Origin of the sequence: Lacibacter cauensis, from assembly GCF_007830055.1 — a bacterium.
Classification (GTDB): Bacteria; Bacteroidota; Bacteroidia; order Chitinophagales; family Chitinophagaceae; genus Lacibacter; species Lacibacter cauensis.
The window spans coordinates 135,953-193,623 of sequence record NZ_VLLE01000002.1 but is presented as its reverse complement, the minus strand read 5'-3'; the positions used below and the strand labels follow the sequence as shown (position 1 = coordinate 193,623).

The following is a 57,671-nucleotide window of genomic DNA, read 5'->3' as shown; positions in this document are numbered from 1 at the left end:
CAGATCAGCAAACTATTGCGTAGATGAAGTTGCGATTTGCATATGCAAGAGAGGAAAAGGTTGGCCTGCACCATCCAGTTCGCTTCTGCCGGTAACAGTAAAACCCATGTGCAAATAAAAATCAACAGCCTGTTGGTTCTGTTCGTTCACATCTACTTTACATGCGCCCAGCTCCTGCAAGCAGAATGTAATCAGTTGCCTGCCAATTCCTTTACCACGACTATCGGGGTGAATAAAAAGCATTTCAATCTTCGCTTCATCAACGCCTGCAAAACCATAAACAGTTTCGGCACTGTCTGCATACACAAAGAGCTGTACATGCGAAAAAGCCCTGGGTAAAATGGCTTTGATATACTGCAGATAATCCTCCGGCAGAAAATCATGTGTGGCACGCACAGAAGCTTCCCACAATGTTAGGAGCAGCGGATAATCGTTTGTTGTTGCAGGACGTATCATACTTCACTCAGCGCTTTACAATGTATTCGCCAACTTGTTTTCCGGAATCATCGAGCATCTGCAACTTTAATTCTTCCATGTTGGCTTTTACTTTTATCAACGTTCGGGTACCGGGTTTGGGTCCTCCTCCAATAACCAATGGATAATGATGCGCTGCATTTGGCGGATAAACTCCATACTTGTGCGTATGTCCAGATATTACCAAATCAACTTTGTATTGATTTAAGAGTGGCGTAAACAATTTACGGCAATGGAGTTCGCCTTTCGCACCTACCGTATAATGCGTAGGTATATGCATCTTTACAACTTTAAAAGGAGCATTTTTATACGCTTCTGATTGCAGCACTTTTTCGAGCCACGCTGCCTGTGTTCGACGGAAGTTTTCAAAGTCAACAAGACCGGAGTATACAGCAGCTGTATCTTCTTTATCTTCTCCTGTATCTAACACAATTACAAAAACCGGCCCGTGGCGATAAGTAAAATATGCGCCGTTCGGAAACGATAAATAATCGATCGTTTCTCTTGCAAACTGCCCTCGTATATCATGATTACCCCTTACAAAAATCATTGGCTTTTGTGCCGCAAAAGTTTCGGCACAAGGTTTAATCGTTAGTTCAATCACCTGTTCTTCACTCTCCGGATCGTTAAACATATCACCGTTCAAAAAAACATAATCAAATGATTCATTTTTATTCAAGCTGATTAAATGACTATATGATTCTTTTACGTCATGAATATCGTTTAAAATAAGCCAGCTTGCTTCTGTTGCCTGCTCATCCATTGTTATAAACTGAAATGTTTTGCTGTAGATCGTTTCACCATACACAACTTTGTAAGGCTGAAACTTTACAATGCTTTTTGATGCGACCCTGTAATAATAGTTTGTACCAGGTTTAAGATTATCCAGCTCCACTTCGTGAATACGGGTGTTTGCTTGCACAAGCCCATTGTTCACTGTATGTTGCCTGTGTGTAAAATTTTCTGTTTCACCAAACTCAACCCAACTGTACGATTTAAGGTTGGTGATCCAGCGGATATAGAGTTTGGAAGACTCAAGCGTAAGTAAGTAAGGATCTGTTAAAAAAACATGCTTACTACCCGGCCCCGGCTCTACTTCAGAAGGTTCGTTATCGCAACCTTTGATATAAATAAATCCCGCCGCACCAACACCTGCGATTTTAGCAGCATTGGTTAAAAATTTCCGGCGGTTGAAAGATGGTTTTTGGTTTTCCATTACAAGGATGGTTTTCAAAGCAGCTAATTTGTAAGCTGCAGTTCAATATTACAACCATCGCTTAAATTATACAAATCGGGCTAGCTGTTGGCCTTGTAATATGCACAAACCGTATTCATCAAACACTTGTCGCAGTTTGGTTTGGGCCGGCAGATTTCCCGTCCTAAAAACGACATGGCCATACCTGCGTCCCAATCTTTCTGCGGCAGGGCCTCCATGATCTGCTTTTCAATTTTCTTGGGATCAGTACCTGTGGCAATACCTAAACGTGGAGCTACACGCACCACATGCAGATCAACAATTACACCTTCAGCCGGCTTACCGCTTTCACGCAAAATAACACAAGCCGACTTACGACCAATGCCGGGCAATGCCACCAATTCATCTAACGTAAGCGGTATAGCTGCATCTTTTTTAATTTGTTGTGCAATGCCTGTTAACCATTTTGCTTTATTACCGAAGTTGCGCACTTTACTGATGTAGGGAAACAGTGTTTCTTCTGTTGCCTTTGCCAGCGACTGCATATTGGGATAAGCTTCAAATAATGTTGGTGCAAGGCTGTTGATGTTACGATCGCTATCCTGTGCCGACAATACAACCATTACCATCAGTTGATAGGTATTTTTATACTCCAGCGGATGTTGTTTGCCTTTGTATTTTTTGAGCAAAGGTTTGATGGCTTCGGGCCAGTTGGTTGCAGCAGGCATGATGAATGGTTTGAGATGAATTGGTAAGCTACAAAAAATTATTGAGCAGCTTTTTCAAGATCAGCAATCACAATCTTTTTCATTTGCAACATCGCCTGCATTACACGCCCTGCTTTTTCACGATCAGGATGGCTGAGTAATTGACCCAATGCCGGCGGAACGATCTGCCAACTCAAACCAAATTGATCTTTTAACCAGCCACACATACTTTCGGATCCGCCATTGGAAGTTAAACGCTCCCAGTAGTAATCAATCTCCTCCTGTGTTTCTGCATTAACAAAAAACGAGACCGATTCGTTGAACTTAAACATGGGTCCGCCATTGAGTCCTTTAAATTCTGTTCCTTCAATTTCAAAGGCAACGCCCATTACTGTTCCACCGGGGCCGGGCATTACAGAAATCTTTTTTGAATTTTTAAATACAGACAGATAAAAGTTCATAGCTTCTTCTGCATTGCCGTCGAACCATAAAAAAGGAGTGATCTTTTGCATGATGATGTAGTTTAATGAATGATTGATACAACAAACATACACGCATTATGTTCAAAATAAGAGGTGCGGCTGCGACAAACAAAAGGCCGTTTACGACAGAATCAGTTTCGGTAAGTATTTACATCAAACGGAATCCAAACCAACTCTTCCACCATACGATTGCTGCCGGTTATTTTTTGCTGTCGGCTGAAGTACAAGCGTTTTTCTTTTTCATGTACAAAGGGACAAAACTCTGCATCAGCTGAATTAATGGGCGCACCTAAATTCTTCGGCTCACTCCATTTGCCATTTTTATAAAAGCTGATGTACAGATCCACTTCACCCAATCCTTTCGGATCGCTGGAAAAATAAATGATGTAATTGCCTTTAGGAGATATGAACGGATTCGATTCTCTTGCTGTTGTATTAACCGGGGCACCAATGTTGATCGGTGTTTGATAGCTTCCCTTAACAAACCTGGAAACATAAATATCCGATGAACCTTTCCCATCTTCATTGCTCTTCATAAAATATATATCGCCTTTCCGTGTTGCAGATGCGTATGATTCTGAAGAATCGCTGTTTATTACATTCCCTAAATGCACAGCTTCACTCCAGCCATCTTTTGTAAGATGTGATGCCCAGATATCAAACCCTTTGCGGTTGGGTTTGCCCGGTACTGCCCTGTTCGATTGAAACAACACGGTTTTACCATCGGGTGTAAATATGGGATCAATATCTTTCCATGCAGCAGTACGTGTAGAGAAAACAGCCGTAACAGGCTTCTGCCATTTGCCGTTGCGTTTTACCGATTGCATGATCTGCAGCGTATCTCTTGCTCCATTGGAATAAACCCAGAATGCAGTTTTACTATCGGGCGAAATGGTTAAGCCAAACTGTCCGCCACTGGAGATAATACCCGGCTCAAATACCTGCACCCTTTGTTGTGCAATGAGGGTTTGCATAAAAAGTAAAGCGGCTGCAAGCAAAGTGAATTTCATACTGATAAGTTTTAATAAAAATAATCGAACCGTTTACTGTTTCTTTAAAAATATGATGAGCGATTTGTTAAAACAGGTTAACGGACAGAAAAGCATGCTTACGTTTTTCATCACGCAGGAAGCAGTTGCTATCTTTACCGCATGTACAAACAAACGCTTTTCATATTCCTGCTGTTTATTGCCACTACAATCAAGGCTCAACAACTAAACGCTGTTGTTCCGGTTCCCGTAAAAACAGAACAATTGAATGGACAGCCTGTAAAACTTTCAGCAAATGCAGTTATATCATTTGATGACATCTTTACACAACAGGCCGCTTACCTGCAACAGCAATTACAACAGCAATGCGGTTTACCAACAACTGCACAAAACAGTAAGGCTGTAAAAACAAAAGCAACTGTTTTTTTGCAGTTCAGTAATGCCGTTTCAAAAGATGAAATGTATATACTGGAAGTACAGAACCAGCAGATCGTACTAAAAGCAAAAACGGTAAGAGGTATTGTGAACGGTATTCAAACCTTGTTACAATTACTGCCGCTGAAACAAACATCCGCCATTGAGGTTACCGCCTGCCGCATTTATGATTATCCACGGTTTGCTTATCGTGGCATGCATCTCGATGTAGTGCGTCATTTCTTTCCCGTTTCATATATCAAAAAGTATATCGACTATTTGACTTTTCATAAATTCAATACTTTTCATTGGCATTTAACAGATGACCAGGGCTGGCGGATTGAAATGCTTTCCTATCCCAAACTTAACAGTATTGGTTCGTGGAGAGATTCAACACTCATCGGTCATTTTAAAGATACACCTGCCCGTTACGAACACAAACGTTACGGTGGTTATTACACAAGAGCCGAAGTAAAAGAGATTATCGCCTATGCATCTGTGCGTGGCATTACGATCATTCCTGAAATTGATATTCCCGGGCATAGCCGTGCAACCATTACAGCTTATCCCGAATTAAGTACAGATCCAACCAACAAATGGGGCGTTGCAGCCACATGGGGTATGTACAACCGGGTGAACAATGTATTGGCTCCAACACCTGCGACCTTTGAATTTTTGCGCAAGGTATTTCATGAAATTGCTGATCTCTTTCCATCGCCTTACATACATGTGGGTGGCGATGAGTGCAGTAAGATGTGGTGGAAACAAAGTGCAGCTACGCAACAGTTCATCAAACAAAACAAACTGAAAGATGAAGTGGCACTGCAAACGTATTTTATTGAACAGGTGAGCAAATACCTGAAAGAGAAAAATAAAAAAGTGATCGGCTGGCACGAGATCATGGAAGGCAAACTCGACACAAATACCATCGTGATGAACTGGGCCAACGATGCTAAAGCGATTGAAGCTGCCAACAAAGGTTTCAATGTGATTATGACGCCGGGCAAGCCCTACTACTTCGATCATTACCAGAGCAAAGACCCGAAAGACAGTCTGGCGATACATGGTTACAATCCATTGGAAGCTGTTTACAATTACGATCCTGTTCCTGCATCCATCAAACAAAAAGGATTAGAGCATAAAATACTCGGCGGACAAGCCAACGTATGGACCGAATACATGGAGTGGAGTACCAAAGTAGATTACATGGTTTTCCCACGCATGACCGCCGTATGTGAAAGTTTATGGAGCATGCCTTCTCAAAAAAATTATGCTGATTTTCTACGCCGATTGAAAGTAACTGTTATTCCACGTTATCAATATTGGAACAGCAGTTGGTTTCCTGATTTTGAAAAATGGCCGGCAGAAAAGTAAAGCTGAAAGCAAGTATTTTTGCGGCACATTATGCATCCGCACATCCAACGTTTATTGCAGTGTATTGACCTCGAAGAAAAAGAACAGGCCAACCGTTACAAACTCGATCAAACACATTCGCTCAAACAACTCAAAGCCGAAGGACTGGCTTTGCATCCGATTGTTGTTACACGAAAGAATTTCGGCTATGCCGATTATCCGGAGATCACATTCAAACTTCCGTTTCCGCCGGAAGCAAACATGTTTCGTGATGGTGCGGCGATAGAATGTTTTATTACAGGTGAAGAACCCATCAAAGGCGTACTGCTGAACCTTGATGGAAAGAATGGTGAGTTCCGTTTGTTTGCTCCTGATTTCCCCGACTGGATTGAAGATGATGGTGTGGGTATTAAACTGGCGCCCGATACACGCACCACCAGCATCATGAAAAAAGCATTGCAGGAACTGGAGCACCACAAAGCCAACTATCAACTGTTTCAGCAACTGCACGATAACTATGCGTCAACAGAAAGCACACAACAGCATTCAACTTATTCTGCACAGTTCCGAAATAAAGGATTGAATGAAAGTCAGCAGCAGGCAGTAACTGCGATTCTCAACAACGAGCATGTAAGTATTGTGCATGGTCCGCCCGGCACAGGCAAAACCACTACACTTATTGAAGCCATTGTACAACTGGTACAAAAAGGTGAGAAAGTATTGGTATCTGCACCCAGCAATACCGCTGTTGATCATTTAGCAAAAGGATTATTGCAGCAAGGCATTAATCTCTTGCGTGTAGGTAACGCAACCAAAGTGGATGAACTCATTTTCAATCATACGCCTGAAGGAAAACTCAACAACAGCAAAGCGCTGAAAGAAATCAAGGAACTGAAAAAAAGAGCAGAAGAATTTCGACGGATGGCGCTGAAATATAAACGCAGCTTTGGCAAAGCAGAACGGGAACAACGCAGCTTACTGTTTAAAGAAGTAAAGAACATCCGTAGCGAAATAAAAAAACTACAACACTACAACGAAGAAAAACTGTTTGATGAAGCACAAGTCATTGCCGGAACGCCGATTGGTTTGTATGATGCCGAATTAGGCAACAGGATCTTTACCACACTGGTGATTGATGAAGCCGGGCAATGCATTGAACCCTTGGCCTGGTGTATTTTTCCATTGGCTGAAAAAATTGTACTGGCAGGCGATCACTGGCAGCTACCTCCTACTGTGTTAAGCAATGAAGCAGCAATTCTCGGTTTCAACCGTTCTATACTGGAAGTAGCGATTGATACAATGCAATCGGCATCATTGCTCAACATTCAATACCGCATGCGCAAGACCATTGCGGGTTTCAGCAGCAGTTATTTTTACAACGATCTATTGCACACAGCCGAGCATTTAGCAGATACCGGTGTGCATTTAACATTCATCGACACAGCCGGCTCCGGTTATAACGAAACACATGGACCAGATGGTGTGAGTCTGCAAAATGAAGGTGAGTTGAACATTATTCGCCAGCTGATAGAAAGTGAGCAACTCGATGTACAACAGACGGCGTTCATCTCTCCTTACTCCGGACAAGTAGCTGCTGCCAAAGAACAACTGCCAAAAGGTTTGCGCATCAGCACCATCGACAGTTTTCAGGGACAGGAAAAAGAAACCGTGATTGTTTCACTGGTGCGTAGTAACGATGATGGCGATATTGGTTTCCTAAAAGATTACCGAAGAATGAATGTGGCCATTACAAGAGCAAAAGAACAACTCTTTGTAATTGGCGATAGTGCAACGGTTGGTGCTGATCCTTTCTATAATCAATTCTTAACCTATGTTGAAAAACATGGGACTTACAGAACGGTGTGGGAGTTTGAGCTGTAGGTTTATTTTTGCCAGCAGACAATAAGATGTAAAAAGAAGGATCGTATTTGTGTTTGTGTTTTAGCTTTTGTTGAATGTTCATTTGTAAATCAACTAATTTTTCACCAAGAAGGTATGTATATTTATATGTTGGCTGCAAGTTTTGACAAACACATACTATAAAATTTATGCTTAGACTTTATGAAAAACGCTTTGCACACTCATATAAAATACTTTTTTCTTTTGCTATTTTCTTTTGTCTCAAAGTATACTGCACTCGGACAAAGCAGTTTAGAAGGCAAATATTGTTATCGGGGAATTAATTCTTCTTCAAACTATATCATTTTTAATGCTGATAATACCTTTCAATTTTCATATGCAGTCTGTACAATACGTGACATTGCTTGTGGAAGCTATTCTATTAAAAATGACACTGTCTATTTTTACTACAAATCTGGAATAACTGACACGACCTGCAACACCCAAAAAATTAATCTACTAAAATTCGATGGACAAAGTTCCTATTACCTTTTTAGTAGCTTGGGCGACACTTTATCTCGACCTTACAAATTGTATTTTCAAAATGACAAGCTGTACTCCATATCAAAAAGCGGACAAGTAATATTTAATTATAAAAATGATTACACTTACAAACCGACAAAATCTGAAAGAAGATATTATAAACGTAGATATTTTTTTTCGGACACTTTGTAAGAAAATCAAACGATGCTTCAGAATTTAAAAAAGTAACTTAAACCAGCAGCCAACAAAAGGTTTGGCAATATTGGGGCTTGACGGAATAAACTTCAGCTTTTATACTACTACGTTCCTTTCGTCACCAGCTCGACTGAACGCTGTACAGCATTTGTAATCACAATCAACATTAGTAACTATATTTAACTTCAGTTCAGGCGTGACGAAACGCAGCCGCCCCAACATCGCCAAGCCTCGAACGTTACCTTCAACCCAGTTTCTTAACCTGCTTCACATAATCGTATTGCAAATCTTCATGCATGGCTGCAACAGCTTTATCGATCTTCTTTACCTGTGCTTTGTAAATATTACTGATGATGGTATTGCTGTTGATGGTTGTACCCAGCTCTTTTATTCTTGTGCATAAGTAAATCAATACTTCCGTTTCCACTGTTTCACTACCACTGTAACGGATATACTTTGCAGCGGTTCGTACAATCTTCCGCAAGGTCTTTTTTACAAAATATACATTGCTTTTATTGATGGTTTCAAACAGCTCATCTACTTCTTCATTTACATGTTTTATGTATAGAGCTGTATCATCAGCTTCAAACAACAGATAAGTAAGCAGTTCTTTATTCTCCTTCTTGAAACGGGCCAGCCGCAAACACAATTCGGTTACCTTGTTTTGCGGCAGCTGTTGCAGTTCCTGTTTAATTTCCTGTATGGTAGCAGCTTTCATATTTCTTACTGTTGCGGTTTTGCCTCCACTACTTCTATTTCAAAAACCAGTATACTGTTGGGTGGAATTTTAGGTGAGCGTGTACGAATGGAATAGGCAAGTCCGGAAGGAATCACAATTTTTATTTTACCGCCCACTTTGCAATACGGTAACGCCAGTTGCCAGCCACGGATCAAACGGTTCAAGGGAAAAGTGGCAGGCTTTTCTTTTGTTTGATCGAACACCGAACCATCGCTGAACAAATAACCTTTGTAAAAAACAGTAACCGTATCGGTAACAGCAACAGACTTACCCGTTCCTTCTTTTACAATGCTGTAATACACGTCAACCGCTTTTTCCTTTGCATCTGTTTTCCCGCTTGCAATAGCATCCTGTATCACTTTCTCATCAAATGTTGCCTGCTGTATACTGTCAACATTTGAAAAAGGCATCAGCACCGGTGCTTTTGCTGCTGTTGCAGATAACTCTTTTAACGAGCCGTTACCACGCTGCACCCACACCTGTTGTATCTGCAATGCACCCGGTTGCTTCTTCAGGTTGGCGGTATAAGAAGACGCAGATTTAATGTTTCCCCATTTGCCATTTACTTTACAGGTGCCAATGAGCTTCCACTTGTTTTGATCGGGCAGAAAAACATAACCGGAGTACAGCGTATAGTTCAAAGCCGAATCGCTTGCTGTTGCGATATACAACTGAACGGGTTTATCTGCAGCAAATGCATGTTCCCATTCAAGACTGTTTCCATCTTCTTCATCCACATCTATTCCTTTGGTAACGATGATTGCACCTGCAGGAAACGAAAACAAAATATCCTGTTCTTTTCTATCAGCTTCTACAAATAATTTCAATCCATCTGCTTGTATACCGGCCTTCGCTTCTTTTTTGGTTGAAATTTTATTGATGTGCACCTGTGCCAGTAATCCGTTTGCACGCAAACTATCGGGCAATGCATAGTTGCTGAGAGAATCTTTTGCAGCAGCATGACCAACGCATGCAGCTATCATGCAAAAAAGTAACATAAACGTAAGCTTCATACAATAAATATTGCATCAAACATACTAAAGCCAAATTGAAATAAAAGAAATAGCAGGCAAAAAGAACAGGCTAGCGAATAAGTGTAATGGTTCCTTTGCGGGTGTACACTTTCTCATCAATACCTACTCCGCTGAATTGCCAAACATAGGTACCGGGCACCTGCGGAACGCCTTTAAACGTTCCATCCCAACCGGGATCATTTGTCTTCCACGAATACAATTCAACACCCCAACGGCTGAATACTTTAAACGAATACACTTCCTTAATACCATCGGTAACCGGATAGAAACGATCGTTGAGATTATCGTTATTGGGGGTAAAGGCATTGGGCAGATAAACCGTTACTCCCGGAATTGTTTTTACAAACTGTGTATCGATGGTAATACAACCCAAACGGGATGTAATACGGATATTGTATTGCTGGTTGCCGATTGAAGGACGCTCAAACACCGGTGAAACAGCAGATACATCGTTTAAGAATGCAGCCGGATTCCACAACACTTCATTTCCGAATGTACGGGCCTGTAAAGTAATCGGTGCGTTGATAAACGTATAGCGTATAGGATACGTAATTCCTTTCTGCGGATCTTCTACTTCAACAGTTACCCTTCTTGTCTGCAGTTCGCAACCATCTGTATTGCGAAGCACCGCATGATAAGTACCCGACGATGTTATGCGCAAACTGTTTTGCGTAGCACCCGATAGTACCAGATCGTTTTTATACCACTGTACAATTGCACCCGGCGGTACTCTTACAACTGCACTATCGCCGGAATCGCTGCAAAAGGCCAGCTTGCCTGCAAAAGTTAATGTTGTATCGGGGTTAGATGATTTTACGAGTACGGTATCGGTTTTAAAGCAGCCTCCTCCTCCACTATAAACTGTAACCACGTAGTTGGTTGACACCGGTGGCGAAGCAAAAGGATTGGCAATATTTGGATCGGATAAGCCCGTTGCCGGCGACCATCGGTACGTAAGGCCGGGCTTGGCATTCTCTCCAAGTAAAACAGGTGTGGTGCCACAAAAAACAGCGTCTTTTCCTGCATTGGCCTTCAATGTAAGCGTATCGAGTAATCGGGCATACAGCGTGTCTTTACAACCATAGCCATTATACGGAGTTACTTCTACAGCAAGCAATTCTCCTACCGGGTACGGAGGTCGTAAACTGAGATTTTGCGATGAACCAAGCACTTTCGTAAAGTTGCTGTTGAACCATTGGTAGCCCTGGAAACCATAGGGTGCTACCACGTTTACCAACGTATCGTTGGGGCAATACGTAGCACCTGTAAACTCGCCTGTGCATTCTGTATTCACATCAATGTATGCATATCCAAAATGACGAACGAATGTGCAATCAGCTGTTTTAAAAAATAAACGAATGGTTTTACCTGCCTGGTTGTTGAGATTGATGGTTACCGCCGTCCAGTCTTTACACCATACCGGTGTATTTTCTGTTTGCCGTGTACCAGCTTCAAAAAAGCCAGGCAATGCACTACCGAACGGAATAAATTTAAACGAAGAGCAATCAATCACTTTGTTATCGGTAAGATTGAGCACTTCCATTTCCAATCGTGGCTGCTCATACTCTCTGTGATTAGGTCCTTCAAACACTACCGCATAATGATAGGTGATGGAATAAGTGTTCATGTTTGCGGGAATGGTAAACTCGTACGAAAGACCTTCGGCCTGAGCCCCGCCTGTGGTGTTTCCCAACTTTACAGAATAACCACTACCGTTGGGGCAAACTACAGGAAAGTTTCCAAAAGGATCCCGTTCACCAGCATTATTAATTCGACTGAACATGGTATGCTGATTACCATAAACAACACCAGTAGAACTAAGTGTAATTACATTTTGTCCTGTTGCTGCCGATACCGTTCCAGTGTAGGCAGTCCAGTTAGAAAAATCTCCCCGTTCAAAATCAATATTGGGTGGACATTGTGCAGAAGCGTTGAAACAAAGAAATACCGCAACCGATACAGCAATAATGGTGGTATAGATATTTCTCTGTTGAAAAAGCGGCATAATGTAAGAACGGGTAAGGAATTGCCCGAACTTCTAATTTACTAAAAAGCAGGAAGAAGTGGAATGAAATAGACTGAACCGGGAAAAAATAATTCTGAATCGGACGAAAAAGCAGACAACAAAAAGGCCATCTGCTGAGAGATGGCCTTTACAGTGTTTTATTTGTTGAACTTATTTGCCGGGATCGCCCTTTTCTATTTCACGGTTCATCTCTTCCATATCTACCGGCTGCGAATCATCGCCCAGCAAATGCAGGCTGAAATAATCGCACATTTTCCAGAAGAAATATTCTGTCATTGTACCATACCCATGACGTTGACCAGGTAATACCACCAGCTCAAAACGTTTATTGGCCTTGATCAATGCATTCACCATACGCAAAGTATTTGCAGGATGAACGTTGTTATCAATATCACCATGACTCAACATCAAATGACCTTTCAGATTTTTTGCCAACTCAGGGTTACGTTCAATCGAATACACAAAGCTGGTATCGCCTTTATCGTTCACCACTTCTTTTACACCATGATGTTTTTCGCTCCACCAACGGTTGTAAATATTGTTCTCATGATTACCTGCACTGCTAACCGCCACTTTAAAGAAATCGGGATACACCAACATGGCAGCAGTACTCATAAAACCACCACCGCTGTGTCCGTGAATACCAACTTTGTTTACATCAATAAACTTATGACGATAGCCTAATTGCTCAATCGCCGCTTTTTTATCCGCTAAACCATAATCACGCAAATTGCCATAGCCATAGTTGTGGTACCATTTGCTGCGAGATGGATGACCACCACGGTTACCAACAGTGATCACCACAAAACCTAACTGCGCTAAACGATCTACACGATCCATACCACGGCCAAATGCTTTGTTCACCGCTTCAGTTTGCGGACCGGGATACACATACTCAATGATGGGATAAGTTTTGGTACTGTCGAAATTGAACGGCTTGTACATTACACCATACAAATCGGTAATACCATCCGCTGCTTTTACTTTAAACGGTTCGGGGAATTTATATCCTGCTTCCATCAAACCACTCATATCGGTTTTTTCCAACTGCATGATTACACGACCTGTGTTATCCTGCAACAACGAAACAGGCGCAGTGTTCACACGAGAGTAGGTATTGATGAAGTAACGCATGTTATCGTCCATGCTCGCCTGGTTATCGTGGTTTGGCGTAGTTAATAATTTTAAACCAGTACCATCGAAATTGATACGGTACAAATGCAGGTAGTAAGGATCTTCATTCGGTTCACGGCCATTGGCAGTGAAATACAATACACGGTTCTTTTCATCAATCGCTTCAATGTCTTCGCAATGGAATGCACCGCTGGTGATTTGATTTTTGAGTTTTCCGTTTTCATCGTACAGATAAAAATGTGCCCAGCCATCACGTTCGCTCCACTGGATCATTTCTTTTCCGTTGTTTACCAAACCAAGACGTCGTGTTTCCACATAGGTATTCATGCGCTCTTCAATCAACGTTGTTACAGTACCTGTTGCAACATTTACTGCACATACATCAATACGTTTCAGATCACGGCTGGTACGTGTCATATAAAACTTTTCGTTGGTACCATGCCAGATGGTTGCACGGTTTTCTTCATCACGCTGAAACTGTTTTAACGGAGCCGACCAAACCGCAATCTCTTGGTCTTTAAATGCAGACACACCGATTTTCTTAGAGGTCTTTGCTGCAAAATCGAAGAGATATAATTCACGGATGGGCGCTTCTTTTTCGCCGGGCATCTGGTACTTGTAGGTTTCCAAAGTTGGACGAGGTTCTGCAATGCTGTTGATGACCCACAAATCTTTTACCTTACGGTTATCGCTACGTGTAAGTGTGAAATACTTTCCATCGGGACTCCACATTACAAAAGCCGATTTGCGCTTGTCTTTGTTGCGTTCTTTTTCTACGTTGGTTTCGTTACCAAAACCGCCACCATAACTGTAATCTTCTACACCATCGGTTGTTAACTGGTATTCTACAATGGTGCTGTCCTCTTCTTTAATTTGTGCTTTGCGGTAGTTTGCTGTATCCATGTAATACAGGTTATTCTTCTTTGCATAAAGCACATATTTTTTATCGGGAGAGAAAGAAGCCCATTGCAAACGGTCTTTCGGTTTCTGGTAATCTTTCAGCTCGGTTAATACGCCGGTAGTAAGATTGTATTCGAAATAAAAGATCTTCTTTTCTGTTGCTGCGGGTGCTCCGCCGGGGCGTGCACCGCCGCCATTTCTGCCACCACGTGCAGCAGAGGTATCTTTCTTTACTTCATCAATGGTACTTTTAATTTCAAACGTAATACTGTTTTCATCTTTGGTGAACTTCAGTTTTTCAATGGGCAAATGCTGTGCATCAAACGGATCTTTTACAATCTTGGTTATTTCTGCTGCAAGCTTTGCATGATCGAACAGGGGACGTTTACCGGTCTTTGCATCTTTGGCATCAACAATATACCAGGTCTTACCTTCTCTTGTTTCGTACACATACCAGAAACGGTCGCTCAGCTTCAACCAATGTGGATCCACACTGGTGCTGAACAGCATTTTATTGATTTTATCGGGAGAAAAACGGGCAGCCAATGCGTAGTTGGCTTTTTGTTTAACAGGCTGCTGGGCAATTACCGCCACAGCAAACAACATCATGTAAATGATTGCAAAAATTCTCATGCCTTTGATGGTTTAGTTTAACGAGGGAAAAACTAAAGATAAGGGCGTATGAGAAACCGATAAGGCCGGGCGAAAAGAAATACATGAGCGGCTTGAATTAGCTTATAGCTTGCAGCTTTTAGCTATAAGCTTGGGGCATCGATGCGCTTTAGTCACAATTTCAATCCCCTTGTCCACACTTCATTGATGGGTTCGCCTTTGGAACTAAGGCCGGAGTGATGCCAGTTATTCCCTTCTACCTTACCATCAAAACTCAACGAGGCGCCTACTCTTGTACTGTCACGTGAGAAAAATTCGATATGCTCAGTATACTTACCATTTTCAAATGTGTATGTACCGCCACCGGTACCGAAAAACTCTTTGGTCTCGCTGTTGATGGCAATCCATTGAAAACGGGTACCGGTTAATAACTTAATGGTTCGTCTTGCTCCCGGTGTAATGGTTTGCAGGCTTCCATTAATCATACGACCGGTGATGAGCCAATGACCGGCTAATGCACTTTTGCCATCATCCATCCGTTTATAATTTTCATCTGCACCATTAACGGTGAGCTTCATTGTTTGATCCTTTATAACCACAAGTGCAGTTTCAGTTGTTCCCACTTTCTCTTTTTCGGCTGTATGAAAAGCGAGCTTCATCTGCAATTCGTTTCCTGCAACAACATAGGTTCCACCTTGGGTATAACTGAAAACCTTATTGGTTACATCATACTTTGTGCAGGAATAGAATCCATCCTGGAATAGCCATGTTGTGATAACGCTTCCATCCTGTTTACTCCAAGAACCTGCTACGGTTGATTGAGCTGATCCAATAACAGCGAAAAACATCAAGCCAAAAAAGATGAACATATTTTTCATACACCAATATTTAGGAATGAAGAATTAAGGATACAACAAATATTTTTTGCGCATGGTTTTGTATTTCGACAAGCCCGGCTCCCATGATGCATAAATTTCTTTATCAGGTGTTCCTTTGATGATCTGTTCTTTGAGCAAAGCATTACCGGCAAGTTTATTAATGTCGTTCATTTGATTGCTCTGCGAACGATCGAAGAATTTTTCTTTCTCCGGAAATGCAGCATACAGTTCTTTCATCCATTGCACGTTGATGCGTTTTGTTTTGCGGAGTTGATTGATATCGTACTGACGAAGATCCAAACCAAAACATTCTTTATTCATGTGCAATGGTGTTTCCGCCATACCGGGAATACTTACCGGTGTAAACGAAAACGAATACTTTCCTTTTAACAACGGACTACCGAAAACAGTAAATGGAAAGTACGTACCACGACCATGATTCAGCGCTGTACCTTCGAACAAACAGGTGGAAGGATACAGCATGATCGCCTGTTGTGTATTTAAATTGGGCGATGGTGCAACAGGCAATGTATACGGCAGATCGTGTTTGTAATTCGCAACCTTTATGATCTTGAGTTTGCACTTTAGTTTGTTAGGTAACCATCCTTCGCCGTTGATCATTTGTGCAAACTCAGCAATCGTCATACCATGTGCAATGGGTATGGGAAACATACCAATACCCGATTTGTATTTCATATCCAGTATCGGCCCGTCAACTAAATAACCATTGGGGTTCGGACGATCGAGTATCAACAATTCTTTATTGTTCTCTGCACATGCTTCCATAATATGGCTGAGCACATTGATGTAGGTATAGAAACGGCAACCCACATCCTGTATATCGAAGATCATGAGATCTACATTTGCCAGGTCTGCCTTCGTAGGTTTACGTTTATTGCCGTACAACGAAACAACGGGAACACCTGTTGCAGGGTCTTTTTCATCACTCACTTTTACACCTGCGCTTGCTTTACCTCGAAAGCCATGCTCGGGACCGAACACTTTTACAATGTTTACGCCTCTGGCCAGCAAACTGTCAACTAAATGCTTTTTGCCGATAATGGTTGTTGGATTGGCGAGCACAGCAACACGTTTGCCTTTTAAATAAGGAAGATATTTTTCTGTTTGATCGGCACCCGTAATGATCTGCTCTTTTACTTTTACCTTTTCTTCTTTTGTGCGTGAACTTTCAAATACAAACAGGCAAAGCAAAGCCAAAAACAACTGAACGATTTTCTTTTTATTCATGAACAGATATTGAGGATGTAAGCTATTTAACTTTTTTCATCAGCAAAAACCATTCACAAAAAAGGTTATTGAAAAATCACACTAACAAAAACGTCACTGCGAGGAACGAAGCAGTCTCCATCTATTCTTTCTACCAGCAGATTGCTTCGTTCCTCGCAATGACGACCTTTTACCAACAACGGTTTACAACGACTCTGTATACTTTTTAAAATTATCCAGAATTGCCTGCCAGCCCATTTGCTGCATGTCAACAGGGTTTTCATTTTCTGCATCAAAGCGCTCAACCACTTTCGTTGCATCGCCTTCTGCAGAAAATTCAACCATTACTTTTCGTCCGTCGGCCATGGTATAAGCAATGAGTTCGTTGGTTGTAACGGCATCGTACACACCGCCGAATTCAAAACCAAAGCTGCCATCTTTTGCTTCCATTCGTGAAGAGAAACTTCCGCCCACACGCAGATCGTTCTTGGCCCAGGGTGTATGCCAGTTGGGCGATGCAAAAGCCCATTGTGTAATATGATCGGGATTGTTCCAGCTGTCCCATACCGTAGTAATGGGTGCATGTACGATTGCCTCTACTGTAATAACGGTTGCTTGTGTTTCCATACAAATTCTATTTCGTTTGATGATTGTTTAATAATGCAAACATCGTTGCATTTTTTTGTATTTGCAATGTGTTGTTGCGACAATGTTCGGGCAAATTGCGACAAGAATAATGCCATGCCATGAGCCGTAATAATACGCAGCGTATACCCGCTTTTCTACCTTTTAATTACCAAAACCATTTTCTATCTTTCATATCGCTTTATCTGTGAATAAAAAAATCAACAGCCATGCTAACACTACCAAAACTTACACTCATCACATTTCTGTTTTGTTCGTTTCAACTACAGGCACAGGAACAGGCAATCAATCATACATCTGCAGTAAGTATTACTGAGCCCGCAAGCCGTTATATCAACATAAAAAAACAACCGCCGAGAGAAATTCAAATTCCTGCCACGTTCAGCATACAAATTGACCAGGACTTTTTATTTCGCTTTCCACTTACAAAAAACGAAGACCGCAATTATACACAAGGAACTGCTTTTATTGTGTCGCATCCCGGCTTACGCAAAACTTGGATGTTCCTACCTTTTAAAAAAATAGAAGAGCTTACCGGCTGGGAACCGTACGGATCATCCATAGCATTAGGAGGTACAGCTTTTACACCACGCATTATCGACAGCAGTGCCCCCATTGTAGGCGACCGACCTTTCGCTTTTCTATTGTATGTTTCTACCTCATCCACACTAAAAAATCAAAAGAAAACAAAAAAGGGAAAGTTGATTGAAGTGTACAATTCATTCACCATTAACTACGGCATCTTCGGTACCAACATCGGCTATCGTTTTCAATCGTTCGCACATAAGAATATTGTAAAAGGGCGCCCAACCGATCCAAAAGGTTGGAACAACCAGATTTCAAAAGGAGGTGCACCTGCATTGCTGTTCGATTATAATCGCTTTCAACCACTACTCTCTGCACCAAAAACTAAAGGAACGATTGACGACCGTTCTGTTTTTGATCTTGGCTGGAACCTAGGTGCATCAGTTGGCTATTACGATCGTGCTTACACCGGCCTGTATGCACGACTTGGACATTTACGCAACCGCAACCAGGCAAGGTGGAACGGCGGCTTTTCTTCACTAGCCAGCGGATCGTACGAAATGGCAGCACCGGAAAAAAAGAAAACAAGGTTCAAAGATGTGTTTGAAGGATTCCTGTACGGACGTGTAAACGGCACATTCATGTTTCGCAATGCGATGCTGGTAGGCCAAGGTTTTAAACACAGCGATTATACGCTGAAACCAGAATGGACCAATGTTGGATTGTACGAATTTGAATGGGGCTTTGTATTGGCCTTTGAATATTTTAAGAAAGGAAAGACCGGACCAAAAACATGGGCCTTCCAGGGACGAAGTATTTACCGCTCACCTGAGTTTAATTCAAAATTGTTTCCGGAACGCTGGCATTATTTCGGAAGCGTTGGCTTGATGTTTCCTTTGTAACTGTTTAAACCAACTGTTGTATGCGTATTACCAAAGTAAGAACACATCGCTACTCGCCTGCTGAAATAGAGAAGCTGGATATTGCATTGGAGTTTTTCAGCAACGCCATCAACTCAGTAGAATTTCAACGCAATATTGAACAGCACGAACCTTTTGATACAGTAGAAAATTACAGCAATGCAGAAATCTACAACATCATTATGAGTGGAGATGAAGCTGATACCAACGACGGTATCGATCATGAAGCTGATCTGCATCTTACGCTCGACTTACGTACCAGTACCGATGCCATTGGCTATACCAAGCAGGAACGCATCTTTACGTTTCAGAATTTCTTTGAGCAGCTGAAACCAACCAAGCTCGCCGGGCATTATGCGCATGAATATTGTCATACACTTGGGTTTGCAGATCCATCGAACCTCGACGAACTGGAGCGGAATGTACCTTACGAAGTGGGTCGCATTATTGAAGAAATTGCGATCAGTAACCAACGCACATTTATTGTAGATGAAGCTGAATTAACGGATAGTGAAAAAACGTTGAAGCGTGTACGCAAAACTGCCCGTCGTTCAAGTATTGTTACTGCCGAAGCTGCAACAGCGACAAGAAAAACCGGTGTTTCAAAAGCCAAAACAAAAAAAAGCACTACTAAAAAAACTGTTACTAAGAAAAAGCCTGTTGCTAAAAAGAAATCTGTTACAAAAAAAGTAATCAGAAAAACAGGATAAAAAATAGCAGTTGAAAGCATTAAATGTTTGGCCACTGTAACAACGCTTTTACAATTGTTTCCCACTCCTGCTGCAACGAAACCGATGGTCTTGTTTTGCCTGCACGTCTGTACCAGTAATCGGCATTACCCAAGTCGCCTTCTTTGCGATGCAGGTAAGCATGTACCCAACAGGCTGTACTGTCGTTCAAATGATCAACCAGCGAATGCGCCTTGTGCCAATCATCTTTGCCATCGTACCACAACGATTGCAGGTAAACTGATAATCCTGGCGGCATATTGTTATCGTGTATACTTGCAGTAAATGTTTCGAATTGCATGATGTAGTTATTAAAAAGAAAGAGCAGTGCAAAAATACACTGCTCTTTCATTGATGTTCTGATTTTTCATTGTTTCTGCTAAAACAATACACCGTTGTTTACATAGTAAAAATAAGATGTGCCGCCGCTAAACGTCCAGTTGCCGGCATTAAATGAACCGTTGCCTGTTGCCGAACCCGCAATGCGGTAAGCTGATATCGCCTGTGCATTCCTGTTCCAGGTAAGCGGCGAACCACTCACACATGTTTCTGCTGCAAGTGTGGTATTCTTTAAAAAGTAAGCATTGTTCAACCCGTACACTTTACCAATACCTGTAGCATCAATGCACACTGCAGTTTGTTCATCTATACCAATTCCTTTTACAGTGGTTGTATAACCGAAGTCTTTCATCAACCTTGCCATAAAAGTAATATGCCTGCCTTGTCTGGTTCTTTGTGAGTAATGCGAATCGGTAATGGTATTTGCAAGCAAAGGCGCATTAATAAAATCGTTGGCACCTAATGTTACATACTTGTGATAGGGATTAGCCAATGCCTGTGCACTGGTGGCCGAACCTGTTGCTGCACTATAGTAAGCCGAACCTAAAACTGCAAGACCTGCGCTTGTACCACCCACCGTTACTTTTTTTGTATTAATGAGATAATTAATCGCATCTTCGGTAGCAGTATTCTTCCAGTAGTTCACATAATTCCATTGGTCACCGCCCGCAATAAACAATGCTTCTGCATTGCGTATTTTATCAGCAACAGTTGCAAGCGATGCCTTTTCCCTGCTGTCGATAATAATTGTTTCAACAGAGTTAACAGCAACCATATTGTACATGTACGTATTGTAGCCATCTGCACCGCTGGAACGGATTACCACCACATCGCCTCCCGCTGCACGTTGCAAAAACCAGGCAATGGCCGCATCCACATCGGTACTGCCACCCATTAACAATAACCCACCTGTTGCTGCTGTGGTTACATCAGCAGCATCGCCGGTTAAGTACGTTACAACAGAAGGTGCAGGTTTGGCCGAAACGGTAGTGGCAGCAGGAACAGTATCCGTTACGGTTACCTCTTTGCTGCAGGAAGACATCAGCAGGCAGCTGAGCGAAAGTTGTAGTAGTTTAAACATTGTAGTTTGTATTCGTGCAATAAGATATGAAAAGAATCTGCTTTAAAAAATTACATTGCAGAAAAATTCTTTTGCTGTATGAAACGTCAACTGGAGGTTTGTGCTTTTACTATTCAGAGCTGCATGATTGCTGAGCAGGCGGGAGCAGTAAGGGTTGAGTTATGTGATAATCCCATTGAAGGCGGAACCACCCCATCGTACGGAACCATTAAACGTGTACGGGAGGCCGTTAGTATTGATGTGTATCCGATCATTCGTCCACGCAGCATGAATTATTTTTATGATGCAGATGAATGGAACATTGTACTGGATGATATTGCTGTTTGTAAAGAGCTTGGTTGCAACGGAGTGTCCGTTGGTGCACAATTACAAAACGGCACTATCGATGCAGCCCGTATGCAACGGGTGGTTGAACTGGCCTACCCCATGAAGGTTACTTGTAATCGTGCTTTCGATGCTGTACCCGATCCATTTGCTGCATTGGAAACATTGATTGCCTGTGGTTGCGAACGCATTCTTACTTCAGGACTTGCATCATCAGCACCGGAAGGAATACCATTGCTGAAACAATTGGTTGCGGCTGCCAACAACCGCATCAGTATTATGCCGGGTGCAGGTGTGCGTTCATCAAACGTTCTGCAACTGGCTAATGAAACCGGAGCATATGAGTTTCATGCCTCTGCACGTAAAGCTGTAAACAATCCCATGACCTTTGAAAATCCAAATGTTACAGATGCAGGAAATATGTATGTGGCCGATGCAGATGAACTGAAAAAAATTGTATCGCTGCTGCAACAGGCTTAGAGGCCGTGACAACAATTATCTTCATTGTAGAAAATCGACATTTTTATTACCTTAACAACCTAAACCGACCAAAATGCCGATCTACATGGACCTCCACATTGTGCCGGGCGTAAATGCAAAGGATGTGGCTGAAGCACACCGACAGGATGTTTATTTAGAAAAAGACCATAGCTGTAAATGCCTCACTTATTGGGTTGACGAGATGCGTGGTCATGTGTTCTGTTTAATTGATGCACCATCGAAAGAAACGGTGTACGAATTGCACAACCGTTCGCATGGATTGGTACCGCACAAGATCATTGAAGTACAACCCGATTTTGTACAATCTTTTCTCGGCCGCATCACCGATCCTTCAGATGCACCATTAACCGACAATGGTTTATTACTGATTGATGAGACATCGTACCGCATGATCATGTCGGTACAATTACCGGATACAGTTTTACTGCAACACGAAGCCGGTACTGAATCCGCAAAAAAGAAAGTACAGCAGATACTGGAAATTATTCGCAACGAGATAACGGCAAAGAATGGTAAAGAAGCCATCCAGGAACAGCACAGCATAATCGGTTCATTTATTACTGCAGAAAAAGCAGTGGCAGCAGGACTTGCAATTCACCGTCAACTGCAACAAATCAACAGCAGTTGCCGAATCAGCATACATGCAGGTGAACCGGTTACACAACATGATAAACTCTTTGGCGAAACATTGCAGTTTTTGCATCGCATGCATTTTATACAGCGAAAGGAACAGGTAGGTATTTCTGCAAGTGTACGGGAGCTGGTGGCAAAAGAGCTGATGCATAAAACAGAAGAAGACCTCTTTAGTTTATCCGCCAACGATGAGCAATTACTCAATGCATTGTTCAATGCGTTGGAAGAAAAATATAGCGAAGCCGATTTTCAAATGGATGAATATGCACAATCGCTGGCGATGAGTCAATCGCAACTCTATCGTAAAACAACTGCACTCACCGGTTACTCTCCCAATGATCTGTTGAAAGAATATCGTCTTGCCAAAGCCATTGAACGGTTACGCAAAGGTGCGCAGAACATTACAGAGATTACGTTTGATTGTGGCTTCAACAGCCCCTCCTATTTTACAAAATGTTTTAAAAAGAAATTCGGTTTACTGCCGATTACTTACCAGGAGTTGCTGTAAAGAATTTTACAGCTTGCATGAATTTTACCATTTTCTGCATGAAATGGACTAACACAGGCGCATAACAGCATTTTATCTTTGGTGTATTCTTCACCAACTAAATATGCTGTTATGAAACACAACATCATCTATCGCTTTGCTTTTGCAGCCATCTTATTATTTGCAGGTATTACTTCCATGGCGCAAACCAATAACAATACTACTTCCAAAAAAGAACCGGTCATGAAGACCTATTTGATTGAACGGGATATACCCGGTGCCAGCCAGTTAACAGCCAACGACCTGAAAGGTATTTCACAAAAATCCTGTGGCGTATTAAAGGAAATGGGACCAAAAATTAAATGGCTGCACAGCTATGTTGCAGGCAACAAAATTTATTGTGTATACCAGGCGCAAAACGAAGGTCTGCTGCGTGAGCATGCACAAAAAGGAGGCTTTCCCATTACAACCATCACAGAAATCGCCAGCACCATCAGCCCTGCAACAGCGGAGCAATAATTATTCCTCTTGTTAAACAAGCCTGTATGTTTCTACAGGCACGTTTTCTCACCCCACGTTTCATCCTATTCCTTAATCGTTATTCCTATCGACTTGCTTGTAAGCAGTCAGGGCATTGCTATGCGTTGAAAAACTGAAAAACTTCCACTACCCTCTTACAAGCATCAAATCAAAACAAGGGAGGTTTACCATGTTAACTAAAAACACAAACGCCATCTTAAACAAGGTCGTTGCTATCCACTATTTATTTTTCGCTCTTTTATTGTCAACAGTTTTTATCAGCTGCTCAAAAGAAGTATCAACCGTTGCAGAACCACTAACAGTTCCTTCAACAGCAGCCAAAACAAACATGCTGCTGCCTGCTACCCTGTTACATAACAACGCTTCGTTTAATGCCATTACACTATGGGAATTACAACAGGCACGTGCAGCAACAGCACGTTACAGAGATACGCTCAATGCCATTAAAGACGGTTATACCAACATCAATGTAATTGTAGAAAACATGGGCACACACTTTATGAAGATGGCGCATGTTGACGACATGTTCGATTATAGAAAGCCCGAAATACTGGTGTATAACAAAATGGAAGATGGCAGTATGCAACTGGTAGCAGTAGAATATGCAGTACCCATCTCACTTTCGCCCGATAAAGCACCGGAAGGTTTTACAGGTTCAAATGATGTGTGGGATAAAAACACCGGCTTTGGTTTATGGCTGTTGCATGCATGGGTTTGGTATCCGAATCCATTGGGTGTATTTCATGCAACGAATCCCGATATTCATTTGCACGATTAACAGAGCATAACAGCGACCCATGTTGAAGAGAGCAGCTGCATCGTGTAAAAGCGATGTGCTGCTCTTTTTACTGCATCGGGTGTTTCTTTCAGCAACAACGTTTTGCTGCGCCAACAATCTGTACAGCTGACGAAGATTAGCTTTTGCAGCAAATTGAAATGATTACCTTCGCCGCCCTTAAAACAACGTAAGATGAAAACGGAAGATGTTCTCCGCCAGCGCAGCGGCAATAACTGCGAGTTATGTAAGAGTACGCAAAACCTGAGTGTATACGAAGTACCTCCTGAAGATCAGGCTAACGCTGATAACTCTATTTTAATATGCGATACCTGTTTGGCGCAGATTGAAAAGAAGGTTGAACTGAACAACAGCCATTGGCATTGTTTAACAGAAAGTATGTGGAGCGAAGTGCCGGCTGTGCAAGTGGTAGCCTGGCGTATGCTGAACCGTTTGCGTAATGAAAGTTGGGCAGCAGACAATCTTGACATGCTGTATCTCGATGAAGAAAACCTGGCATGGGCAAAAGCAACCGGCGATCATGAAAACGATGGCAGCGTTGATTTGCACAGAGATTGCAATGGCGCACAATTGCTGGCGGGTGATACAGTGGTATTGATCAAGTCGCTGGATGTAAAAGGCTCAACCCTCAACGCAAAATTGGGAACGGTTGTAAAAAATATCCGCCTTGTGCCCGACAACACCGAACAGATCGAAGGAAAAATTGAAGGACAGACAATTGTGATTCTTACCAAATATGTGCGTAAGCAAAACGAAAAATAATAAAGACTGTTCAAAATAATAAAATCGCTCACTGCAATACCTGCAATGAGCGATTTACTTTATAAGTTCATCTTCTTTAATTCGTTTACAGCATAATCGCAGGCTCGTGCAGTTAACGCCATATATGTAATGGAAGGGTTTACATACGAACTCGACGTCATACAACTGCCATCCGTAATAAACACATTCGGCACTTCGTGCATTTGATTAAACGCATTGAGTACCGATGTTTTTGCATCGTGGCCCATCCGTGCCGTACCCATTTCATGGTTGGCATTACCGGGTGCCGATATTTTTTCACTGACCCTGATATTTTTTAACCCGGCCACCTCCGCCATTTCTGTTGCACGCTCGACCATATCGGCATGCATATTCAGTTCATTTTTTCTGAATGTACAATCGATGGCCACCTGTGGTCTTCCGAATGCATCTGTTTTTGTTTTATCCAGCGTAACACGGTTATCTGCATACGGTAAACATTCGCCATAACCACTGAAGTTGATTTGCCATGGGCCAGGCACACTCAAAGCTGCTTTCAACTCTTCACCAATCAATCCTTCTGCTGCTGTACGTGGCCGTGTGGCTGTAAGAAAATAATGATAGCCTCTTACAAAATCAGTTGCCTTGTCATCAAAAATATTTCTGAAACGGGGAATATACAATTGTGCTGGTCTTCGGCCATAGTAGTAATGCTCTTCCAATCCTTCAAGTGTAGCATTAATACTAACACCTTTATGATGATCCATTAAGTTGCGCCCTACCTGGTCGCTGCCATTTCCTAAACCGTTGGGAAAACGGTTTGAAACGGAGTTCAACAAAATTGCAGCAGATGCAATGGTTGATGCATTTAAAAAAATGATGCGTGCATAGAACTGTTCCGTCTGCTTTGTTTGCGTATCAATAATTTCAACACCGGTTGCTTTTTGCTTTTGCTCATCGTACAAAATTTTATTCACCAGCGAATGCGGACGCACCGTTAAATTACCGGTTGCATACGCTGCAGGAATAGTGCTTGCATTGGTACTGAAATAGGCGCCGAACGGACAACCACGATGGCAAAGATTTCTGGCCTGGCATTGTCCCCTGCCTTTAACCGGTTGTGTAAGATTGGCTGTTCTACCATGCACCGCAAATCTGTTTTTGAATTTCGATTCAATCTGTTGCTTCATGTAACGTTCACCGGCATTAATATCGAACGGCGGTTGAAATTCACCATCGGGTAAATGCGGAAGTCCATCTTTATTACCACTGATACCTGTAAACTTTTCTACATAGCTGTACCACGATGCAAGATCTTTGTAACGGATGGGCCAGTCAATACCATGTCCGTCTTTGAGGTTCGATTCAAACTCCACATCGCTCCAGCGGTAACAGGCACGCCCCCACAATAACGAACGTCCGCCAACGACATCGCCTCTGATCCAATCGTACCGGTTGTGTTCAACGTATGGGTTTTCTAAATCATTCACATAAAAATGCGCATTGTCTTCTCTGTACGAAAAATGGCGGCTTTGTATAGGATGCGATTGTTTTTGCTCCTGTGTTAACTGATTACGGTGCGCAAACTCCCAGCTCTGCATTGTGGCTGTGGGATAATCTTTGATGTGCTCCACATTACGACCCCGGTCGAGTAACAAAACCTTGAGCCCTTTTTCGCACAATTCTTTTGCGGCCCATCCACCGCTGATACCTGAGCCGATTACAATGGCATCGAATGTATTTTGTTTGGTTGCTTTATTGTTGATGTATAAACTATCGCCGGGCATAAAAATCGTATTTGATCGTTTACCTGCGGAAGATAAATCATTTTGCTGTTGAAGAATACAACAGCCCGTTCCGCTCATCAAAGAATCACTTATCTTTAGCAAAACTGCATTATGAAATATGTTCTGCCTATGTTGCTGTTGCTGTGCATCGGCTGTAAAGAACAAGCCCAAAAAGAAACACTTGCACAATTTCTTACGAAAGGAAAGTTTGTAGATCTGAGTTACAGCTATTCGGAACAAACGCTTTACTGGCCCAACAACCCAACAGGGTTTAAACTGGATACACAGTTCAATGGTATAACACCCGGCGGCTATTATTATTCATCCAACGCCTTTTTTTCTCCCGAACATGGCGGCACGCATCTCGATGCACCGGTACATTTTGCGAAAGGCAAATGGAGTACCGATGAAATTCCCGTTGAACAATTGATGGGCGATGCAGTTGTAATTGATGTGTCAGAAAAAGTAATAAACAATGCCGATTACCAGGCCACAGTTGATGATGTGCTGGCATGGGAAAAAGAACATGGCCAGATACCCGATGGCGCCATTGTTTTGTTTAAAACAGGTTGGGGCAAATATTATCCCGATGCAGCGAAGTATTTAGGCACAGCAGAAAAAGGACAGGAAGCAACAGCCAAACTGCATTTCCCTTCAATTCATCCCGATTTGGCAAGCTGGTTAACGAAGAACAGAAAAATAAAAGCTGCCGGTATAGATACACCCAGTGTAGACTATGGACAATCGAAAGATTTTAAAACACACCAGATTCTTTATGCTGAAAACATCTTGGGCTTTGAAAATATTGCGCATCTCGAAGAGTTACCTGCAACAGGAGCATACATCATTGCACTGCCAATGAAAATTAAAGGCGGCACAGGCGGACCATTACGTATTGTTGCGTGGCTGCCACAGTAACAGCCAGGTATAACTGTTTTCGTTCCTGCAATTAAAACCTAACTTACTACAGTGCAAAACCAACCATTACAACCCTGCGGACAGACAAAGCTGTTTTCCATTTACCATTTAGTTGCGGCATGCTTATGTTGCTTTATTGTTTGTACAATAAACGCACAAACTCCGATAAGCAAAGCAGATAGCTTGCGTACCGCATTAACTGCAGAAAAAACCGATAGCAATAAAGTAAACCAGATGTGGCAGCTGGCAGTAGAACTTACCAACTCAAAACCGGAGGAAGCTTTACTGCTTACACAACGATCTTTGTTACTGGCTCAAAAAATAAAGTATGTTGCCGGAGAGTCGAGAGCACTGGCAGTACTGGCCAATACCTTTTTAAATCTTGGCAATTATCCAAAAGCACTGGAGTATAATCTGCAGCGGTTAAAAATTGAAGAGAAACGGAATATACCAACGAACCTTGCAAGTGTATTGATGAATACCGGTATTGTTTATGTGATGGAAGAAGATTACGAAAATGCTTTGCTGTACTACCGAAAATCTGATTCTGTTATTCAGCAATACCAAGTAGCCGACTATGATTACAACATTAACGTCAACAAAGGCGATGTGTTTGATAAACTGAACCACCTTGATTCTGCTTATCATTATTACTATCGCTCTTTGCAGATTGCACGTGAGCAGCAGAATGATGATTTTACAGGTGCATCCATGACGGGGCTTGCACATTACTACCGCAAAAGCAACCTGTTCGATTCGGCTGCACAATACTATCACAACGCTATTCATCATTTACAAAAAGCAAACGACGATCTTATTACCTGCGAAGCAGCACTTGGACTTGCAAAACTTTTTCAGCAGTATGCCAAAAGCGATTCGGCTTTGTTTTATGCCAGCTACTCCAATAATATTGCACGCAAAAGCGGTTTCGCCTCGGAACAATTAAAATCGTCTGACTTTTTGAAAACATTTTACCGTGAACAAAGAAATATCGACAGTGCATTTCATTATTACAACACCGTATTGGTGTTGAACGATTCCATCAACAACAAAAACCGCTTGCGGGATATCCAGTTTATCACCATTAACGAGCAGATGCGCCAGTTGCAACTGGAAGAAGAAAAATTAGCAGCAAAAGAAGAACGCCGTCAACAACTGCAGATGCTGTTCATCGCCATTTTTATTCCTGGCTTTTTTCTTATTACGCTATTGTTGAGCCGCATCCGGATTCCGATACGGTTGATTAAGATCATGGGTATTTTATCGCTGTTGATTTTCTTTGAGTTTTTAACGCTGCTGCTCCATCCTACAGTTAAAGAATTTACACATCATACACCTGTATTCGAGATCATGATCTTTGTGGGGATAGCAGCCGTTCTTATTCCAACCCATCACCGGATTGAACATTGGCTGATTGAAAAGTTATTGCGAAACAGAGAACGCCTTGCAGGTGAGGAACAAAAAATCAGGATTAAGCAAAGCAAAATAAAGCTGCAGCTTAACCCTGATGACAAAAATGAAAAACCTGAATAAATTACTTAGGTTGTGTAGGAACCACAGGCTTTACATCGCCTGAATCCATACCACCCGAGTCTTTACCGGTACTGTCTGGTGCAACCGGCATTGGTTCAGGAGTCGGAGTGGCTACTGTGTCTTTTGTTTCAGCCTTTTCGCCTTCGTTGTTACATGAGGTAAAAGAAACCGAAACAATAAACATTACGGCAAATAAACTCTTGATCAGTTGATTGGTTTTGATGTGCATAAGCATTTGTTTTATCCTATAAGTTTACGATAAGTTTTTGAAACGGCAAACACCCGAAGACTTTTATTCATACGCCGAAACCCTTAACAGCAAAGGCATTGGCTATTTTGCTGCAGAAAGAGTAGCTTTAAGCAAACAAACTGCCATGAAGAAAATACTGCTGCTTTGTACGTTCAGTTTACTGTGCTTTACCCTTGCCTTTGGCCAGAGTATTTATACATTTCAGTTTCGGTTACAAGACTCCGTTACACGGAATGCTTTTCTTGTATTGCAGGCCGATGGTTCTGGTTTTATCCGTTACAAACTGGCAGACGCCTTGATTGAACAACGTATACAGGAAGCACTCACAGATCCTGTTTCTTTTGATGAAGAAATTACATCGGTCTTATTTGAAGGAACAGACAGCAGACTTGTTACAGGTTCTGCACCAATCACAAACTTTGATGTACAGTTCAGCAGCAGCAACGATGCACTTACTCCGGCTGCCATAACCATCAGCGGCAGCAAAGGAAAGCAACCGGCAGGTTCAATCTCGGATATTACCTTCATCGGCAACGAACAACTAAGCAAGGAACAGGTGTTGAACTATTTTTCCGCATCGGAAAACTTTTACATCAACCTGTTCAGTAATTCAACAAGGGCATTGAGTCCGTTAGAAAAAAACACACGCATACACTTAATTATTGTTGCCAATACCAACGACTCCACTGTAGGCTTTGCAGCTAATAAAGACATGGCAGCGGCAGAACAACTGTTTACCGATCTTACCGATGTGATTGGTATTAAACCCATGAACATCATTAAAATTTATGGCAACGGTTACAGCAAAGCAAGTGTATTGAATGAAATAAAAAAGTTTAAACCGCAACGGAACGATATTGTTGTCTTTTATTATACCGGGCATGGATTTCGCACAAAGAAAAAAGCAACCCACTACCCGATGCTCGATCTGCGTTCGAATGCCAAACAGGATTATTTGAAAGAAAGTTTAACGGTTGATACCATTTTTAAACTCATCAAGGATAAAGGCGCACGCATGAATCTGGTGTTAAGCGATTGCTGCAACTGGGATCCGGAAATGCCTTTACCGTATGTAACTGCCGATCCGCAAACAAGAGCCGGTAATCCGGTATGGGATCCGGAAAAAAGCCGGGCACTTTTTCTCAACCCAAAACGAACCAGCATAGTTGGTGTAGCAGCCGATAAAAATCAACTGGCTGTATCGAACAAAAAATACGGCAGTTTCTTTTTTATGTATTTCAGAGATGCATTACAAACAGAGATCTCGAAAACCAATACCAACAAGCCTGACTTTTTAGGATGGCTCAACATTTTTGAATCGACCAAAACTCAAACCTTCCGCAAGTCAAGGAAAACCTACTGCAGCAAACCCAACAGACCAGAGAATATTTGCTATCAAACACCGGTGTTTGTTATTCAGTAGCCTCGTGCGGATAAGAATTGGTTGGCGCAGGATATTTAACGAAATGCTTTTGCTGACTACTTATGAGTTTGTTCCATTGTGTAGTGCCACGTAGATCCTTCATCAACGGATCTTCCTTTAGTACCCATTCGTACTTAAACCCATTCGCAAATGATTTTTTTAACCAATCCAATGCTTTGTTCTTGTCTTTCAACTGAGCATACATGCGGCTAATGCTGTACATGGCCGCAGCATCATTAGGCACTAACTGTAAGTATGCATTGTAACGCTGTATTGCTTCTTTATGTTTGCCTTGTAACAGATACAGTCTTGCAGACAAATCGTACAACGCAGGTATTTGATGAGGATGTACTGTTATTGCTTTTTGCAACAATACTTCTGCTTCTTTAAAATTCGACATGTGCAGGTAATACTTCGCAAGCAAAACCATTTTGTCGTAATTGATTTCGTTACGGCTGTACAGCGTATCCAAACTTTCCAGCGCATCTGTAAACTGGTAGGTCTCGTCATCTGCATCTATCAACTTTAAACGTACACCTGAATTAGCAGGTAACAACTGTACACTTTTGCGGTAATGGGTTGCAGCAAATAAAGGCACTCCCTGCCAACGGTAAAGATCGCCTACTTTATCATGTATATCTGCCGAAAGAGAATCGTTCAATGCAATTAATGAATCTGCCGTTAGTAAAGAACGGATCGCATTCGTTAATGGTTCCTGTATGGGAAAGGCATATTTTACTTCTATAAAACGGTTTACTTCTTCAAACATTTCGGGCTCCATGGCTTGTGCACCATATCTGTGCAATACAATTGGAAGAGGTTTTACTGCATCAGGAAAAAGCGCTTTACGGTCATAATCATAATTAACAGCTTTTTCTTTTACGAGGTAAAATAAAAAACGACCTGCTTTTAAATGCCATTCAGGGTTATCAGGAAACGTACTTTCCATTTGTTGATAAAAAGCATATAACTCATGCTTACCGACATCTTTTTTTTCGTTTTTACGAAACAGCTGAATCACTTCTTCTTCATCATAATAGCGACCTATACGATCCAGCATCAGCCAAAAGCGTTTATGATGTATAAAATTATCCGGTTCAGCCGCAATCAGCTTCCGGTAGTAATATTCTGCTTCTGTGTAATGATTCCAATGGTCGTACATAGATGCCATCAGCTGGTCATTAAACTTCAGGTCGTAATATGCCTTCTTATAGGTACCGTTCATACAACTGGTATCTAACTTTAAAACCGATCTTGCTATAATCGAATCGGAATAGCTTGCAAAGTCTTCTTCACTCATGCGATAACTATTAGCAAGGTTAAACATCACATCTGCCGAGGGCCAATCACGCAAAGCAAAGTAAGCTTTACCCAGGTGATGATAAATGATGGGATCTTTTTTATTGAGCTCAATTACATGTTTCCATTTCGTAATTGCATTCGTATACATCCTCCTATCGAAATAATATTTACCCCATGCATAATAACCGGCAACATCATTTTTATCTACATCAATCGAATCGAACGGGCAAACTACAGGTGGTGGTAATAAATTGATAAAAGGTGCCATCACAACCGTAATACCGGGTTTGGTAAAATTAAAACCCCGCTTCCGTAAGTCTGCTTCATAATAAAACGAATCGGCTAAAGCATAGTTGGTTGTTTTTGTATAAACAGCCGCAAGTCGTTCGAAGGGATAAAAATGTCTGGAGTTATAAAAAATACTTTTGCGCTGCATTTCTTCTGCAAACAAAAAATTCTGTTGCGCCTCGTATAACCAACCGGCGTTGGCGTATACATCCGAATTTTCTGCTCCAAGCTGTCTTGCCTTTGCAAAAGCGTCTGCGGCAGCTTTATAGTTTTTCTGTGCAGTATATAAACTCAGCAAATTACTCCAGGGTATGGCCCATTGCGGCGACAGATCAGCTGCCTTCAAATACATTTCCTCCGCATTTTTAAACTTCTGTTTATACCAATACAAAACACCCAAAGTATTGTAGATGTAAGGCGCTTCTGTTTCCAGCTCCAATGCTTTTTGCTCCAGCTGAAATGCTTTTTCAATTAAAGCCGAAGGATCTTTCGTTAACGGAATTTTCAACAGCAAAGCAACACCACCAAAATAATATTGGTTTACCTGCAGAATATGTTGCATATAAGAATTATCCGGATCAGTTAACTTCAACGCCAACGCATACAGCTTCGGATACATATCATATCCATTGGATGCTGCATTGTAATACCTTCTTTTCTCCAGTTCTGCTGCATCCCCTTCGAGGTATTTGTTGATTACTTCCTGTGCATGATTGTGCAGCAGAATAACCAGTTTGCTGTTTAATTTTTTTAAAGATGTTTCATCTGATTCAAGCAATTGCTTTACTTGTTTGAAATAATGAATGGTTTTACTGATTTCATTGAAGTCGGTACCGTTCGCTTGCACAAGATCGCCTTCCATCTTTTGAAGATGCAGGGATACAATGGCAGGAGCAATGCTGTTTTCGGGCAGTTTCAACAAGGAATCGTAAGGAATAGAATTATAAATTTTACTACGCTTCAACTCCTCATCTGCTTTCTCCAACAATTCAAATGTTGTAAGATTTAATGAAGCACCTGCAACAGGAGCAGGCATTACAGCTGCACTCACCGGTGCCTGACGTTGCTGCACAAGCAACTCGTTATTACGAAATGCAAGCTGAAACATATCGGGACCGCTTACAACCGGTTTCTGCTGATGTTTTTCACGAAGTAATATTGGGTCTTTTGCAAATGAAGAATCAAGATAATTGCGGATGTCTTTCACTCTAATTACATTCTCTGTACTATTTGCAGCAAAGCCCAACAAGCCGTTTACCAGGTAATACGAAAAAACACCTCTGCCTCCACCCCATGCTTCATCTTCCATGGCCAATTCTTCCGGCCCGCAGGAAGTAATCCGTATTTCATTATTCCGGGCTGTACGTTGCTGTTCTGCTTTTAAAAAGTTTTCACGGAAAGAAGTACCGGTTAGAGATCCGGAATGACAGGCATCTGTAATGATGATCACCTTTGCTTTATTGTCAACCGATAGTGTAGTAGCAAACCGGTTTACATCTTCAATACGCACGGCATTGTTGATATAGTTGGTACGGGGTGTATTATAGGTCAATAAAAAACCAAGTTTAAAAATAGTATTACTTTCCCTGTCGCCATGACCGGCAAAATAGAAATACACCAGGTCGTTTTCTTTTACTTCTTCGGTTAGCCAGTTGAGTGCTTCGTAAATAGCAGCCGTTGTTGCTTTTTCGTTGAGTAAAAGCCGCAGATTTTCTTCCTGGATTTGTCCGCCTTTTTTAGTGCGTAAATAATTGGCAAACGCTTCCGCATCTTTATTGGCATAACGCAATGTGGTGATGCCTTTGCTGGCATATTCCGACACGCCGGCTACAACGGCAAAAATGCGGGGTGCTTGTTGCTGCGCAACTGTAGCAACACAGACGAACAGCAGCAGAATGGCTGATAAATATTTTCTCATATGCAGTTTAACTGGAATAAGATAAAATATTTACTGCAGGATTGCAAACGACCGGTTAAAACAGATGAGCAATAACTCTACTGTCCATTGATCCATGCCTGCAGAATGGCCTCCTGCATGGGCGTTGCACCTGCCCTGCGTACAAACTCAACCGGTAATAGCCGGGTGTCCATTTCGGTAATTTCAACTTCATCGAATATTCCTACCAACCACTTGTCTGCAACGCATCATGATAACGATATTCACCTGGTTTAGTGATTGAAAGAGTATACTGAAGCACCAGCTTTTCCTACAGTTACCGGGCAACGGAGTATGTTGCCAGAAAGAAAAAGATAAGTGCTATTGCGCTTGATTGTAACAGCGCTTTGAAAAACCTGCTCATGTTGATTGTTCTAGGCATAACAAGGAAAACGACACAGCAAACGACTGCTTTTTGTGATAGTGCAAGTACTCCATTTACCATACCCGATAAAAGTCTGCTGTTGAAGAAGTATTGAGATACAGCATCCTGTTTAAAGGAACACCCGTAAAGCATTTTCAAAATACCCGGTGGGACTAACAGCCATTCATTTTATTAAAAGTACGTACTTATATTTTTAAATGCTACTGCTTCCAATTATCTGATATTAGGAAATTACACTTAATTAAAAAACATAGTGTACTAAAGTATATCGGGCATTATAAACATCCCATTTTTTGCATATATCTTGCTTTTCAAATACGCAGCACCCACTGCAACCCAAATTCTAAATCCACAAAACCATCTTATGAAAAAAAGCATTTCTTTTTTCAAGGGTAGCCTTTTTGCAATAGCTATCCTATCTACACAATTTCTTTTCATTAAAAAAACCGAAGCACAGTGTACAGATAATACCGCTGCTACCTCTTACGCCAGTAACAACGGATCAAGAGGAGCCATGTTTAATATAACAGCTATCAACACAATAACTGTTACAGGTTTTTATGCAAACCTTTATGGAGGCACTACTGCCAAGTATGAAATTTATTACAAAGCAGGAACCTATGTTGGCTCCGAAACCAATGCTGCCGCCTGGACCTTAGGCGGTAGTGTAACCAGTTTATATGCAGCTGCAAATAATGTACCTACCGATATTCCTATTCCCTTAAGTGTTACCATTCCTGCCGGTGAAACCTATGGATTTTATGTTACCAATACAGCCAGCGGCGGATTGAACTATACAAGTTCCGCTGCTACCAATGTAACGCTGGTAACAGATGCCAACTTAACTATGACAGGTGGTGTAGGTAAATCCTATCCGTTCGGCTCTACCTACAGTTACAGATTATTTAATGGTACTGTACGTTATTATGTAGGTGCACTCAACGAAAATGCAACCCTGTCGAACAGCAATGCTGTTACCCCGGTCATTTCTCAAAATGGTGCAGGCAGTACGATATACGGAGATGGTTGCACAAAACTGATTTGTAAAGTAACAGCATCAGGGGCTCAACCTATTACAGGCTCAACAACGGCAAAGGTGTGGATTGAAAGTACCCAGCCTTATGGTTATGTAAAACGCCATTACGAAATTACCCCTGCAACAAATGCATCTACAGCTACAGGAAGAGTTACACTTTATTTTTCGCAGGCAGAATTTGATGCTTACAACGCAATTCACAGTACCAAACTTCCTACGGGACCAACAGACAATAGCGGAAAAGCTAATTTGCTTATTGAAAAAAGATCGGGTACAAGTAACAATAATACCGGTTTGCCAAATACTTATACCAGTACGGTAGTGACCCTCGACCCCGTTGATACCGATATTGTATGGGATGCCACGAACAACCGTTGGGCAGTAAGCATAGATGTGAATGGGTTTAGCGGTTTCTTTATTAAAACGAACAGTACAACACTCCCCGTTTCGTGGTTACAGGTTAATGGTCATGTAAACACAGAAAATAAAGCTGTGCTAACATGGAAGGTTGACGAAAGAGATGTGTTTCAATATGTAGTAGAGAAAAGCAGTAACGGAATACAATTTACAAAGCTAATTGAGGTAAACAGTACGGGTACTGGTATAAACAATTACCGTATTACCGATCAGGAAATAAATAACCAAACAACATTTTATCGCATAAAGCAGATTGATTTGAATGGGCATACTACTTATTCATCCATAATTAAATTGTACAACAGACAAAATACAAGCATCAGCATTTTCCCGAATCCCGTGATATCCAGTATGACGGTCTCTGTAAGTCGTACTGATGTTGGTTCTACTGCACGCCTGTTAGATAAAGAAGGACGTACACTACAACAATTTACAATTACGCAACAAAGTTTTACTGTTGATATGAGTAAATATGCCGCCGGTATGTACATTTTGCAGTTAAGCAGCGGCAATATTCAGAAAATTACAAAAGACTAAATTTTAATTTCTTTTCCAACCAATCAAGGCCATCGAATGATGGCCTTGATTGGTTCTGTAACCAGATACGTTTGGAAATGTTTTAATAACGTCATCAATATGATACCGCAGCATGCAACTTCTACCACAGTTCTGTTACCGATGCAGCAAAAACCAAATCTATCGGCGCATTGGTTACCTCCCAGCTACCCTCTTCTAATTCCGCTTCCAATTCGCCTGCATCCCATCCACAGTAGCCGATAAACAGCCGCACTTCATGTATACTTAATGTACCGTTGTTCAGCAGCTGTACTGCTTTTCTAAAATCACCGTTCATATACACATCTGCAGCTACCAGATCACCTCCTTCAACTAAATCGGGACGACAATGCATAAAATAAAGCATATCTGTCTGCACCGGACCTCCTGCATACAAGGGTACAGGAATTGAATGTTTAAATTCTTCAAGTTCATTAAAGTTTCGTGGGAAAGGTTGGTTGAACACATAACCAACAGCGCCCTTTTCGTTATGCTCGGTGATAACGATGGCTACCTTTTCAAACTCAGAATCATCCAGCAAAGCTGTGCTGATGATGATCGTGCCCGCCTTTATATTCATATCCGTTGTTTTATTTGCGCTACAATTTACAAACTACATCGAAGAGAATCCAATGACGGCGGGCAGCAAGCAGGAAAATCATTGAGCTTTACAGGTGCTGTTTTATTTTCTGCTCATCCATTTGATAGTGAGGAAACTGGTGCTTCCACTGCTGCACCACCGATAGCAAAAAGTGTTTGTAGTGATCTGTAAGTGGCTTTGTAAATGAATGCAGTGTTTCACTTTCTTTATCAATACGTACTTCACCAAGTTTTTCATGATAAAAGCAGCATTGCTTTTTACAGGAAGACAAGTAAATCATTACCTGGAATGTAGCATCATCAAATCTATACCATGCAGAAAGTGTTTCCTGTACCATCGGGGTAATGGCAGAATTGTTCATAGCAAAGCAATTTAGATTAACAGATAGATTGCATGTTTAAATTAAATGTTCTTTTACAGAATAACAAATAATAGAAGAAAAAATAATCATATAAGTAAGCAGTTCTACTGATATACGTCCTGCGAATAGCCTATAAAAAAGTTTGCAACTTTCGTGTCTGGAAAATACGTTCCAGCATTTCAAATAATTCGGGATGATACTGTTGCAACAAACCCGGTTGTTCGAAAAAATATTCAGCAATCACAGCAAAAAATTCAGCCGTATTGGTTGCTGCATACATATCAATATCCGATCCTTCTGTTTTCATTTGCATGATCGTCTCGTTCATCAGTTGCTTCCAACGCTCTGTATACTTCCGTTCTAAAATAATTTCCGGAACACCATCTGTTGTACCATCCATTTTATCTACCAGGTGTACAAACTCATGTATGGCCGTATTGCGGTTACTGTCGGCATGTATAAATCCTTGCCGCAGTTGCCATTTGGTAAGCACCATTACATTTTGTAAAGGGCCTGTACCGACCATGCCTGCTATGTTCCGATCTGTACCATGCTGATCGAAATCGGCATTGAATGCACCGGGGTACAGCAACACTTCGTGCAGGTTCATGTATTGCCAATCGAGAATAGCAAATACCGGGATAACAGCACCTGCAGCAATCAGTATTTTATCCAAGTCTTCCACCTCTGCCTGTACACCGGTTATTTTTACCCCCGATAAAAATTGCTCCACCCGTTTTTCAAACGCTTCTTTGTTTTCTTCAGTTAACGCCCGGTAAAATTTTACATAATCGTTCAGCAGTTCTTTATAATTCTCCGGCAAAGGCGTATGATGCTTTGGCCGGCCAATGCGGAAGCTGATGAGGATGATCAGCACAATCAACAACAACGCCATGATGATCTGAAACACTACAACCATGAGAACATGAAGATACTCTTTCTTTCGCCTTAAGCTTCCGGGATGATGATCGATTTTTAATTGTATGAAAGTTGAATTTCATTCCAAAATATCGGTTCTTTGCAGTGCGTAAACTTTACACATGCATCAATCGAACGATCCCCTGCACGGCAAAACGCTGGAAATGATTGTAACTACTCTTGTAGATCATTTTGGCTGGAAAGAGCTGGGGCAGATTATCCGAATCAACTGTTTTAACAGTAATCCCAGCATTAAATCGAGTCTTACTTTTTTACGTAAAACCCCTTGGGCCCGCAAGAAGGTGGAGGACCTGTATATTTCTATTTTGAAGTAACCCGGAAATTATTCTATTAAAAATAAAAGGGTTGCTTTTCGCAACCCTTTCAAATAGATCTTAAACTGTTTTTTTCGGTGGCAGATCAAACGCAACTGCTTCGTGTTCGAAATGCCCTTTATGCGATCCATCGCAAAATGGTTTGTTCTTCGATAAACCACAGCGGCAAAAAGAAATAATTTCCCTGCCCTGCAAATTGTACACATTCCCGTTTTTATCCACCACTTCAAAATCCCCTTCCACCTTTAACGAACCGTTGCTGTTAACCGTAATTTTTGTTGTTGCCATATTTGCCTTTTTATCCTTTTAAAAAATCAAAACTAAAGGAAAAACTGCTATTGCAACAAATGAACAGCTACAACAATGCTCGTGAATAAACTTGTTTCCTTACTCATCAATGCTTCTCCTGCAAATAATGTTTCTTCAACACATCTTCGCCGTACTCATTTCCTTTTTCACGCCAGATGGTATGAATATGATTCCCTTCTCTGCGTGGACCGCCAGCATTATCAAACTCAATTAAAAAGGTTGGTCCGTTCAAAATAAAATAGTGTGCCTTGCTTTCCTCGTAAGGGCCTATCCATCCAAAATAAACATTGTCAATACCCGCCTTTACAATTTTAGCATACTCGGCACTTGCCTTATCATATTCCAGGTTAAACACATATTCACGGATGATGTATTGCAGTAGTGCTTTTTGCTCATTGGTTAATTCCGATCCTTTAATACCCCAGTAATCAATTAAACGTTTACCGGTTTCAGCGCCCGTAATAATATCGCCGGGTACATCTGCCTGCATGGTTGCTTTTTTCTGCTGCGCCGGCGTTAGTGCATGTATTAACTGGAGCCCAAGATCCTCTTCCTGCCCGAGCACACGCCAACCTGCATATTCGGTCATCATCATTTCTGCAGGATCGGTTCCGATGAACCAGGGCGTAACAGCAATCTTGTCGCCGCTAAATGTGTAGTTCACCGAAAGATGATGCCCTTCGATTTTGTAGCCAAAATTTTTATCGGATGGCGAACCAAAAAAAGCCAGGTAATAATTGCGATGCGTCCACTTAAGGTTAACCAAAAACTGCCGCACCGTATCATTGAACTCTTTACGTGCATAAGCTGTATCAACAAATACATTCAGCAGATTATCGAGATGCATAATGCCTGTTGCTTTGAGGTATCCCTGCGAGCTGAGTGAAGCAGAAAGAATTCGGTGCAGTAACTGCCGTTGCGGTTCCGTCATATCACCAATGCTGATGCCGGCTCTTGCCCGTAAGCCAACCGGAAGGTTATTCCACTGAATCCGGGCAGTGTCATCAAACGAAAGCAAGGCCGATTTTTTCTGCAAAGGACTCAGCGTTTGGATAAATGCGGAAGAAGCTTCCCTGATTTGTGTGTTGTAAGATTTTTGTGCAACTGCAGCGAATTGCGCAACAGCAAAACACAGCAACAACAGTGCTTTGGAGAAAGTTGACATGATAGTTTGGTTTTACGATGTGGTACTTCTGTATCCGAACCTGCCGGAACAAAAGCTATTGCCAATGTACAAACAAAGTAATTGGTTTCATAATCGGATTGCTTGTATAGCTCCTGGAAACATGTGCTAACAAACCAAACATAGAGGTGAATTGGTTCATTCCCGGTTGACGCCTATTCTGAAGATCACTTTCTACTAATTTTAAAAAGTGTTCTTGCATGCACATGTTGATTCATCTCCGCTAAAACAAATACCGGTTACCGATGTTGAATAGAAAAATGATACAAATACAAACTTTGCAACGCCATCAAGTGTTGATCAAAGCAATGTTGATGCTGGTTGTATGTGCAACACTTACAGCTTTTCAACAAAAGAAAGAAGGGGTGCATTTGTTTATCCTCTCCGGCCAGTCGAATATGGTGGAACTGCGTCCAGAAGAATCATTTCGTCCTGCACTGGAAAAAGCATTCGGCAAAGATCGTGTACTGATTGTAAAACATGCAATGGGCAGCCAGCCCATCAGCCGTTGGTACAAGCAATGGAAACCCTTGCATGGCGAAGTACCTGCAGGCAACGGCGATTTGTACGATAGTCTGCTGAACAAAGTACGAGCAGCCGTACACGAACAACCTGTTACCATCACATTTGTGTGGATGCAGGGCGAACGGGATGCACGACTGAAATTTGGTGATGTATATGAAGCCAGTCTGCTGGGTTTGTACCAACAACTTTGTACCGATTTACAACGCACCGACGTCAACTTTATCATTGGTCGCCTGAGCGATTTTGGTATGCAAAACGAACAGTATCCGCATTGGCAAATGATTCGGGATATACAGGTAAAAATAGGCTCATCCAATCCTCGTTTCGGCTGGATTGATACCGACGATCTCAACGATGGTACCAACCGTGAAGGCAAACAAATCACCAACGACCTGCACATGTCGGCACAAGGTTATATTACAATGGGCTACCGCTTTGCAGAAAAAGCAATTGAGCTGATTAAGAAGAATCCTTAAGATTTGTAACGCATCACAGCATCAAGTGTTGTTGCAGCTATTATCCACGGAGAATTTTTTCCATCTTCTTACCCTTTGCCAGTTCATCTACCAGCTTGTCTAAATAGCGTACCTGCTGCGTAAGCGGATTCTCAATTTCTTCTACACGGTAACCGCAAATAACACCGGTAATGAGTTGTGCATTCGCATTCAGCGTTGCATGCTTAAAAAACATTTCGAAGGTTACCTTTTGATCAATCTGCTCCTGCAGTTTTTTTTCGTTAAAGCCCGTAAGCCATTCAATTACCTGGTGCAGCTCTTCTTTGGTACGGCCTTTCTTCTCCACTTTGGTCACATAATGCGGATACACCGAAGCAAAGGTCATCTTCGCAATTCGTTCGTCGTGTTCTTTTGTTGTTTGCATAATACAGGTTATTTATACAGGTACTATTTTTTGCAGGAATTAATTCTTCAATAAAAATGTAAGCGGAATGGCTACCCGTTTCGCCCACGCTATTTCGCTATGATCTTCGCCGGGAAAATACTTTGTCATCCAGTTGCCGTTGTTGTAACCTTTCGTTTGCAGCAATGCATCCACTTTTTTTTGAATGACCGGATACCATGCGTCCAGTGTCTGATCACCGCAATCGAAATAAATTTTATGTGTTTTCGGATCGGGCAAATGCTGACGAACGTAGTGCAGAAATGCATCGGGAACAGGATTGTGTTCTTGCGTAAACGTGCCCGGCCAATGTGTAGACAAACAGGCCGCACCACCAAACACGTTCGGGTATTCGCAAATGGCATACAACGAAATCAAACCGCCCATGCTGCTGCCGGCAATAAATGTATTTTCCCTGTTGGTATGCACGGCATACTTGCTATCGATAAACGGTTTCAGTTCCTGTACAATAAATTTTAAATAATTATCAGACTGCGGCTGAAAAACCTGCGCTGTTCTTCCTGCACGCTGCAACTGTGCAACAACTGTATCTTTTGCTGTTTGCGTTAACTGTTCAAATGGCTTTTGCGGAAAATAATCAGGATGTCTTTGCTGACCACTGTTCCAGATACCAACGATGATGAACTTCCGTACTTTGTTTGCTGCAAGCAAGGCAGCAGCTGCATCATCCACATCCCATGCCTGTTTGTTCCACGATTGCTCCGGGTCATAGAGCATTTGTCCATCGTGCATGTACAGTACAGCATATTTTGCCGTATCAGCATAACCTTCCGGCAACCAGATATCAACGGTTCGTGCGGTTACATATTTCGATTGAAAATTTGCCACCCGCTCAATACGTCCACTCACCACTTTCGGAAATGTTTGTTGCGCACGGCTTTGCAACAAGAACGTAAAACTAAACATGAAAGCAATCACCAGTTGATACATATACGTTTGCATTTAATTCCCCATCGTGTGAACGACGAGGTTATTGAAACTCATTTCAAATGTAGGTAATCCTTTACAACAGATTGGGAGACCTGCGCCAGAATGATGATCCACGGAGGCGAAACGCTTACGCCGGACACGGTTACTCTCCAACCAAATAGAACTGCATTAAAGTAGCTTTTCGATTGCAGGATAAATATTCTTCACAAAAAACTGATTGGATTCATCCGAAGAAGTGTGGCCACCGGTATAAACATTCCTGATCACGCCCTGCTTATCGATGACAACATTCGTAGGATAGCCATTATTTAAATTCAGTCTTCTGCACTCTTCATTACTTATCGATAGAATTTGAAAACGCAAGTCATTTTCCTTCCTGATTCTTTCTATTTCCCCGCCATTTTCATAGGTAAAAGAAAGAAAGACAAAACTGTCATTCTCCCGGTATTTTTCATACAGCTTATTTAACGCTTCAAATTCAACACGGCAAGGCGGACAAGACGCAAACCAAAAATTAATAAAGACGACCTTGCCTCGTAAACTTTCGTTTGTTACCTGTTGCTTGTTCACAGTAAAAGCAAAGGATGGGTAGGTGCTGCCGACTTGCTCTTGACTTTTTGATGTACTTTTTGCCAGCTCAGCATTTACAAGTGAATCTGCATAACTCATTTCTTTACTCGTTTCCGCTTTTTTATTATTTGCTGTTGAACAGCTAAAAAACAGAAAGCAGATAAAAGTGAAGTTGAATAATGATTTCATATTTGCGCTTAAAAATAAACTTATGAATTGCCGATATATTTGACAGCTACTGGATCAGAGGTTAATCAGTTGGTATCAAGTGATCCGCTGATTCTCTGCTTTGGTTCGTGTCATCACGAACCCTTGAATAACGTTTTTCCGGTTCGTGAAGACACGAACCGGGGCGAAACATAAACTACTTAAAATATGTTTCAGGCTACTCTTTTACCTTCTCATGTGAATTTGGCTTTGGGAATGCTATTGCTTTAACATTATCTATCGAATGAACTATTCCTGTATTTGTTTTGAAATCATATAAGTATATATAGTTTTTCGAAACTCCAAGAAAGCAGGTATCGCCATCTCCTGAAATCGCTGTTGAATCCTTGAATTCTATTGAAACTCCTTTATAATATCGCTTATTCTTAACCTTATATGCCTCATTGAAACCTGTGGCAATTGAATAGCATATAAAAATTAGCGAGTAAATGAAGATATAACCATCATAAAATAAAGTATCTGTAGTTTTCAAAGATTCTGTTTCAACAATACCCCCAAATTTTCTAACAACAAGTATATATAATAAGGGTACAATCGTAAACATTATGACACCTAGTAGCGTTAGCAATAAAGCATCTTTATAAGTCACATTTATAGCAACAAATTTGTACACAAAAACAAAAGTTGTCACAACAACAATATATTTCAAAATAAGCCCCCATTGCTCTATCAGAATTGAACCAGCTTTTATTTTTTCATTACTAATATCAGCTTTTATGTTTTCATGAAAGTGTAAAATAAAAAAAGTAGAGACAAGCATTGCCCCAAGAAACGCTAATACGTTATCCATAAATAATGTTAGAATTTCTTGCAAATCAAAAAAGCGTAAAACAGAAATATTAAACTGCTTGTAATAAAAGTAAAACTTCAAAGCGCCAGAAATAATCAATATAGCGCCAAAAACGCCGGAATATTGCAATATTTTTATCATATAATTAGCTTTTAAAAATCTTCTTGTTAGGATTAGAAGCATTATCAATGTTACTGGGACTTTCGTAATCTACCACACATAAATTATCCCGTACATGATATGCTATCAACTCACCTTTTGAAACCATTCGTCCAATTATAGTATCTATGCCACCAAGTAAAATGTTAACAGGCTTAATATTTAAAATAATTTTTTGAGCTCCTTTTTTTGATATCAAATATGCATATTGGCCGCTTCTTGGATATACCGGAACATATAAATTATTAGACACCCAATATCGCATATCACTTCTTCGTGATAAGTTACTAGCTAAATACAATATATCAAAATTCCGAGGGATTTCCTTCAATACTAATTCAAGTTTTCCTTTAAAGCCTTTCGGCAAAACCACATCATCTTCAAAGATTAACGCAAAATTATTGTGAGAATTGGCAATAATCTCCAATGCCTTATAATGTGATAAAATACAACCAATACTTCCTTTAGATAAGCTTTCTATAGACTGTTTCGAGAAAAAATCAGAATAATTCGAAGGAATTATTTTTGAACCATCTATTGCATTAACAAATCTAAACGTAATACCATTTTGGCTCAAACTATTTGTTATTTTCTCCCTGCGATCAATTCGTGTATCTAGCGATATAATGGAAACGAATAACTCATGAAATTTGATTTCCATGAATTTCACATCATCTTTTCTTTTCCAATTATTAAAAAATGATACAACCTTTTTTAATATCACTAATTGAAGAAGCTCATTGAGTGAATATTCTAAGGCAATTCCATTAAGTAATCGCTTTCGAAACAAACGCAACTTCATAGATTATTTTTTCAGCAAGCCAATTTAGCCAAGGGTTTCTTCGTGTTATATCAAATGCTCCACGACAACACATTTTGCTACGGGATTCGCTATCAAACAACTATTATCGACTTGCTCAACACTACTTCCAAATCGCTCCCACGCCTGCTTCACTCAACTTTTTATTCAACACACTCAAACGTGCTTCCAATGCATCCGCTCTTTGTTTTAATACCAACCATTGTACATCGTATTCTTTTTTCAGATCAATGCTCGGCTGGTTCACACGGGGGATATCGCTTTCGGTCTGGTTGATCATGAACAGGTAATTGGCCGTAAACTTATTGGGGAAGTTCTCTACATCATCATACGCTTTGCTTTTGCGCTGCACCATGTCTTCATCCCATGCTTTCATGTCTTTGCTTAAGGAGTCGGCTTCTTTTTTCAGGGCCGCATATTTGGCATCCGTTAAGTTCTTAATCAATTCATCCAGCTGCAAACGTTTACCGTTGAGTTTGTTTACGAGGTTATGCATCACCGTTACTTCGCTTTCAGCAGCACGCATAAACGCATCGTACGCACTGTAATCGGCAGCAGTGGTTGGGTACAACGGGTTCATTAAAATAACAGCATTGGTTGTTTGTTGCTGTGCTCCTGCCTTTAATGTTACGGTATAAGTACCTGGACTAGCTTTGTGGCCTGCATAACTGCTTTCGATATATACATTGGGTATGCCGGGCATGGTAGCGAAGCGCATATCCCACACAAAACGATTCAATCCTTTTTGTTTGCTGAGTGTTGGGTTGGCCGGCGGTGCACCATCGTAATACGCTGCACTCTCTGCCACAGAGCTAAAACTGCGGATGACTGTTCCGCTTGCATCCGTAATGGTCATTGTAACCGTATCCGTTGCTTTCAATTCGGGTAAGTTGTAATACAGCACTACACCATTCGCCGGATTTACACCTGCACCACGTGCAGTACCCGTAGGGTTGGCTGCATTCATGGCACTGTAACCGTTGGCGATATACGCATCTTCGGGTTTGTACAACTGCAACCCTGTTTGCTCTTTGTTGTACTGGCGCAATACATGTATTTCATCCAATACCCAAAAGCTGCGGCCCGATGTGGCTGCAATCAAATCGCCTTTGTGTACACGCAGATCGGTGATGGGTGTAACAGGCAAGTTCAATTGAAAGGGCTGCCAGTTCTTTCCTCCATCAAACGATAAATACACACCCAACTCTGTACCTGCATACAACAGATCTTTCCGTACCTCATCTTCACGCACTACACGGGTGAATGCATTGTTGGCAATACCGTTGTTGATCTTCGTCCATGTTTTACCGTAGTCGGTTGACTTGTATAAACCGGGTGTATGATCGTTGAACTTATAACGTGTGGTAGCAATGTACACCGTTGCTTTATCGTGTGGTGATACTTCAATGGCATTGATGAGACATTCCTGCAAACCTGCCGGTGTAATATTGGTCCAGGTAGCACCGCCATCTTTTGTTACATACACATAACCATCATCACTACCGGTATACATCACACCTTTTTCATGCGGTGATTCCATCACGTATGCAAGTGTGCCATAGTTTTCTGCACCTACTGCTTCGTTGGTGTAAGGCACACCACCCTTTCCTTGTTTTTCTTTTTCGTTGCGTGTAAGATCGGGTGATACTTCTTTCCAGGTACGACCCATATCGGTTGTCTTCAACAATACCTGTGCACCATGATAATAGGTATTCGGTTCATGCTTGCTCCAGATGATGGGCGCATTCCAGTTGTAACGGTATTTGATATCTTTTGCATCTCTGCCTAAATACTGAATGGGTGCAGGCATAATATTGGTGCTGCCTTTTGCTTTGGTGTCGAGTACTTCAATGGTTCCCTGGTAGCTGCCGCCCAATACAAAACGTGGATCATTAGGATCGAATGCAAGGAACGCACTCTCACCACCTGCTGATGCTTCCCAATCGCTGGCAGTAATGGAACCGCCACCAAAGCTGCGATGTTGAATAGACACCGATGTATTATCCTGCTGACCGCCATAGATGCGATACGGAAATTGATTATCGACGTTGATGCGGTAGAACTGTGCTGTAGGCATCTGGTTCTGCGGGCTCCATGTTTTACCAAAATTCACCGATACGGCACTGCCGCCATCGTTACTGATGATCATGTTATTGGAATTCTTTGGATTGATCCAGAGATCATGATAATCGCCGTGTGTACCACTTAAGTTTTCCCATGTTTTTCCGCCATCTCTTGAACGCAAGGCAGGCGCACTCAATACATAAATGGTTTGATCGTTGTTGGGATCAACAAACAGTTCAATGTAATACCATGCACGTTGAATGAGACGATGATCGTTGGTAATCCTGCTCCAGCTGGCGCCGGCATTGTTGCTCACAAATAAACCACCTGCTTCTTTTTCACTATCACTTTCAATGAGTGCATATACTTTATCCGGATTAGAACGACTAACGGCAATGGACATCTTACCCATTTCTGTTGGTAAGCCTGTTGTTAATTTCTGCCAGGTATCACCACCATCAACACTTTTATACAAACCACTTCCTGCACCACCGCTGATCACCTGCCAGGGTTTGCGGCCATGCTCCCACATCGAAGCATAGATGATGCGAGGATTGTTCATATCCATGCTCAGTTCATTGCAACCGGTATTTTCATTCACGAATAATACATTCTTCCAGGTTACACCACCATCTGTTGATTTATAAATACCACGTTCTTTACTCTTGCTGTATAAGGCGCCTTGCGCTGCAACCAATAATGTGTTGGGATCTTTCGGATGCACCACAATGCGTGCAATATGTTGTGTGGCTTCGAGGCCCATGTGCTTCCATGTTTTACCGGCATCGGTACTCTTGTACACCCCATCGCCATGATGCGTCATTACACCACGTACGGCATGTTCGCCCATACCAACATACACAACGTTCGCATCACTTTCCGGAACCGCAATGGCACCTACACTTCCTGTTTTAAAATAACCATCGGAAATGTTTGTCCAATTGAGACCAAGATCATCGGTCTTCCACAAACCACCACCGGTAGTACCCATGTAATAGGTATTAATATCGCCGGGAACACCTGTACCGCAGTTGGAACGTCCGCCACGGAAGGGACCGATGTTGCGCCATTTCACAGATGAAAACTGTTTGTTGAGATCAACCTTTATCGTATCGGGTTTTGTTTGTGCGTTCGCTGCTGCTGTGGTAAGCAAAAGAGCAGCCACAAGAATTTTCTGCATGCTGAATTGTTTTGGACCGGGAATATAAAACAAGTTGGGCAGACATAAGCCACGAATTATATGAACAGTGCCACGAATAGCACGAATGAACACGAAGAAATTATTGGAGCCACAGATGGACGCTGATGAACACAGATGAAGGCCACGAATAACACGAATTGACACGAAAAGATTTTGACCTGACAGGTTAATTCCAATTGTGCAGTTTGCATTTAATTGTACAGCAATAACTGAATGCATTAACCTGTCAGGTCTTTCACGATTTTGTGTTGCTTTGTGCGCCTTCTTCTTTCGTGGTTCAAAAAACTCTTCGTGATTCCCGCTTTATCAAACAGCGTTGAGTTTTTCTTTATCTTGTCTGCATGAAAAAGTATGCGCTCATTCTTCTAACGCTTGCAGGTCTGCACAGCTCTGCACAACAGGTAACTGTTTCAAAAAAGATACAACAGGCCATGAACAGGATCGATACCAATACGATCCGTTCGCATATTGCGTACCTGGCCGATGACAAACTGAAAGGCCGTTTACCCGGCACAGAAGGTTATCAGCTGGCGGTTGATTATGTAGTGGATCAATACAAACAAATGGGTGTTGCACCCGGTGGTGATAATGGCGGTTATACACAGAAATTAATTCTGCGTCGTTCGTTGCTCAATAACAAATCGGCAGTTGCTGTATTAAAAGATCAGCAAGGCAATAGTGATACGTTGGATTTTGCAGTTGACTTTACCGCTGTACCGCATCCCTTACAAACAAATGCAGCAGCAGCAGGCCAGTTGGTATTTGTAGGATATGGTGTAGAAATTCCCGGACAGTATTCTGACTATGCAGGCATTGATGTTAAAGGAAAAATTGTCGTGATAGTTGCCGGTGCTCCTGATGGTTTAATTTCAACACTTACAGCACATTTCTCCAACGGCGGTAATAAACTCAACACGGCTTTTGCAAAAGGAGCTGTTGGTGCAGTACTCATCAATTTAGCGCCTCGCCTTGCTGGCAACAGTGCTGCAGTTATTCAAACAAACGTAGCATTGAATCCTGAAAAAACAACTGCATACGGTCGTGCCTTTATTGGCAATATGCAGGTGGTGCTCAACAGCAGCAAAGCACTACTCAACCGTTTGTTTATGCACTCGGGTAAAAATGTGGAGCAGGTGTTGGCCGATATGAAGAAAGGAAAAGCTTCATCGTTTGTTTTGCCTTGCAGCATTACTGCTTCGTACAACACAACGCATACCGATTTTGAAAGTTATAACGTAGTGGGTTTAATTCCCGGCAGCGATAAAACATTGAAGAATGAATACGTGGTGCACAGTGCACATCTCGATCATGTAGGTATTGGCCGTGCGGTAAATGGCGATTCGATTTACAATGGCGCACACGACAATGCATCGGGTGTTGCATCGCTGCTGGAAATTGCACGGGTGTATAAAACATCCGGAGCAAAACCCAAACGTTCGGTGTTGATTATAATGGTTACGGGTGAAGAAATGGGTTTGATCGGTTCTTCGTATTTCGCTGCCAATCCAACTGTACCCAAAGCATCGATTGTGGCTGATGTAAATACCGATATGCCAACAGTGATTGCGCCTTTGCTTTCTGTAGTGCCGTTGGGTGCAGAACACAGCAGTATTATGAACAATGTAAAATTTGCCGCTTCTTATTTGAAACTGGATGTTGAAAAAGATCCCGAGCCGGAACAGAATCGTTTTGTGCGTAGCGATCAATACAGCTTTGTAATGAATGGTATTCCTGCATTGCACATCAAGTACGGCAACAAAACCAACATTCCCGGTTTTGATCTCGATGCATTTGTGAAACAATGGCGTGCGAAATACTATCACCAGAGTGCCGATGGCTTGGATGGTGTTTTCAATTTTACTGCAGCGAAGACTTATGTACAGTTGAATTTCCTCATCAGCTATTCCATTGCACAAACAACCGATCGCCCCACCTGGAATAAAGGTGATTTGTTTGGTGCAGTGCAGCAGTAAGTTGTTTTCGTCGGTACGGGCCTTATCCCGTCAGACGTAAAGTATTTTTTGCTTCAACAGGTCTGACGGTTTGCAACCGTACCGACCAATGGCTCGACCTGACAGGTTAATATCTCTTATGCGGTTTGCAGGTAGTTATACACGCAGAACTAAACGCATTAACCTGTCAGGTCTATTCGCACCTTGTCCCTTGTGCCTTTACTCTTATTCCCAAAAATGTCTATTTCCTACCACTAACCTCTTGTGCGGTTGTTTCAATTTTAGGTTCTAAAATCAATCACCATGCTACGTAAAGATTTTTTAACCAAAACACTGCTGGCCTTGCCAGCCATGGCCGTTGCAAACCAGGTAAACGCAGGCGATGCTTCCACCAAAGAACCCTTTGTTGTTGATGCCGGTAAATCACGCTTTGGCGATACGGTGAAGTTCCTCGGTGTTCATCCCAACGATTTAAAAATTTCGTCGAAGGATACCGATGGTCAACTCTCTGTCTTCGATTATACCGGACTTGGAAAAGTGGGACCATCATTGCATATTCATTTCAAGCAGGATGAAATCTTCACCGTCATCGAAGGTGAATATCGTTTTGTGGTGGGCAAAGAAACACATGTGCTCAAAGCCGGACAAACCATTTTTCTTCCCCGTGGTATACCACACACCTGGATCCAGTTAACCGATAAAGGCCGACTGATTTATTTTCTGCAACCTGCGGGTAAAATGGAAGAGTTTTTTGTGTTGATGAACAGTTTAAAAGAACGTCCTTCCGATGAGGAAATGGATCGCATCCATGCAGCACACGATATGAAAGTTGTTGGTCCGCCGCTTACATTGTAAACAATGCGTTGTATCTTATACACGTAAACAAGCCAGATTTGTTACTGAAAGATTTTATACCATCGCCTGATGTACGGGAGTTTGTGCAACTGTTCCGCATTGTTCATTTTCAATTTGAAAAAGAACAACCGCTGCCGTTTAAAGCCTATCCGCCAAGACCGGAACAATGCCTGGCCTTTTATCCCTTCGATACAGAAGTGGTGGAATACCCGGAGAGTGGTTTGCAGGTAAAACATGTGCCTGTTGTGTTGTACGGACAGTTTTCGCAGGTAACCAACCGCATGATCGGCCGGAATTTTTTGGTGATACAGGTGGTGTTTCAGCCGGGTGCGTTGTATCGCTTAACCGGTATTCCTGCGCATGAATTGTGTAACCGCTACATGGATGCAGAAGTGTATTTCTCTTCGCAGATCCGCTTTGTAAACGAGCAACTGGCTGCAGCTACAAACTATGAACAGATGCTGGAAGTTGTAACGGCCTTTATCCGTTCGCTCATTCGCACACACAAAAAAGAACGGTTGCTGGTAGATGATGTATTTCTGTTATTACTGCAAGGCAATAAAGCCAACCTACAACAACTGGCAGCACAGGCCTGCTTAAGCAGCAAACAACTGGAACGGAAGTTTAAAGAGCGCACGGGTGTAAATCCCAAACTGTACGAACGCATTATCCGTTTCGATAAAGCTTTTCGTTTGCGGAATGCACGACCCGATTTTGACTGGCTGCGGATTGCGGTGGAATGTAATTACCACGATTATCAGCACCTCGCCAAAGAGTACAAAGATTTTACCGGCCTTACGCCAACTGCTTTTCATGAAATTGAAAACAAAGCACCGGAACGGCAGTTTGGATTGATTGAGGGGTACTATGAATAATAACATTTCCTACCTGACAGGTTAGTTTCTCTTACGCAGTTTGTATACAGTTAAACTAACTGCATTAAATGTATTAACCTGTCAGGTCTAAACGGAATCCATTCTCACTAATTACTTGCTGCTTTCTTTTTTCGACCATGCTGTGCCATTGTTAAAATAATCGGGCGCAAAGTCATTTTTATAAAACTGGTAGGCCGTCCACTTCCAACATAGTCCTCATTTTTTACCCTGTCGTGAAAGTAGAAATCAATAACGGTGTGTTGTACCTGTGTAGGTGCATTGGGCGTACGCATCGTCATCCCCGATGCAGCATCTGTACGTAACCGGTAACCACCATCTGCACGACCTCTTGTGGAAGCTGTATTGTACAATACAAACCTGTAAACAGAAGTGTCGTTGTATTTCGATGAATCCCGCAGATCTGCAGGTGAAACAATTACGTATTTGTAACCATCGTAATTGGCTTGAAACGCAGCATCAATATCTTTTGTGCCCGCTGTATGTACTTTCTCTGGGTTGTTACGCTTAGAAAGTTGCATTACAAGTAAAATATGTTTGTTCGGATCAAAATCAGAAGGTATCATTTCGGGGTTAGGTGCAAACTTTATTTTCTCCTCTTTTTCATTTTGAGCAGATGCGGTGTTAGTGAAAATAAAAAAAGCTGTAAGAAGTAATGCAGTAAAAGATGCTTTCATTGTTTTTTTTCCAAAGAAAACAAAAAAGCAACATTGCAAATTAGTACGACCATGCAAAACTTGTAACTGCGTTGTATATGCAATAACTGTGTTGAATGATTGGTATTGATACAGTCTGTAAACGGTTGTACTGTTAAAAAACGAAAAGTAATTCTTTTTATATTTTCAGGCGAACAAATTCATCACCATTGCTGAAAGCGAATGCCGAGTTGTTTGTCTGCAATGGCAAATTCTTTTGCACCCCATGGCCGGAGTGTAACTTTATTCAGATTGGGATGAAGCAAATGCGGATGCGATGCTGCTACTTGTGTGTAAACCTCTTCAATATTATCTGTTACAAGTCGTAGTTCGGGATTGTGCTCATTGGCTAATTGCGCATCTTGAAACAGCATGAGGCTGATGTTTCCTTTTTGTAAAACACAGTAAGGTTGCGAAGCTGTAAAATCTTTATGCGCAATTGTAAACTGCAAACAGTCAACAAATAATTGAAGACCATCAGCTATATCTGTATAAAATACACTTGGTACCAGTTTTGTAAAATGCATGTTTGCTTTGGTTGATGCTGTTATACTAAAGATACTGTTTTCATTTGCTAAAGATTTCTTTTGACGCAGATTAGGTATCTGCATCAGAAAAAGTAGAAACAAATATTACTGATGTAAAGAAGCATGACAGGTATTGCATACCGATTCAAGCCACTTAATTGGTTCTTTGCCAATATTGTATTTCGCATACTTTTTATGATGCACCTCTGTAGCTTTTGCTCCACAATGTACACAGCGCCAATTGTCCCGTCTCAACACAACGTACCGCTTCCTTTTCCATTCCTCAGACTTTAAATAAGTATTGCGGTAATAGTCTCTGCGACGCTTTCTGTTTTGTTCAAACACATATATTTTAAAGCCCCCAAGAATTGCTAAAACAAGAAGTATGAGTAAAATCAGTAAGAGCATATGCAATTTTTTTATTGCGATGTAACACTAATTTACAAAGACAGTTTAAGCAACCCGAACATCAGGCACAAGAAAGCCAACACACAATTACTGCCGCACAATTCTTGCGCCAGGTACCCGAATCTTATAGAGCTTGTATGCTTGGACTAGATGGGGCTCGAACATTGAAGAACTTTTATGCTTGGACCAAATGGGGACCTTCGCCATAGGGAGAGTTTCATTCAATCACAACAGCAGGCACAGTTTTATCTATCTCCATTTTTGTACTATACTTATATGTGCCAATCTGCCTTGCACATTTTTTTGCAGGAACAATGATTTTTTGATCGTCGTAGTAACTTTTACCGTCGTAATTTATTAGTAAAAGGACAATCTCATCCGGATAATCACCTGTTTTAGCAAGCGCCATATTTGCTTCAATAACTTGGAATATTTTAATTTCGTTTTTGGTTTTTATGCACTCGCCTTTTTCTTTAAACAATTTTAATCCGAGATCCTCATTGTCATTTTTATTTACTGTAGAAAACAAGTACAAAGTAAACAGGGTAACAGCAATGCCTATTACTAAACCCATAACAAAAATCAAAAATTTATTCATAAACAATATTTAATGTCTGTTGGCAACACTAGCCAAATAGAAAAAAACTTTTGATAAAGTTAAATTGTAAGTACTAAAGCTGTGCTACAGCTTTAATGATCTTTTTTTCAATTGTTGATTGGTGACAACACCAACAACGGCGTAAAGCACCAATCAGCTGTTATGAACTTATTTCCCTTCTTTCAACTTCAGCTTTACCACTTCATTTAATGAATAGAAAAACACAAACTGGTCAAGAGAGCGGTGCAGATCATGGGTTAAAATATCTTCTAAACGAACCTGTTCCTTACCGTCTGTTACCGATACTGTATAAACAATTTCTACATCCACATTTGTAGTTTCAAATCCTGGATTGATGAGCGCATCCTGATCCGTTACCAATGGAGCATTACGCTTATATGCAGTTATAAAATCATCAGAAAGCCGATAGGTCAGCGTAGCTTTACCAGTGCATGCATTCTCGTTTTCCATTTTTTCTGTTGTTACCAGATTTTCAACCTTCAACGTTCCATTAAGCAAATAAGAAGCAACGATTGTATCTGTATTAACCGGGAATATTTTTCCATAATTGTTTTGAATATCCTTTGCTTTATCTGCAAGATAGACTTGCAGATCTTTTTTGTAAGCAGATAAGAGCAGCAACTCTACCTGCTCACCGGTACATGCCGACTGCTTTTTAGTACAAGCTCCTACTAAACATGCAACTAGCAAAACTGTTATGATTCGCATATATGTATTCTTATCATTTATTTGCTTAGCCATGTCTTCTGAACCGGACAAGGCGTAATAATATTTCAATCCTTTATAACGAAACGTCCCATGCTGGAGACGTTTCTGCGAAGTACGCAATTGTAAACTGCAGGCAGTCGACAAATAATTGAAGACCATCTGTAATATCTGTATAAAACACACTTGGTACCAGTTTTGTAAAATGCATGTTGTTTTGCTTGATGCTGTTACACTAAAGATACTGTTTTCATTATTTAATGGTTGCTGTCTTCACCAACAACCTGTTATGAACCTATTTCGGTTGGTGGCGACACCAACCGATAAGAAAAAAATCAAAAACTTCTTCATACACATTTTTTTAATGGCTGATGGCAACACTAACCAATAAGAAAAATTTTGAAGCTCTAAAAATTTAGGCACAAGAAAGCCAGCACACATTTTCTGCTGCACAATTCTTGCGCCAGGTACACGAATATTAAAGAGCTTGTATGCTTGGAACAGATGGAGGCGACACCAACCGATAAAAGAAAGAACTACGGGATTATTTTTAAACGTGCATAACTAAGCATAATCAATTTTCTGCCAAAATCTTTAAAATTTATTTCAACAATTGGCTGCTTGTACTGTGTGAGAATTTGGGTCACTGTTCCAATTCCAAATTTTTTATGTCTAACCTGCTTGCCAATAGTTAGATCATTTACGTCAACTTGATAATACTCATTTTCCTCTTCTTTTGTTTCTTCTAAACTTTGCTTTACTTCTTTAATTGTATCTTCTTTTGCATTCGACATTTCTAAAAATTGGAGAAAGCTAATTATTGCGAATGATTTACTGTTTGTAACCCTTCTGAATTCATCATACAATTCAAATTTTGGATACATGCCTATTTTGTCTTGCTTATGAAACCAGTCATTTTTTTCGTCGTTTGACACAAAAATTACATTTGAAGAATACTTTTTGGCAATCGCCAGTATTGTATGCCATATAATTAAGTCCCCAATTCCTTCATCAACTTTATTTGAATCTTTAAAGCCTGGAGCTATTTTGTGAGCAAATCTAAACTTTAAATCAGCTTCAATTTCTTCTTCAGTTAGTGTTGGATTCTCAATAGTTTCTGGAGTGAAAATTTCTTTATAAGCTAAGCTGACACTGTCGTTCCAATTCCAACTAAGTATGTTCTTTTCAATAGCCTCTAAATTTTCTCTGGCATTTTTTATTTGTATAGTGATTTCAGCAAAATTACTTTTTAGCTTTTCGTAGTTTTCAATGCCGTCTAATAAAGGATACTCATTGATTCTAAAAGTACCAATATTAAGATTGTTTTTTAATTGACGCAAACTCAGAAATAAATCTCCAAGTTTTGTAGCCCTGTTTTTTGCAAACTCTCTTGCTACTCTAGCAGGAATTGCTATTTTTTTACTTTGTTTAAGTGCGAGCAATATTGATTTAATGTCATTTAAATTTTTTACACTTGTGTCAAACGGAACTAATAGGGCATTGGTGTCAAAGACAAAAATCGACTCTTTGAAAATTTCAGATATACTTTTGTATTCAGCTGAAAATATTTCCGCTGGTACTGGGAAAATTTTATCTAAATAAAATAAATCTTTATTATCACTCATAATTGATGATTTAATGTCACACAACTTATAAGTTGGCGCAACTCAAATTTTATTTCAAATTGATAACCAATACTTTTCGGTTGAGTTTTTTCATTTGTTATTGCACAATAGCTTTTCTGTAACATCCGTGTACAAACGTTTTTAAGAGATTGCACAATCAAATCTTCTCTCATTAAAATTTCTTGGAGTATCCCCTTCCTTCAAAACATCTCTTCTCCTGTTGCAGCATTCAAGATTCTGTTCCGGGGGTAGCGTGGAGTTTTGGGTGTAGTTAGCTCTGGCTGTTCCGGTGTTTTCGGTTGCACGTGCTGCTTGGCTAAAATAATGCAAAATACGTAGATGGGAAAATTGTTCATGGATGATGGTTCATGGTTCATAGACAAAGAAGGTCAACGGTTGATGGACGACAGTCCACTACCGGTTATGGGTTATGGGTTGCCGGTTAGGCAATTGTTGTTGATATCCAGCATTTTGGTTAACCATACAAAGCCCTTCACATTGTAATGGGAAGCTATTCGAACCCGATGAGAAAGCCTTCCCTATACCATAGGAAGCTCTTCCTTATGTATCATGAAGCCTTTCCCTATGTACCATGAAGCCCTTCCTTATGTATCATGAAGCCCTTCCTTATGTATCATGAAGCCCTTCC

General features: G+C 41.3%; 51 protein-coding genes. 18 read left to right on the top strand and 33 right to left on the bottom strand.

Annotated elements, in window-relative coordinates; genetic code table 11:
* Positions 1-12: 12 nt before the first annotated feature.
* The 5 genes from IQ13_RS00865 to IQ13_RS00845 form a co-directional block, all read right to left on the bottom strand.
* Positions 13-456 carry a GNAT family N-acetyltransferase gene (locus tag IQ13_RS00865; RefSeq protein WP_144883578.1) on the bottom strand — a complete coding sequence of 148 codons (444 nt, stop codon included), beginning with the start codon at positions 454-456 and terminating at the stop codon, positions 13-15.
* A gap of 7 nt (positions 457-463) precedes the next feature.
* The gene (locus tag IQ13_RS00860; protein ID WP_144883576.1) at positions 464-1,690 is read right to left on the bottom strand and encodes a purple acid phosphatase family protein; all 1,227 of its coding nucleotides are present in this window, start codon (positions 1,688-1,690) and stop codon (positions 464-466) included.
* Between the two features lie 80 nt (positions 1,691-1,770).
* Positions 1,771-2,397 carry an endonuclease III domain-containing protein gene (locus IQ13_RS00855; protein ID WP_144883574.1) on the bottom strand — a complete coding sequence of 209 codons (627 nt, stop codon included), beginning with the start codon at positions 2,395-2,397 and terminating at the stop codon, positions 1,771-1,773.
* A gap of 38 nt (positions 2,398-2,435) precedes the next feature.
* Positions 2,436-2,888, bottom strand: coding sequence for a VOC family protein (locus IQ13_RS00850; RefSeq protein ID WP_144883572.1), 453 nt, complete (start codon positions 2,886-2,888; stop codon positions 2,436-2,438).
* A gap of 101 nt (positions 2,889-2,989) precedes the next feature.
* Complete coding sequence (locus tag IQ13_RS00845; RefSeq protein ID WP_144883570.1) at positions 2,990-3,868, bottom strand: TolB family protein; 879 nt, start codon at positions 3,866-3,868, stop codon at positions 2,990-2,992.
* Between the two features lie 141 nt (positions 3,869-4,009).
* Between IQ13_RS00845 and IQ13_RS00840 the strand changes: the two genes are divergently transcribed.
* Together IQ13_RS00840 and IQ13_RS00835 are read left to right on the top strand one after the other, a co-directional pair.
* Entirely contained in the window at positions 4,010-5,635 is a 1,626-nt protein-coding gene (locus tag IQ13_RS00840) for a beta-N-acetylhexosaminidase (RefSeq protein ID WP_144883568.1), read from the top strand.
* Positions 5,636-5,665: 30 nt separating this feature from the next.
* Entirely contained in the window at positions 5,666-7,495 is a 1,830-nt protein-coding gene (locus IQ13_RS00835; RefSeq protein WP_144883566.1) for an AAA domain-containing protein, read from the top strand.
* Positions 7,496-8,435: 940 nt separating this feature from the next.
* On the opposite strand, the gene IQ13_RS00830 is transcribed toward IQ13_RS00835, so the two are convergent.
* The 7 genes from IQ13_RS00830 to IQ13_RS00800 form a co-directional block, all read right to left on the bottom strand.
* The gene (locus tag IQ13_RS00830) at positions 8,436-8,909 is read right to left on the bottom strand and encodes a hypothetical protein (protein ID WP_144883564.1); all 474 of its coding nucleotides are present in this window, start codon (positions 8,907-8,909) and stop codon (positions 8,436-8,438) included.
* Between the two features lie 5 nt (positions 8,910-8,914).
* Complete coding sequence (locus IQ13_RS00825; protein ID WP_158637273.1) at positions 8,915-9,928, bottom strand: FKBP-type peptidyl-prolyl cis-trans isomerase; 1,014 nt, start codon at positions 9,926-9,928, stop codon at positions 8,915-8,917.
* An 85-nt stretch (positions 9,929-10,013) separates the two neighbouring features.
* Positions 10,014-11,969: a T9SS type B sorting domain-containing protein gene (locus IQ13_RS00820; RefSeq protein ID WP_144883561.1), complete on the bottom strand. Its 1,956-nt coding sequence runs from the start codon at positions 11,967-11,969 to the stop codon at positions 10,014-10,016.
* A 171-nt stretch (positions 11,970-12,140) separates the two neighbouring features.
* Positions 12,141-14,657 (bottom strand): S9 family peptidase, encoded by a 2,517-nt coding sequence (locus tag IQ13_RS00815; RefSeq protein WP_144883559.1) that lies wholly within the window; start codon positions 14,655-14,657, stop codon positions 12,141-12,143.
* Positions 14,658-14,809: 152 nt separating this feature from the next.
* Positions 14,810-15,514, bottom strand: a complete 705-nt coding sequence (locus IQ13_RS00810) for a membrane or secreted protein (protein WP_144883557.1) — start codon at positions 15,512-15,514, stop codon at positions 14,810-14,812.
* Between the two features lie 24 nt (positions 15,515-15,538).
* Positions 15,539-16,762, bottom strand: a complete 1,224-nt coding sequence (locus tag IQ13_RS00805) for an exo-beta-N-acetylmuramidase NamZ family protein (protein WP_144883555.1) — start codon at positions 16,760-16,762, stop codon at positions 15,539-15,541.
* Positions 16,763-16,945: 183 nt separating this feature from the next.
* Positions 16,946-17,368 carry an SRPBCC family protein gene (locus tag IQ13_RS00800; RefSeq protein WP_144883553.1) on the bottom strand — a complete coding sequence of 141 codons (423 nt, stop codon included), beginning with the start codon at positions 17,366-17,368 and terminating at the stop codon, positions 16,946-16,948.
* A gap of 227 nt (positions 17,369-17,595) precedes the next feature.
* Between IQ13_RS00800 and IQ13_RS00795 the strand changes: the two genes are divergently transcribed.
* Together IQ13_RS00795 and IQ13_RS00790 are read left to right on the top strand one after the other, a co-directional pair.
* A complete protein-coding gene (locus tag IQ13_RS00795; protein ID WP_144883551.1) occupies positions 17,596-18,813 on the top strand; it encodes a lipid A-modifier LpxR family protein in 1,218 nt (405 codons plus the stop codon).
* Positions 18,814-18,833: 20 nt separating this feature from the next.
* The gene (locus IQ13_RS00790; protein WP_144883549.1) at positions 18,834-19,541 is read left to right on the top strand and encodes a hypothetical protein; all 708 of its coding nucleotides are present in this window, start codon (positions 18,834-18,836) and stop codon (positions 19,539-19,541) included.
* Positions 19,542-19,560: 19 nt separating this feature from the next.
* Here the strand turns inward: IQ13_RS00790 and IQ13_RS00785 are convergent, their stop codons facing one another.
* Both IQ13_RS00785 and IQ13_RS00780 read right to left on the bottom strand, forming a co-directional pair.
* A complete protein-coding gene (locus tag IQ13_RS00785) occupies positions 19,561-19,860 on the bottom strand; it encodes a hypothetical protein (protein WP_144883547.1) in 300 nt (99 codons plus the stop codon).
* A gap of 78 nt (positions 19,861-19,938) precedes the next feature.
* On the bottom strand, positions 19,939-20,979 hold the full coding sequence (locus tag IQ13_RS00780; protein WP_144883545.1) for a cyanophycinase: 1,041 nt from the start codon (positions 20,977-20,979) through the stop codon (positions 19,939-19,941).
* Between the two features lie 78 nt (positions 20,980-21,057).
* Between IQ13_RS00780 and IQ13_RS00775 the strand changes: the two genes are divergently transcribed.
* From IQ13_RS00775 to IQ13_RS00755, 5 genes are all read left to right on the top strand, one after another.
* Complete coding sequence (locus tag IQ13_RS00775) at positions 21,058-21,783, top strand: copper homeostasis protein CutC (protein ID WP_144883543.1); 726 nt, start codon at positions 21,058-21,060, stop codon at positions 21,781-21,783.
* Between the two features lie 85 nt (positions 21,784-21,868).
* On the top strand, positions 21,869-22,945 hold the full coding sequence (locus IQ13_RS00770; protein WP_158637272.1) for a nickel-binding protein: 1,077 nt from the start codon (positions 21,869-21,871) through the stop codon (positions 22,943-22,945).
* Positions 22,946-23,056: 111 nt separating this feature from the next.
* Positions 23,057-23,443: a DUF4242 domain-containing protein gene (locus IQ13_RS00765; RefSeq protein WP_242009442.1), complete on the top strand. Its 387-nt coding sequence runs from the start codon at positions 23,057-23,059 to the stop codon at positions 23,441-23,443.
* Positions 23,444-23,633: 190 nt separating this feature from the next.
* Complete coding sequence (locus IQ13_RS00760; RefSeq protein ID WP_144883539.1) at positions 23,634-24,242, top strand: hypothetical protein; 609 nt, start codon at positions 23,634-23,636, stop codon at positions 24,240-24,242.
* A gap of 192 nt (positions 24,243-24,434) precedes the next feature.
* The gene (locus IQ13_RS00755; RefSeq protein WP_144883537.1) at positions 24,435-25,022 is read left to right on the top strand and encodes a PhnA domain-containing protein; all 588 of its coding nucleotides are present in this window, start codon (positions 24,435-24,437) and stop codon (positions 25,020-25,022) included.
* Between the two features lie 59 nt (positions 25,023-25,081).
* On the opposite strand, the gene IQ13_RS00750 is transcribed toward IQ13_RS00755, so the two are convergent.
* Positions 25,082-26,788, bottom strand: coding sequence for a GMC oxidoreductase (locus IQ13_RS00750; RefSeq protein ID WP_144883535.1), 1,707 nt, complete (start codon positions 26,786-26,788; stop codon positions 25,082-25,084).
* A gap of 111 nt (positions 26,789-26,899) precedes the next feature.
* Between IQ13_RS00750 and IQ13_RS00745 the strand changes: the two genes are divergently transcribed.
* Together IQ13_RS00745 and IQ13_RS00740 are read left to right on the top strand one after the other, a co-directional pair.
* Positions 26,900-27,706, top strand: a complete 807-nt coding sequence (locus IQ13_RS00745) for a cyclase family protein (RefSeq protein WP_144883533.1) — start codon at positions 26,900-26,902, stop codon at positions 27,704-27,706.
* A gap of 183 nt (positions 27,707-27,889) precedes the next feature.
* A complete protein-coding gene (locus tag IQ13_RS00740) occupies positions 27,890-29,239 on the top strand; it encodes a tetratricopeptide repeat protein (protein ID WP_144883531.1) in 1,350 nt (449 codons plus the stop codon).
* A 1-nt stretch (position 29,240) separates the two neighbouring features.
* Here IQ13_RS00740 and IQ13_RS00735 read toward each other — a convergent pair whose 3' ends face one another.
* Complete coding sequence (locus IQ13_RS00735) at positions 29,241-29,468, bottom strand: hypothetical protein (protein WP_144883529.1); 228 nt, start codon at positions 29,466-29,468, stop codon at positions 29,241-29,243.
* Positions 29,469-29,505: 37 nt separating this feature from the next.
* Here IQ13_RS00735 and IQ13_RS00730 point away from each other — a divergent pair, with 37 nt between their 5' ends.
* Positions 29,506-30,912 carry a caspase family protein gene (locus tag IQ13_RS00730; protein ID WP_144883527.1) on the top strand — a complete coding sequence of 469 codons (1,407 nt, stop codon included), beginning with the start codon at positions 29,506-29,508 and terminating at the stop codon, positions 30,910-30,912.
* Here the strand turns inward: IQ13_RS00730 and IQ13_RS00725 are convergent.
* Positions 30,902-34,420 carry a tetratricopeptide repeat protein gene (locus IQ13_RS00725; protein WP_144883525.1) on the bottom strand — a complete coding sequence of 1,173 codons (3,519 nt, stop codon included), beginning with the start codon at positions 34,418-34,420 and terminating at the stop codon, positions 30,902-30,904. The two genes, IQ13_RS00730 and IQ13_RS00725, sit on opposite strands and share 11 nt — an antisense overlap.
* Before the next feature lie 767 nt (positions 34,421-35,187).
* Between IQ13_RS00725 and IQ13_RS00720 the strand changes: the two genes are divergently transcribed.
* Complete coding sequence (locus IQ13_RS00720) at positions 35,188-36,813, top strand: T9SS type A sorting domain-containing protein (protein WP_144883523.1); 1,626 nt, start codon at positions 35,188-35,190, stop codon at positions 36,811-36,813.
* 121 nt (positions 36,814-36,934) lie between these two features.
* Here the strand turns inward: IQ13_RS00720 and IQ13_RS00715 are convergent, their stop codons facing one another.
* From IQ13_RS00715 to IQ13_RS00705, 3 genes are all read right to left on the bottom strand, one after another.
* Positions 36,935-37,411, bottom strand: coding sequence for a YqgE/AlgH family protein (locus tag IQ13_RS00715; RefSeq protein ID WP_144883520.1), 477 nt, complete (start codon positions 37,409-37,411; stop codon positions 36,935-36,937).
* Between the two features lie 88 nt (positions 37,412-37,499).
* Positions 37,500-37,793 carry a hypothetical protein gene (locus tag IQ13_RS00710; protein ID WP_144883518.1) on the bottom strand — a complete coding sequence of 98 codons (294 nt, stop codon included), beginning with the start codon at positions 37,791-37,793 and terminating at the stop codon, positions 37,500-37,502.
* 130 nt (positions 37,794-37,923) lie between these two features.
* The gene (locus tag IQ13_RS00705) at positions 37,924-38,712 is read right to left on the bottom strand and encodes a M90 family metallopeptidase (protein WP_144883516.1); all 789 of its coding nucleotides are present in this window, start codon (positions 38,710-38,712) and stop codon (positions 37,924-37,926) included.
* Positions 38,713-38,833: 121 nt separating this feature from the next.
* On the opposite strand from IQ13_RS00705, the gene IQ13_RS00700 reads away from it, so the two are divergent.
* Positions 38,834-39,046 carry a VF530 family protein gene (locus IQ13_RS00700; protein WP_144883514.1) on the top strand — a complete coding sequence of 71 codons (213 nt, stop codon included), beginning with the start codon at positions 38,834-38,836 and terminating at the stop codon, positions 39,044-39,046.
* 60 nt (positions 39,047-39,106) lie between these two features.
* Here the strand turns inward: IQ13_RS00700 and IQ13_RS00695 are convergent, their stop codons facing one another.
* Entirely contained in the window at positions 39,107-39,334 is a 228-nt protein-coding gene (locus tag IQ13_RS00695) for a CDGSH iron-sulfur domain-containing protein (protein WP_144883511.1), read from the bottom strand.
* 106 nt (positions 39,335-39,440) lie between these two features.
* Positions 39,441-40,520, bottom strand: a complete 1,080-nt coding sequence (locus IQ13_RS00690) for a DUF3500 domain-containing protein (protein ID WP_144883509.1) — start codon at positions 40,518-40,520, stop codon at positions 39,441-39,443.
* A gap of 296 nt (positions 40,521-40,816) precedes the next feature.
* On the opposite strand from IQ13_RS00690, the gene IQ13_RS00685 reads away from it, so the two are divergent.
* Positions 40,817-41,539 carry a sialate O-acetylesterase gene (locus IQ13_RS00685; protein WP_199758140.1) on the top strand — a complete coding sequence of 241 codons (723 nt, stop codon included), beginning with the start codon at positions 40,817-40,819 and terminating at the stop codon, positions 41,537-41,539.
* Between the two features lie 40 nt (positions 41,540-41,579).
* Here the strand turns inward: IQ13_RS00685 and IQ13_RS00680 are convergent, their stop codons facing one another.
* From IQ13_RS00680 to IQ13_RS00655, 6 genes are all read right to left on the bottom strand, one after another.
* Positions 41,580-41,942 (bottom strand): DUF2200 domain-containing protein, encoded by a 363-nt coding sequence (locus IQ13_RS00680; RefSeq protein ID WP_144883507.1) that lies wholly within the window; start codon positions 41,940-41,942, stop codon positions 41,580-41,582.
* Between the two features lie 39 nt (positions 41,943-41,981).
* On the bottom strand, positions 41,982-42,911 hold the full coding sequence (locus IQ13_RS00675) for an alpha/beta hydrolase (RefSeq protein WP_199758139.1): 930 nt from the start codon (positions 42,909-42,911) through the stop codon (positions 41,982-41,984).
* A 168-nt stretch (positions 42,912-43,079) separates the two neighbouring features.
* Positions 43,080-43,670: a TlpA family protein disulfide reductase gene (locus tag IQ13_RS00670; protein ID WP_144883505.1), complete on the bottom strand. Its 591-nt coding sequence runs from the start codon at positions 43,668-43,670 to the stop codon at positions 43,080-43,082.
* A 196-nt stretch (positions 43,671-43,866) separates the two neighbouring features.
* Entirely contained in the window at positions 43,867-44,640 is a 774-nt protein-coding gene (locus tag IQ13_RS00665) for a hypothetical protein (protein ID WP_144883502.1), read from the bottom strand.
* A gap of 4 nt (positions 44,641-44,644) precedes the next feature.
* Positions 44,645-45,460 (bottom strand): glycosyltransferase family 25 protein, encoded by an 816-nt coding sequence (locus IQ13_RS00660; RefSeq protein WP_144883500.1) that lies wholly within the window; start codon positions 45,458-45,460, stop codon positions 44,645-44,647.
* A gap of 121 nt (positions 45,461-45,581) precedes the next feature.
* Entirely contained in the window at positions 45,582-48,722 is a 3,141-nt protein-coding gene (locus IQ13_RS00655) for a VPS10 domain-containing protein (protein WP_144883497.1), read from the bottom strand.
* Positions 48,723-49,084: 362 nt separating this feature from the next.
* Between IQ13_RS00655 and IQ13_RS00650 the strand changes: the two genes are divergently transcribed.
* The 3 genes from IQ13_RS00650 (at position 49,085) to IQ13_RS00640 (ending at position 52,425) form a co-directional block, all read left to right on the top strand.
* Positions 49,085-50,716, top strand: coding sequence for a M28 family peptidase (locus IQ13_RS00650; RefSeq protein ID WP_144883495.1), 1,632 nt, complete (start codon positions 49,085-49,087; stop codon positions 50,714-50,716).
* A 282-nt stretch (positions 50,717-50,998) separates the two neighbouring features.
* Positions 50,999-51,550: a cupin domain-containing protein gene (locus IQ13_RS00645; protein WP_144883493.1), complete on the top strand. Its 552-nt coding sequence runs from the start codon at positions 50,999-51,001 to the stop codon at positions 51,548-51,550.
* 38 nt (positions 51,551-51,588) lie between these two features.
* The gene (locus IQ13_RS00640) at positions 51,589-52,425 is read left to right on the top strand and encodes a helix-turn-helix domain-containing protein (RefSeq protein ID WP_144883491.1); all 837 of its coding nucleotides are present in this window, start codon (positions 51,589-51,591) and stop codon (positions 52,423-52,425) included.
* A 107-nt stretch (positions 52,426-52,532) separates the two neighbouring features.
* Here IQ13_RS00640 and IQ13_RS00635 read toward each other — a convergent pair whose 3' ends face one another.
* The 5 genes from IQ13_RS00635 to IQ13_RS00615 all read right to left on the bottom strand — a co-directional run bounded on the left by IQ13_RS00635 (position 52,533) and on the right by IQ13_RS00615 (position 57,022).
* Positions 52,533-53,120: a hypothetical protein gene (locus IQ13_RS00635; RefSeq protein WP_144883489.1), complete on the bottom strand. Its 588-nt coding sequence runs from the start codon at positions 53,118-53,120 to the stop codon at positions 52,533-52,535.
* A gap of 182 nt (positions 53,121-53,302) precedes the next feature.
* Positions 53,303-53,665: a VOC family protein gene (locus IQ13_RS00630; protein ID WP_144883487.1), complete on the bottom strand. Its 363-nt coding sequence runs from the start codon at positions 53,663-53,665 to the stop codon at positions 53,303-53,305.
* 625 nt (positions 53,666-54,290) lie between these two features.
* Positions 54,291-54,671, bottom strand: a complete 381-nt coding sequence (locus IQ13_RS00625; RefSeq protein WP_144883485.1) for a hypothetical protein — start codon at positions 54,669-54,671, stop codon at positions 54,291-54,293.
* A gap of 168 nt (positions 54,672-54,839) precedes the next feature.
* Positions 54,840-55,400 (bottom strand): hypothetical protein, encoded by a 561-nt coding sequence (locus IQ13_RS00620; RefSeq protein WP_144883483.1) that lies wholly within the window; start codon positions 55,398-55,400, stop codon positions 54,840-54,842.
* Positions 55,401-55,933: 533 nt separating this feature from the next.
* On the bottom strand, positions 55,934-57,022 hold the full coding sequence (locus IQ13_RS00615; protein ID WP_144883481.1) for a PIN-like domain-containing protein: 1,089 nt from the start codon (positions 57,020-57,022) through the stop codon (positions 55,934-55,936).
* Positions 57,023-57,671: the final 649 nt, after the last annotated feature.

Coding starts and splice junctions, on each gene's coding strand:
- IQ13_RS00665 (WP_144883502.1), bottom strand. CDS start 44,640: ATGATAAAAATATTGCAATATTCCGGCGTTTTTGGCGCTATATTGATT.
- IQ13_RS00855 (WP_144883574.1), bottom strand. CDS start 2,397: ATGCCTGCTGCAACCAACTGGCCCGAAGCCATCAAACCTTTGCTCAAA.
- IQ13_RS00680 (WP_144883507.1), bottom strand. CDS start 41,942: ATGCAAACAACAAAAGAACACGACGAACGAATTGCGAAGATGACCTTT.
- IQ13_RS00710 (WP_144883518.1), bottom strand. CDS start 37,793: ATGAACAATTCTGCCATTACCCCGATGGTACAGGAAACACTTTCTGCA.
- IQ13_RS00660 (WP_144883500.1), bottom strand. CDS start 45,460: ATGAAGTTGCGTTTGTTTCGAAAGCGATTACTTAATGGAATTGCCTTA.
- IQ13_RS00800 (WP_144883553.1), bottom strand. CDS start 17,368: ATGGAAACACAAGCAACCGTTATTACAGTAGAGGCAATCGTACATGCA.
- IQ13_RS00835 (WP_144883566.1), top strand. CDS start 5,666: ATGCATCCGCACATCCAACGTTTATTGCAGTGTATTGACCTCGAAGAA.
- IQ13_RS00705 (WP_144883516.1), bottom strand. CDS start 38,712: ATGGTTGTAGTGTTTCAGATCATCATGGCGTTGTTGTTGATTGTGCTG.
- IQ13_RS00695 (WP_144883511.1), bottom strand. CDS start 39,334: ATGGCAACAACAAAAATTACGGTTAACAGCAACGGTTCGTTAAAGGTG.
- IQ13_RS00820 (WP_144883561.1), bottom strand. CDS start 11,969: ATGCCGCTTTTTCAACAGAGAAATATCTATACCACCATTATTGCTGTA.
- IQ13_RS00715 (WP_144883520.1), bottom strand. CDS start 37,411: ATGAATATAAAGGCGGGCACGATCATCATCAGCACAGCTTTGCTGGAT.
- IQ13_RS00690 (WP_144883509.1), bottom strand. CDS start 40,520: ATGTCAACTTTCTCCAAAGCACTGTTGTTGCTGTGTTTTGCTGTTGCG.
- IQ13_RS00615 (WP_144883481.1), bottom strand. CDS start 57,022: ATGAGTGATAATAAAGATTTATTTTATTTAGATAAAATTTTCCCAGTA.
- IQ13_RS00725 (WP_144883525.1), bottom strand. CDS start 34,420: ATGAGAAAATATTTATCAGCCATTCTGCTGCTGTTCGTCTGTGTTGCT.
- IQ13_RS00655 (WP_144883497.1), bottom strand. CDS start 48,722: ATGCAGAAAATTCTTGTGGCTGCTCTTTTGCTTACCACAGCAGCAGCG.
- IQ13_RS00645 (WP_144883493.1), top strand. CDS start 50,999: ATGCTACGTAAAGATTTTTTAACCAAAACACTGCTGGCCTTGCCAGCC.
- IQ13_RS00865 (WP_144883578.1), bottom strand. CDS start 456: ATGATACGTCCTGCAACAACAAACGATTATCCGCTGCTCCTAACATTG.
- IQ13_RS00785 (WP_144883547.1), bottom strand. CDS start 19,860: ATGCAATTCGAAACATTTACTGCAAGTATACACGATAACAATATGCCG.
- IQ13_RS00630 (WP_144883487.1), bottom strand. CDS start 53,665: ATGCATTTTACAAAACTGGTACCAAGTGTATTTTATACAGATATAGCT.
- IQ13_RS00790 (WP_144883549.1), top strand. CDS start 18,834: ATGCGTATTACCAAAGTAAGAACACATCGCTACTCGCCTGCTGAAATA.
- IQ13_RS00760 (WP_144883539.1), top strand. CDS start 23,634: ATGTTAACTAAAAACACAAACGCCATCTTAAACAAGGTCGTTGCTATC.
- IQ13_RS00815 (WP_144883559.1), bottom strand. CDS start 14,657: ATGAGAATTTTTGCAATCATTTACATGATGTTGTTTGCTGTGGCGGTA.
- IQ13_RS00810 (WP_144883557.1), bottom strand. CDS start 15,514: ATGAAAAATATGTTCATCTTTTTTGGCTTGATGTTTTTCGCTGTTATT.
- IQ13_RS00840 (WP_144883568.1), top strand. CDS start 4,010: ATGTACAAACAAACGCTTTTCATATTCCTGCTGTTTATTGCCACTACA.
- IQ13_RS00750 (WP_144883535.1), bottom strand. CDS start 26,788: ATGCCCGGCGATAGTTTATACATCAACAATAAAGCAACCAAACAAAAT.
- IQ13_RS00650 (WP_144883495.1), top strand. CDS start 49,085: ATGAAAAAGTATGCGCTCATTCTTCTAACGCTTGCAGGTCTGCACAGC.
- IQ13_RS00825 (WP_158637273.1), bottom strand. CDS start 9,928: ATGTTACTTTTTTGCATGATAGCTGCATGCGTTGGTCATGCTGCTGCA.
- IQ13_RS00720 (WP_144883523.1), top strand. CDS start 35,188: ATGAAAAAAAGCATTTCTTTTTTCAAGGGTAGCCTTTTTGCAATAGCT.
- IQ13_RS00780 (WP_144883545.1), bottom strand. CDS start 20,979: ATGTTTAAACTACTACAACTTTCGCTCAGCTGCCTGCTGATGTCTTCC.
- IQ13_RS00830 (WP_144883564.1), bottom strand. CDS start 8,909: ATGAAAGCTGCTACCATACAGGAAATTAAACAGGAACTGCAACAGCTG.
- IQ13_RS00755 (WP_144883537.1), top strand. CDS start 24,435: ATGAAAACGGAAGATGTTCTCCGCCAGCGCAGCGGCAATAACTGCGAG.
- IQ13_RS00625 (WP_144883485.1), bottom strand. CDS start 54,671: ATGAATAAATTTTTGATTTTTGTTATGGGTTTAGTAATAGGCATTGCT.
- IQ13_RS00770 (WP_158637272.1), top strand. CDS start 21,869: ATGGACCTCCACATTGTGCCGGGCGTAAATGCAAAGGATGTGGCTGAA.
- IQ13_RS00805 (WP_144883555.1), bottom strand. CDS start 16,762: ATGAATAAAAAGAAAATCGTTCAGTTGTTTTTGGCTTTGCTTTGCCTG.
- IQ13_RS00735 (WP_144883529.1), bottom strand. CDS start 29,468: ATGCACATCAAAACCAATCAACTGATCAAGAGTTTATTTGCCGTAATG.
- IQ13_RS00850 (WP_144883572.1), bottom strand. CDS start 2,888: ATGCAAAAGATCACTCCTTTTTTATGGTTCGACGGCAATGCAGAAGAA.
- IQ13_RS00635 (WP_144883489.1), bottom strand. CDS start 53,120: ATGAAAGCATCTTTTACTGCATTACTTCTTACAGCTTTTTTTATTTTC.
- IQ13_RS00845 (WP_144883570.1), bottom strand. CDS start 3,868: ATGAAATTCACTTTGCTTGCAGCCGCTTTACTTTTTATGCAAACCCTC.
- IQ13_RS00860 (WP_144883576.1), bottom strand. CDS start 1,690: ATGGAAAACCAAAAACCATCTTTCAACCGCCGGAAATTTTTAACCAAT.
- IQ13_RS00700 (WP_144883514.1), top strand. CDS start 38,834: ATGCATCAATCGAACGATCCCCTGCACGGCAAAACGCTGGAAATGATT.
- IQ13_RS00670 (WP_144883505.1), bottom strand. CDS start 43,670: ATGAAATCATTATTCAACTTCACTTTTATCTGCTTTCTGTTTTTTAGC.
- IQ13_RS00675 (WP_199758139.1), bottom strand. CDS start 42,911: ATGTATCAACTGGTGATTGCTTTCATGTTTAGTTTTACGTTCTTGTTG.
- IQ13_RS00745 (WP_144883533.1), top strand. CDS start 26,900: ATGAAATATGTTCTGCCTATGTTGCTGTTGCTGTGCATCGGCTGTAAA.
- IQ13_RS00620 (WP_144883483.1), bottom strand. CDS start 55,400: ATGCGAATCATAACAGTTTTGCTAGTTGCATGTTTAGTAGGAGCTTGT.
- IQ13_RS00795 (WP_144883551.1), top strand. CDS start 17,596: ATGCTAACACTACCAAAACTTACACTCATCACATTTCTGTTTTGTTCG.
- IQ13_RS00775 (WP_144883543.1), top strand. CDS start 21,058: ATGAAACGTCAACTGGAGGTTTGTGCTTTTACTATTCAGAGCTGCATG.
- IQ13_RS00765 (WP_242009442.1), top strand. CDS start 23,057: ATGAAACACAACATCATCTATCGCTTTGCTTTTGCAGCCATCTTATTA.